Below are 57,671 nucleotides of genomic sequence, written 5' to 3'. Positions count from 1 at the left end.
ACTGCCGTATGGGCGATCCTGAGACCGAAAGCGTGATCCCACGAATAGAAAGCGACCTGGTCGAATTGTTCCAGGCTGCCGCAGCTAAAAAACTGAAGGATTTCGAGTTGAAGATCAGCGATAAAAACGCGGCTACAGTAGTTGTTGTAGCAGGCGGCTATCCGGGCGAATACGAAAAAGGCAAGGTCATCTCCGGCATCGAGAACGTGCGCCAGTCTACCGTATTCCATGCCGGTACCACGCTGGAGGGCGGTATCGTAAAAAGCAACGGTGGCCGTGTACTGGCCATCAGCAGCCTTCAGGATACACAATTTGAAGCTTTACAATCCGCTACTGCAGATGCTGCGCGCATTTATTTCGACGGGAAGTATTTCAGGGAAGACATCGGTTTTGACCTGATGTAACCTGAACTGCTTCAGAACTCTTCCTATCAGATACGAACCGTTCCAAATAAAGAGGGAGCCTTGACAGTCAAGGCTCCCTCTTTGAATATTTATACAAAACACAGGTGGTATAAACTCCTCAACGCTATTTAGACCCAGTTCCTCCCAGCACTTCCGCCAATTTCTTCTGCAGTTCCTCTCCGCGGATGTTCTTCGCGATAATCTTGCCCTGCGGATCGATCAGGAAGTTAGCCGGAATGCCGCGGATACCATACTGCACCGCTACAGCGTTAGACCAGCCCTTCAGGTCGGAAACATGTGTCCAGGTCAGGCCGTCTTTTTCAATAGCACCCAGCCAGGCATCCTTCTTGCCCGGATTGTCCAAGGAAACACCCAAGACTGTAAAATTCTTTTCCTTATAAGTCTGGTAAGCCTTTACCACGTTCGGATTTTCACCACGGCATGGTCCGCACCAGGAAGCCCAGAAATCAAGCAGCACATACTTGCCACGGAAATCAGAAAGTTTCACCGGCTTGTCATTCACGTCGTTCTGAGTAAAATCCATAGCTACTGCACCGATGGCTGTACTCTTGCTTGCACTGAACAATTGTGCCAGATCCTTACCGGCCTTAGTGCCTTTCACTTCCGGGCTTAAGGCATTATAGGCCTTCTCCGCTGCTGCTGCTTGTTCCGGATCGGAAGCCAGCTGACTGATCGCAGAAAGGCTGATGTAAGATTTCGGATTGCTTTTTGCAAACTGCAGATACAATGGAGCCATACCTTTAGCGGCGGCCTCATATTTTTCCTGAAGCGGTTTCACCATGGCCTCATCCTTCTTTTGTTCCGCAGTTAGCTTTACATAATCCGCATTTACCGCATCCAGCTGGTCGGTCACCGGCTTCACCAGCGCCTTAAGCTGCTTATCGTCATCGTTTACCTTAGACCCTGAGATTTCTGCACGTTTCAGAGAATCCTGGCCGGTCAGTTTAATTGCGGCAGGTTCAAGATACAGGCCCTTGAAGTCCAGGCTGTAGCCGGGTACCGGAGGGGACACATAAGGGTTCTTGTTCACAAACAGGGTAGCCCGCAAGGGAGCTGCCACATTACCTTTAAACGCAAATGCGCCGTTAGCTACCGTAGTCGAGTCGGTCACATCAGCACCATCATTCTTGTAGACCAGATAAACCTTGTCTCCGGATTTCAGGCCCTTAACATTACCCGTTACTGTAAACGGTTTTTGAGCAGATGCAGCCAATGGCAAAATCGCCATCACTGTCAGTATTGTTCTTTTCATTGATTTAGTTTTCGTTTTTTTATGATTACACCGGTATAGTTTATCAAATGTAATGTAAATCAGCCGGGAAAATGAGAAATTCCATGTAAAATTATAGTAGCTTCTGATAGGTGCGCCACCATAAGTCGGGCATCTCCCCGTTGACTGCAGTAGTGTAATCTTCATAACGACAGGGTACCAGGTGGTAGCGTTCATTCTCCGAGATCCCTGCCGGATAAGGCACCTGCATCCACCAGCGGTCTGATTTTTTGCTCTTCACAAAAAGCAGTTCGCCTGTCCCGTCGCTGAGACTGGCCCTGTAAATGAGGTAGTGTGATTTGGGCACCAGTGGAAAATCCTTTTTGCGGTTGTAAAAGCCATCTACAAAATACCAGATCATCTGCGCCAGCAGCATCGCGGTCTGGCCGTTCTGATCGTAAGCCGGGTTAAACTCATAAAACCCGATGGAAGTCAGTTTGTCGCTCATACCGGCATACCGCGCAATACGACAGGCTTGTTCTCCGTAAAAACCATTGGGCCCGGCGTTGGCATTGGCGCAGGCATCCGAGGAGCGGATCGCTCCGATGTCGAAACTGATCATGCTGGCATTGCGGATGACCGGTTCGGTAGAGGATATGTCCTGGGAAAACTCACCGAGGCGGTGCACATCAAAATAGAGCTTGCTCATTACCTGAAGGCTCTCCTGGTTCACATAGTAAGTCTGGTAGCCGATATTGCTGAAATTGAACAGATAATTTGGCTGATGGAGCAGGATCTTGTTCAGGTAAGTATCCGACCTGGCCGCAAGTCCCTCCTGGTCATCGTCATCAAGGTCAAATCTGTCGTCTACCACCACCAGGTCGACCTTTTGCTCAAGGTTTTCGTAAGCCAGGTACTGCGCATAGGTAATGTCCTGCCCGCCCCCGATGATTACCGGTACAATATTCAGTTTTACCAGCTCTGCCACCACCGTTTTGACGGCAACATAAGTATCGGCAATAGTCGCTCCCGCGCGGATATTTCCAAGATCGACGATCCGTGTGGTATAGGGGCCCTCGTTGAGCCTGTAGAACTGCTCCCGGAAATAATCCGGGCCCAGGGCGCAACCCTCGTTGCCCGCCGCCGCACGGTCGTCCATCACACCCATAATGGCAATATCGTAGGTGTCTTCCGGTAATTCAGGAAATTCCTCTCTATAAAACACCGTTTTCATACCCAGGTAACTGTTATAAAACCCCGCATCGGGAGTGAACTTATTGATATTTAACGGCGAGAAAAAAACGGACAACGACATATCTTACTACAATATTCTACAATGTTTGGGTCCAAATATCTATTTTTGGGTGCATATTTTGAATTAACCGTCCTAAAAAAAATAAAATGATATTAGTTACCGGTGCCACCGGGTTCCTGGGCGCAGAACTGGTAAACCAGCTGATCAGGAAAGGAAGCAAAGTAAGGGCACTGAAAAGAACCGGGTCGCAGGTTCCTGCATTGATTGCCGGTGTCGACGGAATTGAATGGATGGATGGTGACATCAATGACCTGGCTTCCCTGGAAGCAGCCCTGGAGGGTGTCACAAAAGCCTATCACTGTGCCGCACTGGTTTCTTTCGACCCAAGACAACGTGAACAGCTCTTTCGGGTCAACATCGAGGGTACCGGAAACATCGTGAACCTCTGCCTGTACCTGGGCATCCGCCTGCTCCATGTCAGCTCTGTAGCTGCGCTCGGCAATGCCAGGGACGGGGAGCTGATTACGGAAGAGGACTTCTGGAATTATGAAGGCCGGCCCCACCAATATGCCATATCGAAGTATGAGGGTGAAATGGAAGTCTGGCGCGGCATTGCCGAAGGACTGGACGCGGTAATTGTGAATCCTTCTGTCATTATCGGTGCAAATGCGGGCTATAACGGCAGCGGCGCCATTTTCAAACTGGTCAGGGAAGGGCTTTCTTTCTTTACCGACGGGGCCACAGGCATAGTCGATGTACAGGATGTTGCTTCCAGCATGATCGCCTTGATGGACAGTGGCGAAACAGCCGAACGCTATATCATCTCGGCAGAAAACTACCGCTATCAGCAGTTCTTTACCGAGATCGCAAAAGGCTTTCAGGTGAAGGCTCCTTCAAAGAAAGCCAGTCCCTGGATGCTGGCCATTGCCTGGCGGGCGGCAAAACTGGTTTCCCTGTTTACCGGCAAGCCGGCGGCGCTCACCAGCGATGCAGCCCGCAGCAGCCTCAACAAAAGCCTGTACAGCAATGAAAAGATCAGGAATACCACAGGCATTCACTTTAAACCACTTAACCAAAGCATAGCAGAAGTATGCAGCAGCCTGGCTTAACCGGCCTGCGTCAGTACACTGCAAACCTAAATGAGTAATGAAACCAAAGAATTTTTACATCATCGACTTCGACAGCACCTTTACCCAGGTAGAGGCGCTGGACGAACTGGCCAGGATCTCTCTGGCGAGGCACCCCGACCGGGAAGCCATTTACCAGAAGATTGAAGACCTCACGAACCTGGCCATGGAAGGCAAGCTGTCCTTCAGCGAGAGCCTGGCCCAGCGGGTGAAGCTGCTAGAAGCCGATGAAGACCACCTGAAACAGCTGATCAAACACCTGAAGAAAAAAGTATCCGCTTCCTTTTCCCGTAATGCGGAATTTTTCAAAAAACACGCGGATGAAGTCCTCATCGTCAGCGGAGGCTTCAAGGAATTCATTACTCCTGTAGTGAGCCGGTACCACATCAAAAAAGAGAATATTTACGCCAATACTTTCGTCACCAATGGCGACGGCAAGATCATCGATTACGACCATGCCAATCCGCTGAGTGAAGAAGGCGGTAAGGTCAAGCTGATGCAGCAGCTGAAGCTCGAAGGCGATCTGTATGGCATCGGTGACGGCTATTCAGATTTCCAGCTGCGCGAAAGCGGCCTCATTAAGAAATTCTTTGCCTTTACCGAGAACATTGCAAGGGAGAGCATCGTCAACAAGGCAGACCACGTCACGCCAAGCTTCGATGAGTTCCTGTACGTAAATGACCTCCCCAGAGCGATTTCCTACCCCAAGAACCGCATTCTTTGCCTGATCATCGGCGATGTGCCCATCCAGAGCATCGCGCTGCTGAAGAAAGACGGCTTTTCTATCCGGCACAAATCGACTTTCGAGGACAAGTACGTCCCCGATGTGCACATGGTCCTGCTGGCAGACGGCGAGAAAATGGACCCTCATAAACTGAAGAAGGCTGTTAAACTCAAGACCCTGGGTTATCTGGGCAATGCCCGCCACCGGGTAGACCTCCAGGCCTGTACGGAACAGGGAATTGTCGTCTTCGATGACAATAAACAGAATCCGCGCAACATCTCTTTCATTCCGAAAAGGATGATCGACTTCATGAACACAGGTACTACCTACCTGAGCGCAAACTTTCCCAACCTGCAACTGCCCCGGATCGAGCGTTCACATCGCCTCATTCACATCCATAAAAACGTACCCGGCATCATGGCCCGGATCAACACGGTATTCGCCAAACATGACATCAACATTGTGGGGCAGTTCCTGATGACCAATCCCGATATCGGCTACGTGATCACGGACATCAATACCCAGTACGACAAACAGCTGTTCAAGTCGCTTAAAAAAATCGAACATACTATAAAATTCAGGGTGTTATACTAATGACCCTTAGTTATTATGGTTAAAATATTCGTATTTTTACAGGATATAACTTTTTACTCAAAATGAACGAGACGTTGGACATTACGATCACGAAGACTGATCAGAGCAGATTAACGGGCATTGACTTTGCTCAATTGCCTTTCGGAAAGGTTTTTTCCGATCACATGTTTATTGCGGAATATAATAACGGGGAGTGGTCGAACCTGCAGGTCCTGCCCTACGGCCCGGTCCCAATGAGCCCTGCGATCTCTGCGCTGCACTACGGACAAGCGATTTTTGAGGGCCTGAAAGCCTATAAGCAGGCTGACGGCAAGATCAGTGTATTCCGTGCCGACAAAAACTTTGAACGTTTCAACAAATCGGCGCACCGCATGGCCATGCCTGCCATTCCTAAGGAAATCTTCATGCAGGGCATTGCTGCCCTTCTGGAAATAGACGAAGCCTGGATCCCTGCGCTGGACGGATATTCCTTGTATATCCGCCCGGTTATGTATGCAACCGACCCATATCTTGGCGTACGTGCTTCCGACACCTATACCTTCTGTTTGCTGACCACCCCTACCGGCCATTACTACAGCAAGGCCTTAAAGGTTAAGGTAGAAACTGAATTTACCCGTGCCGATGACGGCGGTGTAGGCTTTGCCAAGACCGCGGGAAACTATGCACGTTCCCTTTATCCTTTTGCCGAGGCGCAGAAAGAAGGCTTCGACCAGCTCATCTGGACAGACGCCGCCACCCACGAATTTATCGAAGAGGCAGGAACCGCCAACCTGATCTTTGTGATCAATGGCAAACTGGTTACCCCATCCGTAAGAAGCACCGTACTTGACGGCGTGACCCGCGATACTATTATCACGCTCGCCAAAAGGGCAGGCGTTGAGGTAGAGGAGCGCCGTGTCAGCGTCAAGGAAGTGATCGAAGGCATCCAGAGTGGTGCCGTCACCGATGCATTTGCAGCAGGTACCGCGGCTACCGTAACACCTATCGGCGAGATCGGCTATGAAGGTCAGCTCTATCAACTGCCTGCAGTGGAGACCCGCACAGTTTCCGCAGGTATTGCTAAAGCCCTTAATGACATCCGTTACGGCCTGGCACCCGATGAGTTCGGCTGGAACTGGATCGTCAGATAGCACCTTAATGAAAGCATTTTATACAAGGCTGCCCTTCCGGCAGCCTTTTTTTATTATTTTTAACGGCAGTAACCTAATATCACCATAACTAAACCACTTCATGAAAAGAACTGTACTCGCCTTATTGCTACCGATTTGCGTTTTAGCTTATTCAGACACCGCTTCTGCCAGACAAAAGCAGCTCAGCATAAGGCAGGTATATGGTGGCGAGCGCTCGCTGACCAGGCCCGTCAACTATGTGACCGGCTGGAAGGACGATACCCATTACATCGAAATGGACGTCGCCGAACGAAAGCCCTATGCGGTCGATGTAAAGACCGGCGAACGCAGCCCTTATACACCTCCCGTCTCACCCGCTAAAACAGCAGTAACGGCTGGCCTCAGCAATAATGACGATAAAAAGAACATCGCGGTATCTCCTGATGGCAAATATGCCGCTTTTACGCGTAACAATGACCTCTATGCTGTCGAGCTCGCTACCGGCAAAGAGATCAGGTACACCAGCGACGGCACCGACGTGATCTATAATGGCTGGTCATCCTGGGTGTATTATGAAGAGATTCTGGGACGGGCAACCAATTATAAAGCCTTCTGGTGGGCGCCAGACAGCAGGCACCTTGCTTTTATGCGCTTTGATGATACCAAAGTACCGATGTTTCCTATCTACGGATCAACAGGGCAGCATGGCTACACCGAAAAAACCCGCTACCCCAAAGCAGGCGACCCCAACCCGGAAGTAAGAATAGGCTTTGTGCCCACCGAAGGCGGCAAGGTTACCTGGGCCGATTTCAATGAAAAAGACGATCAGTATTTCGGTACACCCTACTGGAGCCATGACGGCAGCAACCTGATGGTGCAGTGGATGAACCGTGGCCAGGACAACCTTAAATTCTATTCGGTAAACCCACAGAACGGTACCAAAACAGAAATTTATGATGAAAAACAAAAGGCATGGATAGACCTGGACTATGACGGCCGGATCACCTACCTGCAAGACAAGAAACATTATATCCTGAAAAGCGACCGCAGCGGCTCGGCGCATTTTTACCTGTATACCCTGGAGGGCAAACTGGTGAGCACCCTGACCAGCGGAAAATGGCAGGTAAATAACCTGGTGCAGGTAGATGAGAAAAACAAAGTGGTCTACTTTACGGCAAGGAAAGAAGCCTCTACCCGCACCGATTTCTACCGGGTAGGTTATGATGGCAAAAACCTGAAGCGCCTGAGCTTCGGCGACTACAGCCACCAGGTACAGATCTCGCCAGGCAGCAGCTATTTTGTAACCACTTATTCCAACGTCGGCACGCCAACCAGACTGGCCCTGCTGGATACCAAAGGCAAACTGATCCGCGAACTCGCCGACAGCAAATCGGCCGATTTCAATGACTATAGCTTCGGCAAGACAGAAATGATCACCATCCCCAGCGAAGACGGACAATATCAGCTGCCCGCAGTGATTACCTACCCGGCCAACTTCGACGAGACAAAGAGATATCCCGTAGTCATGAGCATTTACGGAGGTCCCAATGCGGGCAACGTCAGCAATACCTGGAAAGGCACCGGCAATCAGTGGTGGGCAAATGAAGGCATCATTCAGATCTCCGTTGACCACCGCGCCTCCGGACAGTTCGGCAAAGAAGGCGTCGCCCTCATGCACCGCAACCTCGGCAAATGGGAAATCATCGATTACGGCACCGCAGCACGCTGGCTGAAAGCCAAACCCTGGGTAGACAATAAGAAGCTGCTCATTACCGGCCACAGTTACGGCGGCTATATGACCTGCCTCGCGCTGACTAAGGGCGCCGCCGATTTCGACTTCGGTTATGCCGGTGCCCCGGTAACCAGCTGGGAACTGTACGACACCAACTATGCAGAGCGCTTCATGGATACCCCGCAGGAAAACCCGGAAGGCTACAAGGCGGCCTCGGTGCTCAGCTACGTCAACAATTACAAAGGCCTGCTGCGCATCATGCATGGCGACATGGATGATAATGTGCACATGCAGAATACCATACAGCTGATCGACAAACTTCAGGACGCCAATAAGCATTTCGAGCTGATGATCTACCCTGGCGGACGGCACGGCTGGGGCGGTTCCAAAGGCCCGCACGACCTTACTGAGCGCATCAGGTTTTATTATCAGCATCTGCTGAACAAGCCGGTACCCGAAGATTTGTTGAAATAAGGCAGAAACCTTATCTTGACGGAAACCAAATGAAAACCGATGAAAACTAACACCATACTGGCAATGGTCTCCGGTGCCCTGTTGCTATCTTCAACTGCCACTGCGCAAGATTATCCTTCTTCCAAAAGCACCTCAAAGAAAACCCTGATCTGGCGGGACGAGTTTAACGGCAAAGGCCTGCCCGACCCGGCAAAATGGGGTTACGAGGAAGGATTCATCCGCAACCGTGAAAGCCAGTATTACACCAGGGCAAGACAAGAGAATTGCTTCAGGAAAGGTGGAAAGCTGATCATCCGGTCCCTGAAGGAAAACTATCAGAACGCCTCTTATACTTCAGCAAGTATCAACACCCTCGGCAAGCAACAATTTGAAGGCGATTTCCGCATCGAGATCAGGGCGAAGCTGCCACAAGGTCAGGGGATCTGGCCTGCGCTGTGGATGATGGGCACTAATATCCAGCAGGTAGGCTGGCCAAAATGCTTTGAATTTGACATCATGGAGTTTGTAGGCCATACACCGAATACCGTACACGGCACTTTTCACTGGTGGGAACCCGAAGGCAAGGATAAACACAAGAGCAAGGGCAGCACCATCAAAGAATCAGACCTGCACAACAAGTTTCATGTGTACGGGATCGAGCGCAAGGGCGATACCGCAAAGGTCTTCATCGATGACAAAGTCTATTTCACCATGACTGCGCCACCAAATGCTTACCAGGGCTCCTTCCGCGGACCGGTATACCTGCTGATGAATACGGCGATCGGCGGAGAATGGGGCGGAAAGATCGACGATGCTATCTTTCCCCAGGAATTCGTGATCGATTATGTCAGGGCATATCGGCTGGATTAATTATCAGAATGGTTATCCGGCGCTTCTGCAGCCGGTAATTTCATTTTATAAACTCGGGTCCAGGGCGATGCATGAACCTTGTTTCCTTCTTTAATTAGCGGTGGCTCCACAAAAACGCCAGGTACTACAATAGCGCCAATAACACCAGAAGGATTGAATACCTTTGTATTGTAATCTGTCCTGATTCCATTATTCAGCATAAAATAATTCATTCCAATCGCCGCTACACAAAGACATCCCGGATCTGCCACAAATTCAAATTCCTGCCGAGACACCATACCTTGGCCTATTTGCACATTAAACGATCTGAAATCTGCGGGTTGCCTGATCCTGCCAGCGTGAAGTGCAACAGGAATGAAAGCAATATTGATCTCACATGCATTTGTGCTGCCCGGAAACCGGAGCGACTCTGTTGTATCGATTTCAGGCACCTTAACCTTGAACACATTGTCTTGAAAGGCTACTTCAGGGCTCACAAGCAAATAGTTGATGAGCAATGATTTAACATTGAACTCAAAGCCCGCAAGTCTTCCGAAGCTGTTTTCCTTAAATGTATACTGATCCGTTCCCTTATCGTAGCATTGCTTCAATACGTCCCTAACCGGCGTATTAAAACGATTGACCATGCCCGGATCCCAGTTCCCCTGGGTTACTGAAATCAGATTGTCCCTGATGGTACAGGCGAGTATACTCCCCTGTCCGAATATACCTTGTGCTTTTTTTGTACCTTCTGTTTGATTAACTTTATCGGGCGTAGACTGTACCACAAGTCCGTGCCTGGTTCTCCGTTGTATAACAGGTCCAACTAGACCCCGGATATACTTGCCATCAAATTTTCCCATTGCTGTTTTTATAAGTTATATAAGTTAGTTTAATACTGCTGACGCCTTAGTGAGTTATGTCCGTCTATGCATTGTATCAAGAATGAATATACGGTGAGTCCGCCTTTTTTCCGGCAAAAGGCGGACTCACTGCGTACTCATGGCGTACTCAACCCGTAGACATACCAAGTTCATGTAGATATCATAACAGATTCGGATTTAATTCAGAACTACCTATTTGAAAATCTAAATTCCCCAGTTTTTACCTGAGGTTAAATTATACAAAATAATAGAATATTCCCAAAAGATGTTTTACACAAGTGTGTTACGTGCATACGGTGTTATAATGCAGATTTTGAAGAAACTGGAATCTATATCCTTTTAGCAAGAATTAAATAGGAAATTATAATGTTAACAATATATTTCATTATATGATAGTCCTTTCTTTACAAAAGACGGCTCTTCATCGCCTTTGGTGAATTTGTAAGCCTCCAGAATTAAACAAGTCCTATAATACCAGACATTTGCGTCATTGGATGCCAGACAGCCAGCAATGTTACCTAAGTGATTTAATAATTATGGCATACATTTCGCTTCAAGTCATCGTAAACCAGTCATATGAAACATCTAACGATTACTCTTTCCCTCGCAGTATTGTTACTTTTTTCCTCCTGCTATTCTACCAGAACAGCCGGAAACAGCGGCAAGGTCCCACCTGGTCAGGTTAAAAAGGCTACAGGATCAAAATCTGCAAGGCCTTATGCGCCCGGCCAGAATAAACATTAAACCCCACCGACTTCATCTTACCCATTCGTTCTCTCTGCAGGCCAATGATCCAAAGCGGCAAACTTTGAGCGCCAATAAGGGTTATGGAATAAAAACTCCAAAAAACATGAAGTCAATCGTCATTTTAGCGCTGTTGCTTAATCTCTCCTCAGCATTTGCCCGGCAGCGTTCAGTCCCACCATACCATTTGCTGAACCCTGTTCCTGCTGGCTCGCTGCGTGAGATGGAAACCGACAGGCCGAATGTCACCGAATCCGCTTTCACTGTAGACGCTGGTCATTTTCAGTATGAGACTGACCTGTTTCGTTCAGAGCACGTCTCCTCCGAAGAAGGAAAGACCAGTACCTTATATCTGAATCAGTTTCTTTTAAAGACAGGTCTGGTTAAAAACACCGAATTGCAGGCCGGATTCCAGACTTACGGTTGGCAGCGCAGCCGGGAACAATCTGGAGAGATCAAGCACACAGATGGGGTCGGCAACCTGATCGTCCGTCTGAAACAGAATTTAACAGGCAATGATGGCGGTAAATTTGTGATGGCGGTCCTGCCATACCTTCGCTTTCCAACTTCAGCCATTGAAAAATCCCGCTATGAATATGGGCTCATCGTACCAATGCAGACCGAGCTTCCGGGCGATTGGAAACTGGGTTTCCAGATAGAGGCCGATCGCCTGAAAGACGAGTCGTCAGCAGGAATGCATACCGAATTTTTGCAGTCCCTTACCCTCAGCCACGAAATCTTAAAAGACCTTGACGGAATCGCTGAAACCTATTACTCCTACGATTTAAAAGCGCACCAATGGGCAAATTATCTGAATGCAGCGTTGCAAGTGAAGATCGCTCAGGGCGTAAAACTCGACGGCGGTGTGAATTATGGTTTACAACATGACGCCAGGAAGTCATATTTCATAGGCAGTTCGATACGGTTTTAGGTCAAATCTCACTACCATTTGCTGAATCCTTTATCTGTTTCTTTTCTTTTACGACAGGAAATAGAGAAATGAGGTACAACCAGGCCTTCCAAGCGTATCAACGAGAGAAAAAATAACCTCGGCATTTTGTAACCAATACCAAGAAAATCAGGTCTGGATGAGAAAAGCTAGTCCATAATAATGAAACAAGCATTATTCTTCCTGCTGCTTTGCAGTATTTGCATATCCTGCAAAAAACAAAAAGATGAGCCGAAACCCGATCCTGGTGCGCAGTTGAACTACACCAATACCTATAACATCAACGGACATACGATCAAAAACTCCTATAGCTACAACTCCCTGGGAATGCTGTATGAGGAATTCATCAAAGATGAAACGACCGGAGAAGAGCTGTACCAGACCTACAGGCATAAAGACAATGTGCTTTACCTTTCAGACATCGCCAATGACCGGAGAAAAGTCAGCAAAATCAAATACACCTTTCTCCACCAAAAGCTCAGCAGCATGGAATACTTTGAGTACGACCAGTACGAGAATACCACATTCCTGTTCAAAAGAAACTTTGAATATGCGAATGAACAGCTTAAAATCAGCACTACAGGTGCTGACGGCACACCCGGCGAGTACCAGATCTTTACCTTTTCCGGTGGCAACGTTATAGAGGTCAGCACCTACAGCGCCAGCAGCGCACCTGTCAACACCATAGCTTATGAATATGACGGAAAGACCAACCCATACCAGGGAAAATATGACCAGCTGCATTCACCGGAAGGCTACAGCAAATCCAACATCACGAAATCCACGCTTACAGATCACCAGAAAGGCGACCAGGTTTCGGTAACTGTATATGCCTATGAGTACACCTCAGCTGGTTATCCTACCAAACTGTATTCCACAGGTGCGAACCGCAAATTGTTAAAGACCTACCACTATCAATAAGATTTTGTGGTTACAACTGTTTGATCAAGATACAAGCACCACCGCCGGGAGCCAGCTTCACCTTTAGCGTATCGCTTGAGTTTATAACTTTCTTCAGGTGCTTATAACTTTCATTGACGCTACGGTAATCCGCATCGTCACCATCTTCAATAACCAGTGCTGTATACCTGCCTTTTTTCAGGAAAGTAAGCGGGATCTCCAATTCCCGTGCATTTTCATTCGTTGCCGCACCGATTAGCCAACATTGATCATTCGCCTGTCTTGCCATAACGATGTATTCACCGATTTCACCTTTTACGGTTTTACTTTCCTTCCAGGGCATTTTTTGCGCTGAGATAAATTGTAAGATCTCAGGATGCTTTTGATAACTCTCGGGAATATCCGGTATCACCGTTACCCCGGAAAAGGTAATTAATGTGCGTGCTGCCTCTCCAACCAATGTAGAGTTGGTCGCATATGCAGGTGCATGTATCCTGCCGGTCTGCTTCAGGTCCGCAATGCCATTATTCATATCAAGGGGGCCGGCCAGCATATTTACAAACACAGAGGTAACAAAAGTCCCGGGTGCTAGAGCGGTGCCGCCATCAAGCTGCGCCTGGCAGTATTCGCGTGTCACTGCGTTTGGAAACGTGCGCATTTGCCCGTACGGATGTACAGGGCCATCATGGAAATCGCACAAGAGCCGATTCTTTGCACACAGTGCAGTAATCATCCTGGTACGTTCGTTCTTTTCTGCCGGGCTTCCAGACATGAAACCATATTTAATACCCACGGCACCCCAGTCACCATACTGCTTCAAGGTCTGATCTATGGGAAATCTGCGGCCACCGACATCATTCAGGTACAACCAGATGCCTACATTTTTCATTTTACCATACTGTATGATCTCGTGTACCTGTGCAACTTTTCCTCCTTTCAGCGGATCTGAATCTTTGCCGAATTCAGGACCATACCAGTCGGCATCAAGTGCGAGGTAGCGGATATTATTCTCAGCTGCAAAATCTACCATTCTCTTCCAGGAAGGGAGGGACATATCATATTTAAAACCGTCAACCTGCGCACCGGCTATTCGCCAATCCCAGACTGCAACTCCTGGCTTTACCCAGGAGAAATCTGCGCTTTTTGGCGGCGGGGGATTTAATAACTCTAAGATATGGGAATCAACCAAATCACCCGGCTTGCTGCCATGCATAATGACTTTCCAGGCATCGTTTGGCCTGGACGCAATGGTAAATAAGGTTTGGCTTTTTTTAGATTTCAGTACCAATGGATCACCCCATGTAAAATCCGCTTCATGAACAGCCAGATAATTGTGATCATCTACCTTGACGGTCATTACCGGCAGACGCTTGTCATCACAGTCAGATAGCTTCTCGGGCCCAATGTTTGCCTGCTCACCGTTATAGTACCAAGCCGTGTAATCCCCGCTGAAATTAAACTCTGTCAAATCACTGATTGCCGCTTCTTTTTTGAAATCGTACCTGAAGGCGATCCCATCATTATATGCCCTGATGATGATCTTGTATCCTTTTACATCCAGGGAAAGTTCATTGTATTGTTCAGGCACAATGGCCCTTTTTCCCCAAACCGGCTTCCAGACCGATTTGAATGACCGACGGGAAAAATTAGCGGGCATAGCCTGCATTCCGCCCAATCCAATCCTGGAATCCGTGATTAAGGTCTTCGAATTGGCCGTAAACGTAAATATGATCTCTTTGTCTTGATTTTGGTCGAGCTTAAATTGCAATCTTTTATCCGGCGATGTGATTGCCAACGGAAATAGCTTCTCATGTTGGCTTTTTGCCTCAAGAAACTGTGTTGTCAGTAAGAAAAAGACGATTAAGAATCTGGATTTCATTTACAATGATAAGACTTTGATCTTATCGTCCGAAAGTTATTGATCAAATAATACAAAAACCAATCGCTTTTGTCCCAGGCTATGATGCCGCATGCGCCATTGATGTCATGTGGTGTTTCCCCCCGGAGGCGCAGAGAGGGGAAAATAATTCCAAGAGATTCCACGCAGCCTCGGAATGACGGCATGAAACGAATAGGATAGGCACTCATTTTAGCCCGAAATTTGCGGAGAACAAATTATGGCGAGCGATCAACTACAAGTAACAGCAATAGGCTGTTCAGCTGGTTGCTTAAAAGCAATCGGCGATTTCTTTCAGCACATTCCAACAGACACGTCGATGGCTTTCATCGTCGTGCAGCATCTCTGGAGAGAACATCGAAGTGAACTGGACCACCTGTTGCGTAAGTCTACAAAGCTTCCGATTGTACGGGTTACAAAAAGTACACGAATTGAACCAGGTAAAATCTACTTAATCATAGAAGATACCTATATCGAAGTACTCGACGGACAAATCATCCCTAGCCAGCGACCAACCGAGCCCCTGAACCGCGCAGTTGATGTACTCTTCGAATCTTTAGCTACTCAATATCGTGAAAACGCCCTGGCAATTGTCATGAGTGGTATGGGATCAGACGGTTTAGCGGGCGCAAAAGCACTGGCCGAAGTTGGCGGCATCGTGTACGTGCAAGACCCCGAAACGACTGAATACAAAGGAATGCCAAATGCCACCATCAGTGGTGATCATCCACAGGCGGTCAGTGCACCGGCGGAACTGGCAAAAATTATTGTTCAGAAAACAAAGCCCATACTTCCAGCGCAAAAGGCGCAGAATATGGAAAAAAGCGAATAAATGGTACAATACTACCGCTGCCCCTTTGCAGCCCGGCGCTTGTCGCGGTCTGTTTTGATCTTTTCAAAACGCGCAATCTTAGCCTTCACTTCCCGTTCCTTCTCTGGCGTAACGCCTATGCTGTATTTGATGCCCTGGAACAAACTGCGCCAGATGAAGTTGAAAAAGGAGCGCTCGGGTTTGCGCTCGTGCCGGATCGGGGCAGTAATAAATACTCCTTCCTCATTCGGATTTGAAGGGTTTATGACCATAGCATTGGCGAGTATGGACAGGAGGCCCTGCCTGACGAGACGCTCCTGACCTTCTTCCCGCTTGAGCAGGGCAACGGCCAGGTTCTCATAAGCAAAATCCATAGATCCGGTAGCCAGGTGGTCGTTGGCCCTGATATCAAAGTCGAGACTTTTGATGTCTGCATGCTTGATGTGGACCATGCCGAGGGGCCGTGTGATGCGGTTGAGCGCCCGTCCATCTATGGCACCCAGCCTGCCGGAATATTCAAAAGCCCCGTCCCTGGCTGCCAGGTCAAATTTAAATTTGACATGCAGCGCCCCCTGCCCCATCAGCAGGGTGTTAAAATCGGCCAGCAGGTAGCGGTCTTTTGCCTTAATGCGGCTGGCATTGGTGATGTTGGTAAGTGTGCCCGAGGTTTTTTCGAAAGTGATCCGCCCTTTCTGCCTGCTGGTCTGGTCGTACTCGGAATAGCTGAGGTCGACATTGCTGATGTTGAGCTTTCTCACGCTGAGCTGCGCGGGCAGCTGCTGCAGGAGCTGGTGGGGGTACTTGCCGGTTTTTGGTTCCGTCTTTTTTTCCAGGCTGTTGTTGTTGAATACTTCGACGCCGCCGTTTGCTATATTCATCTCCTTTGCATAGAGCTCCTGCCTACGGATGTAAAGTGGCAGGTCGATACCGTTCAGGTTGATATCGTTCATTTCGATATGGTAGCGGTCGCGGGCGTAACCTGCAACCTTTCCAAACTCCATTTCGCTGTAGCGGGGAGCGACGCTGAAGCGGCTGACGCTGAGCCTGCCGGTTGATCCCTGAAAACCGAGCTGCTCCAGCCGGATGTGGTACATGCTGTCGGGTGTGGCGTAAGTATAGTCATGGAGGTTGAGCCGGATATCTTTCAGATAATGCAGCCGGCGGGAGTCTGAGGCGGCGGCGGAATCTATGAGCCAGTCTTCCAGGGAAATGTTGAGCCTGCTGACGGAATCAGTCTGTGGTACGGGAAGGTTGTTGTTAACGTATTTGAAACGGATATTTTTTAAGTCTATCTGCTTTACCCGGAATTCTTTCAGATACCTGGAGATATAGTTATACGGAGTCTTTCCGGTGACGGGGCGATTGGTCTCATTGAAATCGAGTTGTTTGTTGACCATGGTGACGTCGGGGTTTTCAAACAGGATCTGGTCGATATTGAGCTTTTTATACCTGAGGTACCTCAGGGGATGAAAATGACGGATGGCCAGCGTCTTGAGCTTTATGGTATACAGGTTATTCGGTGCCAGCGCTTTGCCAACGAGTTTCCGGTATACTGCGGTATCGGGTATGATCTGCACATCGCTGAGCGACGCCATGCCGGTAAGGACGTTGAGGTGGAGATCTGAGTATTGAATATGGTACAGGCCCTGGGTGGCCTCGGTAACGAGCTCGCTGAGCTGGACTTTGGCAATAGGTTTAAAGGACGCTGAAAGATACCTGGCCAGCCACAGGAGCAGCAGGATGGAAAGCAGTAACAATCCCAGTATCCAGTATATCGTATTGTTGCGTTCTCTGTTGGTATTGAACATATAAAGCCACTACAAGATATTAATCTTTATGTAGTTTTTCGCGTACTTTTTTCATGGCCTGTTCGGGTGTCTTGACCGGAACCGCACCCAACCCGGCACTTTCACGGAGCCCGATAAAGACCCCTTTCCAGAGCTGGTTGAAAAAGGAAGCGGCGGGGGTACGGGTAAAGGTAATTCGGGCGATACGCGGTGCCTCCCCTTTCTTGTCGGGATTGTTGTCTTTGATGAGCAGGGTGTTGGCCAGAAAGGACAGCAGCCCTTTCTTCTTTGGCTTTTCTCCGGCCTCGGGATCGCCGTAGAGTTTGATCTTCAGGTCGGAGTAAAGGAACCTGACGGTTCCCGATGAACCCCGGCTGTTGGCTTTGATGTTAAATGTAACGCCTTGCATCTGGCCGCTTTCGATCTCGACGAGGCCCATATCTTTGGCCATGGGGTTGAGGACTTTCAGGTTCATCGGAGCGACGGAGCCGTTGTAACTGAATGCCGCGAGTTTGTCGGTCAGGTTAAAATCTATGGTCACGTCGATGCGGCTTGCTTTCATGACTTTTGCGCTGAGCTTTGCAATAGCATGGTTGTTTTTCGCCAGCCGCGTGCTGTCGTTGGTAATATTCGTGATGCTGCCTTTCAGGTTTTGAAAGTATATCGTGCCTTTTTTCTTACTGATAGGGTTGTATTCGGTATAGGCGACATCAATGTTGTCGATCAGCACACTATCGATGACCGTAGGCATGGGAATGCGCCTGACTGCGATGTGCGGGAAGTTTCGGACTTTGTCAAACTTGGGCGGCGGCGGCAGCTCGCGGTTCACAAAGATATTGGTCTTTGCAGGACCAAGGTGCAGGCTGCGGGCCTCAAGGACGCCTTCCCGGACGATCTTGCCGAAATCTACGCCCAGCAGGCTGATCTTTTGAAAACTGATGTCGTAACGGTCGTGTCCGTAGGTGTACTTGCGGCTGAATTCGAGCTCTGGATACATGGGGATCATCTGGAAACCCTTTACGGTGATCTCCCCCCGTGCAGCGGAGCCACGTATGGTATCGATCTTCATACCATACATCTTACCCTTGCCGGGAGCGCGGTAGCCACTGAGGCTGAAGGTGACATCTTTGGTATAGTAAAAGCGGGTGGTATCATATTGCGAAAGGGAATCTACCAGCAGGTCTTTGACGGTGACATCGAGGTGCCGGATGGTATTCAGGGGTTTATTATTATCGCCGTTGAGGTAGTTGAAGTCAGCATCTTTGATCAGGATCTGCCCGATGTGCAGTGATTTGAGTGTGCCGGACAGGAGCTGATAGAGCGTCTTTTCGGCTTTGGCGGTATCGGCTTTCTTCTTCCCGGGGTAATGGCTGATGCTGATGGATGGCTTGTCGAGCAGAATAGCGCGAAGGTCTGCACGTTTTTTGAAGTAGGCGGTCAGAATGCCGATACGGCTGATCTGTAGCTTTTCCAGTTCAATCCGGAAAATGTGGACGGGCAGCTGGCCGGCCGCTTTCAGTTGGGTAAAAGTGGCAGTATCGGGCCGGAGTACAACGCCTTGCAGGCTGGCACTGCCAGCAAGCAGATTGAGCTGCATGTCACGGAAGTCGATTCGGTAAAGGTGGTCTGAACCTTCATAAACGCCCTGGCTGATCTTTTCCTTCAGCATGGGTTTCCATTTCGCGCCCAGGTACAGGGCGGTGCCCCCGGCAGCCAGCAGCAGGATCGCGAGGATGCCCGCTACCCACTTCCAGGCTGTATGCTTGTTTTTTTGTGCTGCCATATCCTTGATTATGGTTTAGCTGATGCAATATCGGGGCCAAATGCAGGCGGTACGCCCCATAAGCGGCAAAGGCTCAGAGTTCTCTGGCCGGATAGACGCGGAAGTCGATGTCGGTAACGGAGAAATAACCCTGGGCATTGCCCGAGATGTTTCCTTCTACGTTAACAGGCACACCGGACAATAAGCCGCTCCAATCGGTTTCCATGAATACGGAATACAGATAGTTCGCATAACGCTCGGATACAGACATCTTATAGATGAAGACCAGGTCGTCTTTCCTGATGCTGAAATTACGCTTCAGGTTATTGAGCGGGTACAGGGAATTGGGCGAGCCCAGCCGATGGGTATAGCTGTAATAATTGTTCTGGTTAAAGGCTGAAGGATCCCATCTGTTGATGCCACGATAGGCGATATACCATTTGCCTGGGTTAAGGTAGCCAAACGTATGCTTGGGAATGGTCCCCCTGACCATGCTGTCGGTAACCGATGAGATGGAAAGCGGAATAAAATCGTCTACAATATTGACTACCTGCCGGAGCGTATCGATTGCGGTATAGGTTTTACCATCGTATTTAACCGTGAGTCTGTATGCCCGGTTGTAATTAGGGGCATTATGGTTATCGGCCCGGTAAACGCCTGAGGTCACTTCATGGAAAATAATGTCACTCCTGCTATCGTTTACCACGACCTGCGCACCAGTAATGGGCAGTGGCTGTGTTCCTGGATAAAGTGCCGGTTTGGTAAGCCTGATAAACTGTTGCGTGGAAAACGTATTGATACCTCCGTCAACAGAAATATCATAGACCTTAGATGGCTTTTGAAAAGCATCCTTTGGCAGCTTGTCTTTTTTGCAGCCCCAGCCGACGAGGAGCAGCATAAGGAAAGTATGGAAAATGACGCGCTTCATATCAGATCTTAAAACTATAGGCGATCCAGGGATAACATCCGAAGCCATATTCTATGGTATTGGCCCCTTCTGTCGCCGTGGGAGCGATCATCCGGTAATACAATGGGTTTTTACGGTTGTATACATTGTATACTCCTGCAGAAAAAACATGGGACATGGAGCGCTTACCTTTAATAGGGGTCTGAAGCCGGTATTGTGCAGAAAGGTCCAGCCGGTGGAAATCGGGAAAGCGGCTGGTATTCCGGCCTTCATAAATGGGAATATTGAGACCGTCATGCTGATAATAGCCTACCGGAAGGGTAAGGGGCCGCCCGGTGGAGTAGACAAATGCGGATTGAACTGAGAGCCCGTTGTTGAAATCCATTTTTGCATTGAACTTGAGCTCATGGGGAATGTCATAGTTTGCGATGTAGCGGGCACCAGAATTAATGCCTGCCTGCTGCCGGTAAACCCTTGAATAGGTATAAGCAACGGTTCCGGTAAATCTTCCTTCTGACCGGCTGATTTCTGTTTCAAGACCTGCGGCCCTGGAATAGCCGGGGAGTAACTGCTGCCGGACTGCAGGGTTCCGGATGATCTGTGCATGGCCGGCCAGTTCCAGCTGGTTCGTAAAGTATTTATGATAGGTACTGAACTGAAAATCATATCCGTCCGGAGAATAGCGGTAGCCCAGAGATACCTGGCTTGCCGACTGGGGCCTGATGCTGGCAGAGGCGGGAATCCAGGGCTCAAGTGAAGAAAAGGCAAGGACACTGTTCTGCACAAGCTGTAAATACTGATAGTTAAGATTATAAGTGAGAAACACCCGCTGCCCTTCACTGGGCAGGAAACTGATATTGATCCTGGGTTCCGGCCTTAAGAAAGATACCGATTCTTTTTTGTCGATGCGGTTGCCGTTGTTATCAAAGAGGTTATTCTTGGTCTCTGAATTCCGGAAATAACTGAGCCGCAATCCATAGTTTAGTTCAAAGGATTTGCTCAGGCCGATCTCCTGCGTATAATAGACTGCTGTTTCTACTGATCTGTCCCTGGCGATGTTGAATTCGAAGTCACTCTTGTCATTCATTTCACCCGGAGTGAACCGATGATAAATTCCGGACAGGCCAAACTTGATCTGATTGGTAGGCGAGCGGTAATAGGTATAATCGGCTTTCAGTGTAAGGTCCTTGATGCCGGTACGCCACTGGCTTTTTTCCGACAGGGTATCTGCATTCAGGTCGAGCAGATTACTGTAGTCGCTGTAGATGGCTGATACATTTAGGAATACCCTGGAATTAAAGATATGGTTCCAGCGGAAAGTAGAAGTAAGATTTCCCCAGGTATTGATGTAGGAGTTTTCAGAACGCAGGTTATCTTTACCCAGGTAAAGGGAATAAAAGACAGCATTTTCACTGTCAAGCCTGTAATTGGCCTTGGCATTGATGTCGTAATAAACCGAGTTGGGATTGAAGAGTTTGAACTTATTGCGGAAGACATCCAGCATACTGCGTCTGTAGGCCGCGATAAAAGAGCCTTTCTCTTTGACAATGGGCCCTTCGGCCGCAACACGGACAGACATCGGGTTGATTCCACCGCTGACGTGATATTCTTTATTGTTACCCTCGGTCATGCGGTTAACGATGACAGACGACAGGCGACCGCCGAAGTTGGCCGGCATGTAATCCCTGTAGACCTGTATATTGTTGACGACATCGGAATTGAACACGGAGATGAGCCCATAAAGGTGGGAAGGGTTATAAACAATGGCTTCGTCGAGCAGGATCAGGTTCTGGTCGGAATTACCACCTCTGACAAAAAGGGAGGAACTGCCTTCGGTAATGGAACGGATACCGTTCTGCATCTGCAGCCGCTTCATGACATCGGTTTCACCGGCGTAATAAGCGACGCTGCTGAGCTGTTTAACGGTGACGTTCTGCTCGTTCATCAGTATGGGGTTCGGGCTTACACTGGATTTGCGGATCACCACTTCTTCCAGGATGCGCGGCTGTAAACTGAGTTCGATCTCTTCCTGCAGGTTCCTGTCGAGGGTGATACGCCTGCGCTGTGCCTGATAACCGGAATAAGAGATGAATAGTTCATGTACCCCCTGGGGAACGGATATCGAATAAAATCCATACTGGTTGGTGGAGATACCTACGCCAAGCGCAGGAATCTGCACAATGGCACCAATAAGTTCTTCTCCGCTCGCAGCATCGCGGATATGGCCGTGTATAGACCAGGTTTTTTCGGGTTCGGGAGCGATGACAATGTCCCTGGCGACCGGCGAAAAGCCCAGTCCTGTACCAGAGAGTATTTTGCCAAGTATTTCTTCCAGCGGTACCTGCACAAAATGAAGATCAGGGTTACTCTTATTCCGGAGCTGTTCCGGGTCATAGGCAAAGGTAGCACCGGTATGCGCGGTAACACGCCTCAAAGTGGCTGTAATTGAATCAGCAGGGAGGTTAAAAGTATAGCTGCGCCGCAGCTTTGCAGACTGCTGCGGAAACAGTGCCGTGAATGGAAAGAGCGTAAGATATAAAAACAGGATAAAATATCGTTTACGGGTTTCCGTATAAAACATAATTATTTTGCTCTTTGGTAACCTTGCATTGTAAAGATGCAGAAATTACTTCAAGTGCGCTGTCTAAAGTTTGATAATGCAGGTTTGCCGTCAGCTTTTTCAGACGAAGGGCGTCTCCGCGCAGGATAAGCGGAGATTTATAGACCTTTTGCAGTTGTGAAACGACTTCTTCCGCAGGGGTGGCATTGAAGGTGAGCCGTTTATCTGCCCAGGCCTTATAGTTGATGTCGGTATTGACAGCAGCATCCAGTGTGCCATTACCCGAATAAAAGACACCCCGCATGCCCTGGGTAAGCATGACCTCGCTGTCATTCCCATGCTTCATTGCGACCTTACCTTCTTCCACAACCACCGATGTATGGGTTTCGGTACGGCTGACGTTGAAGCTGGTACCGATGTCTTCGACTTTTATATCTCCTATGTGCAGCCGGAACTGGTTACCGTCATGCCTGGTGACATGGATAAAGACCTCTCCCTGATCGAGGATGAGCCTGCGGTCTCTGCTGAAGTTGTGTTTGTTATAACGGACGGTGGTGCCGGCATTCAGTGTGAGCTCGGTCTGATCCGGCAGCGTGATCTTCATGGCACCCGAAGTCATGGTGTTGCTAAGCACTTCCTGCTTGCCCTGAAAAAGGAAAAAAGCGATACCGCTGATCAGCAAAACTGCAGCAGCCACGCTTATGCTGGCGAACCTCACTCTGCGGACAGGAACCAGTTCACGCTGCAATACGGTATGCGGTGTCCCTGAAAGTTTACTGTCCAGAACTTTCCAGGATTGTTCGGCGGAGGGGTCGCAGCGGTCACCGAGCTTTTCCATATTGAGCTGTATAGATGCGAAGTCCCTGAATAACTGTTCGTTTTCAGGGGCGGCCATTTTCCAGGCTTCCAGTATTTCCTCGTCCTCTGGCGAGATGGTACCCTCAAGCGCATCGATGATCAGCTCATGGGCCAGTTCTTCTGTAGGTAGTGATCGGTGTGTCATAGATTAAGTGCGTTAATGGTTAAAAGGATCAATAAATGGATAGTGGTCTGGTTGTGTTTGGCCATGTGTTCCCTGAGCTTATTGAAACCGTAGGTGAGGTGGTTCTTTACCGTCTTTATAGAAATATTCATTTGTTCAGCGATGTCTTTTTGCTTCATCTTCCCGAAACGGCTGAGGTACATGACCTGCCGGCATTTTTCAGGGAGCATTCCGAGCGCCTCTTCCAGCCGGCCCATGACTGCAGCCTCTGCCTCCTCTTGTTGCTCGCTGGTGCTGGCTACTTCAGGATCGTACTGTGACAGGTAGCTGGCACGGCGCTCTGTATCCATCTTCTCCCGCTTAATGGCATTGAGTGATGAATTGACTACCGACCTGAACAGGTAACTTTTCATGGATTGCTGAATATTCAATTGTTCTCCTTTATTCCAAATGACGATGAACACATCGTGTACAATTTCTTCGGCCTGCTGGCGGTTGCCGATATAACGATAGGCAACTGCAAACAGTTGTTTATAATACGTTTTATAAAACAACTCAAAAACCTTTCTGTCCCGGTCAATGATCGCGGTGATCAGTTCCTGATCTGTAACCGGTAAATCATGCTGTATTCCCATTTTACCTGTTACATTTGTTTTAATGTCAGCATCCCCGATATTTCAGGGAACATGGTCGGCGTATTGACCGCCACAAACCACTGTCCCCGCAACAGCTGCCGCTCCTGCAGCGGGCTAAGCGTAATAGACCCGGTAAGGGGCTGGCTCTGCTGTCCCTTGCCGAAAACATACAGCTCCTTGACCAGGACTCCGTAAGAGCCTTTGGCTCCATTGCGCAAAGTGATCTCTCTGGGATCGACCCCCTCATATTCCAGGGTATACACCAGCAGCTTGGACTCTTCACTGTAAGCCCCTTTCAGCATGGCCGTACCTTCTGAATTGCTGTTGGTCCCCTTCTTGTCTATCCTGGCCGTTACTACATAAGTTCTGACCGGTGGCTTCACCTTCGCCTCACTTTCAGTAGTGCCTTTCTTACAGCTCAGACAGCACAGGGTACCGGCCACAACCAGCGCCAACATTCCCTTAGTAAACTGATAACTCATCCTGTCCTTTTAACTAAGGGCTAAAATACTAAATTCTAACCTATTATCGTATGCTAAAAAGCATTCATCACCGCTGCAACATGAGCAACCTGTTCCTGGGTATGACAATAGGAAACAGGCAGGCTTAATATGGTCCGGTGAATGGTTTCTGATATAGGATAAGCTCCGCCGAGCTTGTTTTTCAATGCTTTCTGCCTGTGTGGTGGCACAGGATAATGCACCTCGGTCCGGATATTGTTCCGCAGCAGGTACTCGCGCAGCCGGTCCCTTTCGGGATGGCGGACGGCGTAAATATGATAAACGTCTCCATAGTCGGAATGGACAGCGGGACGTATGAAATTGGTATTCAGCTCTTGGTCATAAATGGCCGCAAGCTTACGCTTATGCGCATTGATTTCCTGAAGACGGCTGAGTTTTACAGAAAGAAAACCTGCCTGAATTTCGTCAAGGCGGGAATTAATGCCAATATAGTCGTTATGGTACTTTTCCCGGCTACCGTAGTTTCTGACAGCCTTGATCTCTGCAATCTTATCTTCATCAGCAGAAAGCAGGGCTCCTCCGTCTCCCAAAGCCCCCAGGTTTTTGGTCGGATAGAAACTGAACGCCCCGAAATCTCCAAAGGTACCCGCCTTCTTTCCTTTGAAGGTGGCCCCGTGTGCCTGGGCACAGTCTTCGATGACTTTCAGTCCATGTGCGCCGGCAATCTGCAGTACCTGTTCCATATCGCAGCATTTGCCGTACAGATGCACCACCATAATGGCCCTGGTCTTGCTGGTAATGGCCTGTGGAATTTTAGCGGGATCAATATTATAGGTACTGATATCCGGCTCGACCAGCACGGGCACGAGACCATTGTGGTAAACAGCCAGAATGGTCGCTATATAAGCATTGGAGGGCACGATCACCTCGGCACCTTCCGGGAAGTTGAAATACCTGAGCGCCAGTACCAGGGCATCCAGGCCGGAAGCCAGACCCGCGCAATGACCGCCTCCGCAATAAGCAGCAAATTCGTTCTCAAAGGTACTGACCTTATTGCCGAGAATATACCAGCCTTTATCCATACTATCGTCGAAGCTCTTACGATAGTCGTCCATAAAGGTCTGATTCAGCTGGTAAAGATCTTCGTAGGGGATCATGTGTTATACGGCAAGGTTCAAATGCGTCTGATAGGGTTCATAGATATAGTCGGCGGCATCGAAATATTCGGATGCAAGCACCATCAGAATGGCATCTTCACTGAAGCTGTGCATAGCGTGCCAGTCTTCGGGCTGCAGAACCAGGCACTGATCGGGACTATCCAGTATAAAAGTATCTTCCGTACTCCCGTTGCAATTATAAATGGCACAATGCCCGCGTATGCAGATGGCCGCCTGCACAGTCTGCTTGTGGCGGTGCCCGCCTCTTGCACTATCGTCTACTCCGTAGATGTAAAAGATCCTCCTGATGTCGAAGGGAATTACTTTCTCAATTACGGTAAGATTACCCCTGGTATCTGTAAAGGTTTTAAGATTAATTAGAGAAGCCATAGGTGAGTGCAGTTTTCTTATAAAAGTTCTTGTAATATCCGCGGAGGAGAAACAGGATGGCGCGACCGGGAACGGCATGAATCAGGTCCAGCTCGCTGGTGAGCTGATAACTCGGCACGCTGGCCGCAGCTTCAGCTACTGACAACGCCCGGACGTAAGCCCTGTAAATGTGCTTTACATGATTGCGCGACAGCTCGTAGCTGTTATTGGACAAACAATAGCTGTTGTTCTTTGTATAATTGAATCCGTGGAAATGATAAAAGACCAGATCAAATAGCTGCCCTGTGGCGGCTTCACGGCCGCTCAGCAGACCGTTATGTTTTTCGAAACTATATTGCTGAACATTCCAGGGGGCAACGCCACCCCCCGGATGTTGCAGCACATGAACAGTATGAAATCTGTTATGCCAGTCGTCCAGATACTTCTGATCTCCGAATTTTCCGTGTTCAAACCTTGCATAGCACCATTCTATGCACCGGTCTACCCACCAATTGAGTACCTTCATACCTTCTTCGGTATTTTTGAAGGTCATGAACTGTACACAATAAATGCCGCTGGTAGCGGACTGATCATATTTAGGAGTGTACCTGTGCGGGGTAATGAGCACGGATTTTTCACCCATTTCCTGCAACAGTACGCTGGGATCTTTAAAGAACAGCAGATCGGCGTCGATATAGGTACAATGATCGAGCTGATAGGTTTCCAGGCAATATTTAATGGTGGAAGAAGCACAGGTCCAGCAGTATTCTCCGGCTGTCCTCGATGCCTTTACACTCAATAATCTTTCATTCTCAAATTCTTCCAGGCTGATGATGGTGGCAGAAGGCAGGTTAAGCCTGCTGAGCACATCATAGCAGCGGTCGTCAAAGGCGAACACATACAGATGGAATGAGCTGCATTGTGCTTCCAGTGACTGGTACATAGCTAGGCCGCGGGAAAGGTAGTTGCTGTTGAATAATGTGCAGAATTTAAGCATACTTTTGTGAATTGATCAGAAAAAAACCTTTGCAAATGCCCTTGTGCTTACCATCAATGCACATTTCAGATTCACCATCGACATAAGATGGAAATTCTGCGACAACTTTGTACCGGCCGGAGAAATGGCTCAGGAAGAAATCTTCATGAAAGAACCAGGAAGGATACGAAGCGGGATAGATTTCAGGCGGGACGCGCTGAAGGGTAATGCGGTCCTGCCTGTCTTTATTGAATGCGGTCCTGTCAAACAGGATAAAGTCAAACGCTCTTTCAGCCAATTCCTTAAGAAAAACATGTGGTGCCTCAAGGTATTGTACTGTACTGGAAAGCAGGACAAAGTCTATCGCCCTGTCTTTCATACAATCGTCTATTGAACTGTAAAACTTCAGCCGTTCGTCACTGAAGTCCCGGTTACCGGTATGGACATAGTGTTCCTGCTCTACAATATTCCAGCTTGCGCAGTTTTCTGCGGTGAGAAACTCTCGGATCTGGTAGTAGGTAGTGCCCAAAGACCCGCCGAAGTCGAGAATGTGGAGCGGTGCCCGGCGTATGGTGGCACTATAGATCAGGAAGGCGATCAAAGCATGCGGATATTCCTTTTTGTTAAACAAAACAGAATCCCGTTCATAGGCCGCTTCGTTGTTCTTTACCTTTAGCATTGCGCCGGCAGTTCTTTCAAGAATAACCTGCTGGTCATAGCCTCCGGCAATAGCCCTTGCTTTATCCCATGAGGAATAATCTCCGGACCACCCGTATTTGTCGCTGCGCTTCGAAAGTAACCTGCCTAACATAGATTTTATTCTCTTCATACAAGACAATTCTTTATTCCGAAAGTCCTATAAGGTACATGCTGCCAATATGTCATTTGCCAATAAATTTTGTTATTTTTGCCATCCGATATATTTATTTGAATTATGATCGATCTACAGCCAGGAGACAAAACACATGACGAGACAAGGCAGGGAGAAGCATTGATTGTTGATGCCCCAAAAGCTGCTAACGGAAAAAAACTGTATATCGAAAGCTATGGCTGCCAGATGAATTTTGCAGATAGCGAGATCGTTGCCTCTATACTTTCTGACAAGGGATTTGAGACTACCGGCGATTACAGTGAAGCTGATGTGGTCTTTATCAATACCTGTTCGATCCGGGAGAATGCGGAACAACGGGTAAGGAACCGCCTTTCGCAGTTTGGTGCGGTAAAGCGGCGTAACCCGAACCTGATCGTAGGGGTGCTGGGCTGCATGGCAGAGCGACTGAAGTCTAAATTCCTGGATGAAGAAAAACTGGTGGACGTAGTGGTAGGGCCGGATGCCTACCGGGAATTGCCACAATTACTGGGCGAGGTGGAAAGCGGGCAAAAGGCGATCAACGTATTGCTTTCGCGTGAGGAGACTTATGCCGACATCAGCCCGGTAAGGCTGAATGGCAACGGTATTACCGCTTTCATTTCGATCATGCGGGGATGTGACAATATGTGTTCCTTCTGTGTCGTTCCCTTCACAAGGGGCAGGGAAAGGAGCCGGGACCCCTTTTCCATCGTTGCCGAGGCTCAGGATTTATTTAACAGGGGCTATAAGGAGGTAACGCTGCTGGGCCAGAACGTAGACTCCTATAAATGGCGGGGAATGGACGGCGAGGAAGAAATCGCAGTGAATTTTGCCGGCCTGCTGGAAAGGGTGGCACTGATCAGTCCTGAACTGCGGATCCGTTTTTCAACTTCTCATCCCAAGGACATTACCGACGAAGTATTATATACCATCGCGAAGTACGATAACATCTGCAATTATATTCACCTGCCGGTGCAGTCTGGCAATACGCGGATACTGGAGCTGATGAACAGAACGTATACACGGGAGTGGTATATGGAGCGGGTAGATGCGATCCGCAGGATCATACCGGATTGTGCGATCTCTACGGACATCATCGCCGGTTTCTGTACAGAAACGGAAGAGGAACATCAGGATACACTGAGCATGATGGATTATGTGAAGTATGACTATGGCTTCATGTTCTGTTATTCTGAAAGGCCGGGTACGCTGGCTGCCCGCAAACTGGAAGATGATATTCCGGAGGAAGTGAAGAAACGGAGGCTTTCCGAGATCCTGGCCAAACAGCAGCAGGGTTCGCATTACCGGCTGCAGCAGTTTGTCGGCAAAACAGTTAAAGTGCTGGTCGAAGGGGTTTCAAAGAAATCTGACCTGGACTATTGCGGCAGGAATGACCAGAACGCGATGGTCGTATTCCCGAAAACAGCAGACGTAAAGGCCGGACAGTATGTTGACGTGTATGTAGACAAGTGTACTTCCGCTACGCTGCTCGGTACTATAGTGAATCATTAATCCATAAATTGCTTTAAGTTCAACGATGGACATTCAAGACATTAAAAATCGCTTCGGGATCATCGGGGGTTCTCCGCTGCTGAACCGGGCCATAGATATAGCAAGACAGGTTGCACCCACGGATATGTCTGTACTGATCACCGGGGAAAGCGGCAGCGGAAAAGAAGTATTTTCCCATATCATCCACCAGATGAGCGCACGTAAGCACGGAACCTTTATTGCAGTGAACTGCGGGGCGATTCCTGAGGGTACCATTGACTCGGAGCTTTTCGGACACGAAAAAGGCTCATTTACCGGGGCACATGAAGCGAGGAAGGGGTATTTTGAGGTTGCCAATGGCGGCACGATCTTCCTGGATGAGGTAGCAGAGCTGCCTTTGGGCACGCAGGCCCGCCTGCTCCGGGTACTGGAAACGGGTGAATATTTACGTGTGGGATCGTCTAAGGTACAGAAAACGGACGTGAGAATTATTGCCGCCACGAATGTGGACGTATATGACCGGGTAAAATCGGGAAAGTTCAGGGAAGATCTGTACTACCGGTTGAATACGGTACCCTTACGCATCCCTGCGCTGAATGAGCGCAAGGAAGATATCTATCTGTTGTTCCGGAAATTTACTGCGGATTTCAGCGATAAATACCGTAGTCCGGGCATACAGCTGGAACCGGATGCGGTACAGGTACTGACGAACTATAGCTGGCCGGGCAATGTGAGGCAGCTGAAGAACATCGCGGAACAGATCTGTGTCCTGGAAAAAAACCGTAATGTGGACGCAGCAGCCCTGTTGAACTACATTCCGAATGAAAATGGCAGCAATCTACCGGTACCAGTCGGCAACAGCAGCAAGGAAGACTTTACAGAAAGGGATATTCTGTATAAGGTACTGTTTGACATGAAAAAGGACATGATGGAGCTGAAAAAACTGGTGGCAGAGATCATCCAGAGCGGAGGTAATGCCGCCCATGTAATCCATGACAATCCGCAGTACATCAATCAGCTCTACCAGGAACTCGACCAGCCGGTTACACTGGAGCCTGCCTTAACCATTAAGAAGCCTGCCCAGAATGTGCCGGTTGACTATAACTATGCACATGAAGCTGAAGAAGTAGAAGAATCGTTGTCTTTGGTCGAAAAGGAGTCTGACCTGATCAGAAAGGCATTGAAAAAACATAAGGGTAAAAGAAAGTTTGCTGCCCAGGAACTAGGTATCTCTGAACGGACGTTATACAGGAAAATCAAAGAACTTAATTTATGATGAAGGGATTTATATGTGTTGTTGCGTTTGCGGGCATCATGCTTTTGGGGGCCTGCAAAATTAGCTTAAGCGGAGCATCTATACCACCGGGGATGAAAACGGTGAATGTAGCGGTTTTCGAGAACAATGCACCACTGGTTGTGGCTTCGCTAAGTTCCCAGTTTACGGAAGAACTGAAAACCAGGATACGCAACCAGACCTCCCTGAGCATAACTCCAAACGACGCAGACGCCGTGTTTTCGGGAAATATTACGGGTTACAGCATTAATCCGGTGGCACTTCAGGATAACCGGTCCGGTGCAAATTCCAACCAGCCGCTGGCAGGAGCGAACAGGCTGACGATCACCGTATCCGTAAAATATGTAAACAACCTGGATCCGAAACAGAGTTTCGAGAAGAGCTTTGACAGGTATAGGGACTACCGGCCGTCGGGAAGCCCGCAGGCTCAGGAAACAGCACTGATCAAAGAAGTGACTGCACAGCTGACGGAAGATATTTTCAACGCGGCATTCGCGCAATGGTAGGCTAACAGGATTTTACTAACTTAGCATGGTGGAGCAGGAACCAAATAATTTAGCGCATTTTGCCGGACTGGTCAGCGACCCGGGACGGATTGGCATGGACGATGCCGGGCTGCTGAAAGATTATGCAGCAAAGTGGCCCTATTTCCGGCCATTGTACCTGCTGCAATCAATTGCCGAGCCATATGAAAACAGAATAAAGGCAACCGCAGCACTTTACAACGGAGGCGTTCTGCTGCACCGCGCCTTGCATCAGCCGGAAGAATTAGTAACGATAGCCCGGTTTTCTGTGGTACGCTCTTCTGAGCTGGAAAATCAGCCCGATACGATTGATGAGGCCGTAATTGATGAGGTTCCAGAGGAAACAGCCTTACGGGTAACAGATGAACAGGAGACCTATGAGGAAATCGGCGAGATAGATGCCAGGGATTACCTTCCTGAAATGGTGTCCGCTGATTTTTTTGCTTTTGAGGGGAAAGCTGTTGAAGGGGGTCCCGCTGATGAAAGAGTATTTATACAAAATGAACAGCGGGCAGCCGGGGAGACAGTATCCACATCTGTGTTTCCTCATGTAGAAGAATATGATGAGCACGCGGAAAGGGAGCAGATCGTCAGTAAATATGATGACGACAAGCTACCTTATACTTTCCTGTGGTGGCTTGCCCGTACAAGAAAAGAACACGAACAGATTTTCCAGCCTTACGCCGTACCTAAGCAAACCAAGCCTGCGGGCAGTATACCTCCGGCGTCCCGTTCGGAACTCCAGCAGCAATATGTTGAGCATATCTTTCACGTACAGTCTCCTTTTGCAGAAGAGGTTCCGCAAGCTGATGAGGAATTGCCAAAAAGAAATTCGAAGGAAGATGAGATCATTGAGAATTTCCTTAAGAACGAACCACAGATCAGTACACCCAGACCCGAGCAGATCAACAATGAAAATAAAGCCAGGAAAAGTGCTGAAGACCACAGCAGCCTGGTTTCGGAAACGCTTGCCGGCATTTACATTGAGCAGATGCTTTATGACAAGGCCATAGAGACTTATGAAAAATTAAGTTTGATGTTTCCGGAAAAAAGACGTTACTTTGCCGACCTTATCCAATCTATAGAAAAGAAAATCTAAAAAATATAAAGTTTATGTACTTTTTAATTATTGTCCTGATCATTATCTGTATTGCCCTTGGCCTTTTTGTACTGATTCAGAACCCTAAAGGCGGTGGTCTCGCTACCGGCGGTGCGGGAAGTAATATGTTCGGTGTTCAGCGTACGGGCGATGTCCTTGAAAAAGGTACCTGGATATTACTGACCCTGATCGTGGTATTGACCTTGTCGATCACCACAATAGCTAAGTCCGGTGGTTCTTCTGCTTCCAGCGGTTCTGGCTCTAAACTTCAGGAGCAGCTGGACAAAACGCCTACGCCTTCTCCGATAGGCGGTGCAATGCAGGCGCCTTCAAATGCAGCACCGGCAAATGCTGCACCTGCGGATTCTGCAAAAAAATAATATTGATCTGAGAATATATGAAAAGCCCGGTAAGCGCTGATGCCTTACCGGGCTTTTTCATTTTGACGCTGCCAGTCTGACACAAAAAAAGCAACTTCGTACCTGACGGCTGACAATGCAGTGCAATTTTGTCAACTACGGCGGCTTGGCATAATAACTGATGCTGACATGACGCAGCGGTTGCTGCATATTTTAATATAAACCTTATAAAAAATAAATTAATATCAAGTTATGGCTTTAAACCTTAAACCCATTTCAGGAACAGCAAACAGAGTTATTGTTGAGCCTGCTGCGGCAGAAGAAAAAACGGCATCGGGTATCTATATTCCCGATACGGCAAAAGAAAAACCATCTAAAGGAACTGTTGTGTCGGTTTCCGAGGAAGATTCAGAAGGTAAGAAACCAACTGTAAAGGTAGGCGACGTAGTGATCTATGGCAAATACGGCGGCACTGAGTTCCCTTATGAAGGCAAGGATTACCTCATTATGCGTGAAACGGACATTTACGCAGTAATCGCCTAAACTGATTCATTAATTAAGTACTGTAAAAAAGTTTATATACAAAATGGCAAAACAAGTTAGATATAATGTAGAAGCCCGTGATGCCCTGAAAAAAGGTGTTGACATCCTGGCTAACGCAGTAAAAGTTACTCTGGGTCCTAAGGGACGTAACGTCATCATTGACAAAAAATTCGGTTCACCTGCAATCACCAAGGACGGTGTAACTGTGGCTAAAGAAATTGAGCTGAAAGATCCGATTGAAAATATGGGTGCCCAGATGGTGAAAGAGGTTGCTTCCAAGACTGCCGATATTGCAGGTGACGGAACAACTACTGCTACTGTACTTGCCCAGGCAATCGTTACTGCAGGCATTAAGAACGTTGCGGCCGGTGCGAACCCGATGGACCTGAAACGTGGCATCGATAAAGCAGTTGCTGCAATCGTTGAAAACCTCAGGTCGCAATCTCAGACTGTAGGCGAAGACAACAACAAGATCAAGCAGGTGGCTTCCATCTCTGCAAACAATGACGAGGTGATCGGTGCGCTGATCGCTGAGGCTATGGGTAAGGTAGGAAAAGATGGCGTAATCACTGTCGAAGAAGCGAAAGGCACTGAAACTGAGGTAAAAACTGTAGAAGGTATGCAGTTTGACCGCGGTTACCTTTCCCCATATTTTGTTACTAACGCAGACAAAATGGAAGCGGAACTTGACAATCCTTATATCCTGATCTATGACAAGAAGATCAGCAATATGAAGGAATTGCTTCCTGTACTTGAAAAACAGGTACAAACCGGCAAGCCTTTGCTGATCATCGCAGAAGACCTGGACGGCGAGGCGCTGGCTACACTGGTAGTGAACAAGATCCGCGGCTCCCTGAAAGTTGCAGCGGTTAAGGCTCCTGGTTTCGGTGACCGCAGAAAGGCCATGCTGGAGGATATTGCTATCCTGACCGGCGGAACTGTGATCTCTGAGGAAAGAGGTTATAAATTGGAAAATGCGGATTTGACTTACCTGGGTACTGCAGAGAAGGTTGTTGTAGACAAAGACAATACGACCATCATTAACGGTTCCGGTGAAACTGAAGATATCAAGGCCCGCGTTAACCAGATCAAGGCGCAGATCGAAACCACTACTTCTGATTACGACAAGGAAAAATTACAGGAGCGTCTGGCTAAGCTGGCCGGCGGTGTTGCTGTTCTTTATGTTGGTGCTGCTTCGGAAGTAGAGATGAAAGAGAAAAAAGACCGTGTGGATGATGCGCTGCATGCGACGCGTGCCGCTGTTGAAGAAGGTATCGTTGCCGGTGGCGGTGTGGCATTCATCCGTGCTATCGAGGCTCTGGAAGGCCTGAAAGGCGACAACGAAGATGAGACCACCGGTATCGCAATTGTTAAGCGTGCGGTTGAGGAGCCGTTGCGTCAGATCTGCCAGAATGCTGGTATTGAAGGCTCTATCGTCGTGCAGAAAGTTAAGGAAGGCAAAGCTGACTTTGGCTACAACGCACGTACAGATATTTACGAGAATTTAATTGCCGCTGGTGTAATCGACCCTACTAAGGTGAGCCGTGTTGCACTTGAAAATGCAGCTTCTATTGCAGCTATGTTGTTGACAACAGAATGCGTACTGGCTGACGATCCTGAGGATGCACCTGCAGCCGGTGCCGGAATGCCACCAATGGGCGGCGGCGGCATGGGCGGAATGATGTAATCATTTCCTCAAAACGTAGAAAAGCCCGCTGTGTACAGCGGGCTTTTTTTATGCTTGCAAATACTGAATTAGTTTTCTACATTTAATTGATCATCAAAAATGAGGAAACTATTACCCAAATTTCTACTTTTTTCAATTTTACTATTTCCATTTTTTATCAAGGCCCAGGTTGGTATTGGAATAGTAAATAGCGGCCCCTATGGTCGGGGAAGCACCTTTTCTGTACCTATATCCATTGGACCTGCAACTGCCTGTATAGATAGATTAAATATTTTCGAACTTTATTTGTCTGATGAAAACGGAAGTTTTGCAAATGAAGTCAAAATCGGGGAAAATAGCGGATTTTACACCACACATATCAACGGAACAATTCCGGCAAATACAACACCGGGGAATAATTACCGCATCCGCGTGAAAACAACTAATCCCGTAAGTACCACAGAATCAAATGGTATCATAAGTGTCGTTGCTGAATCCGGACCGACAACCACCGTTGCGCCCTCGTCTCCTTCAAATGTACTTTCGCCGGGTGTATTTGGCTGGTGTGGCAGCGCTGTCGGTGCAGGCAAAGCCATAATATTAAAACCAGACAACGGCTCGGAGGCACAGTTACTTGCACTTAGAAATGTAGCTACGGGTGTAATCCAAACTTATACCCTGACACCTGCGGGCTTTAGTATAGACAACCTGGCTCTGGGCTATTACACCGTTACGGTAAGCGGGACCCGAACTTCAGGAGGACAAACGATAAATTCAAGCCGGACCTATCTGCTGCTCAATGTGCCCTCAAAAGTAAACATCCAGTCCGGAGGTACAGACTTCGGATGTATAGACCCGGAAACAGGAGCCGGGGCCGATATATCCTATTCGGTAAATATTTCGGGTGAAACCGGCATACAGAACAATTATCCAGGTTCTACTTATCTAATCACCTGGGGTGATGGTAAAGAGGACCGTTATACGCATTGCGAACTTCTGGCAAAGAATGGGCTGATCACCCACAATTATAAGAAGACGTCGTGCGGGGAGCCGCCGATCAGCCTGGGCAACGGCACCGTTATTGAAAATGCGTTCCGTGTTTCGGTTTCGACGATAAACCCCTTTTGCCAGCAAGACCCGGTATCGGCCACAACTTATCCCAAGATTTTTTCCAAACCTGTGGCGCATATTGATCCTGCGACTGCAACAGCAGCCTGTATCAACAAACAAATTGTCTTCAGCAATACTTCTACCAGGGGCAATAACGCGGACTGCTCGCTGGGCATGCAATGGAAATGGTATGTGGACGACGTATTGATGAGTGATGAGGAGGTATTCGTTTATGAGGGCTTTAAAACTCCTGGCATACATGTGGTAAAGTTGGTCGCCAGTAACGACGTAGGGATCTGCAGGCCAAGTGAGGACATCAGGACAATCTGCGTGCAAAATCCGCCAGAACCGGCATTTACCCTAAACAGTAATTCTCCTGTTTGTGCGCCATTCACACTCAAACCGACGAATACCTCTGTAATTGATGCCAACTGCAATGCTCAAAACAGCTATCTGTGGACGGTAACAGGCGGGCCGGTCAGTTACCTGAATAACACCAGTGAAACCAGTAAAGAGCCTGAATTCGGTTTTACGAGTCCGGGTGTCTATAAAATCTCGCTCTCTGTTAGAACAGCCTCATGCGGCGAAGTAACGACACCTGAACAGACCATTGTCATCAACGGGCCCCCTTCGATACAGCTTTCACCGGATATTACCATATGCAACCTTGGCACTTATGATTTCAGCGACCTGACAAACGGCCCTACAAAGACTGCGTTTTCAGGTACGCAGGAAGCATTACCAGATACGTATACCTGGACAGTGACGGGCGGCGATTTTGCCTTTGCGCAGGGGAGCGATCTGCATTCCCAATTTCCAAAAATCGAATTCAGGGAGTATCAGACCTACACGGTAACGGTTATACATAAAAATAACTGCGGCACAGTAAGCGGTTCCCAGCAAATCACATTCAGGCCCTCTCCCACTGTAGATGCAGGGTCATACAATTCAATTTGCTTTAACGACGTCGTACAGCTTAAAGGCAAGATTACCGGTAATGTCAGCACCGCGGGATGGGTAGGAGGAACCGGCGTCTTTACCCCCGGGAGATCCGCACTGGACGCAACCTATACACCCTCTGCAAGTGAGCGGGCTGCGGGAAAGGTGGAACTGATATTGAGGGCGGAGACCAACCTTGCCCCACCTTGCAATGTGATCGAGAGCTTTGCCACAATTGCCCTTAAACCTGAAAACATCATTTCCGGCCCTGATGCTAAATCGATTTGTATATCCAGCGCTGTTGATTATACGCCCACAGCCCTCCCGGGAAGTACATTCAAATGGGAAGTAACTAACGCCACAAACGTAACAGGATATATCCAGACAGGCTCAGGAACGACGATCAGCGATGTACTGGGAACCTCCAATCCAGACCTGGCCGGTGAGATCACCTACCGGATCACACCGGTACTCGATGGTTGCGACGGCCGCCCCTTTGACCTTAAGATAACGGTTGTACCACAGCCCCGGGCTACAGCGGCTGTTAAGGATGCGGAGATCTGCAGCGGATCGCCTGCGGGGATCAGTATCAGCGGAAACCAGACGGGACTCAGGTATTTATGGACCAGCAGCACATCGGCGACAAGCATTACGGGTAATACACAAAATACATCTGCACCTGCAGCCATTGACAGGATCGACGATATCCTGACGAATAACGGATCTGGCGGCGAAACTGTCACCTATAAAATTGTCCCCGTTAACGATACAGGCTGTACCGGACCAGAGACGCAAATCGTTGTGACGATAAAATCCCCACCGGTTATTTCCAATAATACCATCAGCGGAGACCAGTCTGTCTGTGAAGGTACCACCGTTACCGGACTTACGGGTACCTTACCCTCGGGTGGAGGCGGTGTTTACAATTACCAGTGGCAATCGGCTACTGACGGGAATACATGGACAGACATTCCGTCTGCAACCGGCAAAGATTTCAACCCGGGTACCTTAACAACCACTACATGGTACCGCAGAGCCGTCATCGTTCCGAACTGCTCTGGTTCCCTTTCATTTTACAGCAACGTCATCAAAGTATTGGTAAACCTGAATGCTAAGGCTGAGTTTACCTACATATCGGATCTGGGTTGTGTCCCTTTCAGCATTGATGGTTCAAATATTACCGCAACAGCTTATGCAGACCGGAACGGAACTTACTCCTGGTATGTAGACAATGTCCTGATCGGCAACGGCATTAACTTTCCGGGCTATACCATTAATGAGGATAACCGGACAGTGACCATCAAACTGGTGGTCACAAGCAGCCAGGGCTGCGCACCCGCTGAAATGAGCCATGAGTTCGGCAGCCGCCAGTCCATAGCTGCTGCATTCGTTCAGGATAAAACAGAAGGCTGCGGGCCGCTGAGCGTCGTGTTTACCAATAAGTCTACTTCGCTTGCCAATACAACATTTGAATGGGATTTTGGCAATGGCCAGACTTCCGATAAAGCAACACCAGGAGCAATAACCTTTTTACCGGATCCTACCGGAAAAGATAAAACGTATACAGTGAAACTTACGGCTACCAGTGTCTGCGGGACATCTGCACCATTTGAATCAACGGTACTGGTAAGGGGAGCAGCCTTGTCTGTATTTTCACCGGACAGGACCGCAGGTTGCTCGCCTATGGCGGTCAGTTTCAGCAACACTTCCCCGGCAGCCAGCAATACTACTTATACCTTCGATTTCGGCGATGGCTCTCCGCTACTTACGGTCAATGACCGGCAAACGGTAAATCATACCTATACTGCACTGACACAGATCAGGACCTATACCGTGAAGATGACTACAAAAGGGCCATGCGGAGCGCATACCAGCGAACATAAAATAAATGTGGCACCGAATACAGTCGTTGCGGAACTGGTAGTCAATGGTCCCGACAAACGTGGTTGCGCACCTTTTACCGTACCCTTCTTTAACAATAGCACTGGTGCAGATGCTTTCGAATACGACTTCGGAGATGGCAGCACGGCACAAACAATCCGGTCGCCTGAACGCCTGGAACATACATTCACTCAGCCCGGAACCTACACCGTAGTACTGAAGGCTACCAACGGTTGTTCCGTTTCGAGCACCAGTGAAGTAATTACGGTACTGCCACAACCTTCGGTAAGTTTTACGGCCCTCAGGAATGAGGACTGCAATTGCCTGGAGGTCAACTTTACCAATACCAGTACTGATGGTGTCGCCTATACCTGGGATTTTGGCGACGGCGGCTCATCTTCTGAGACAAACCCGACCCATATTTATGCTGCTGTGGGGAAATATACCGTTCGCTTAACTGCTGCAAATCAAAACGGATGTGTCTCCACCGCCGCAAACGACATTGAAGTAACCGGAATCCCGGGAAACCTTTTTATACCGAATGCCTTTATGCCTACGGACCCGAACCCTGAACTCAGGTCATTCAGCGCCAAGGGCTCGGGCATACAGTCATGGAAGCTCAGCGTGTTCGACAAATGGGGCCAGCTGATGTGGGAAACCAGTGAGCTCAGTGATGGCAAACCGGTAAAAGGCTGGGACGGTACTTTTGGAGGAAGGCAAATGCCGCAGGGGGTCTATTTCTGGAAAGCCGACGTACAATTTCTCAATGGATCCGCCTGGAAGGGCATGTCTTACGGGCACACGCCTCCGAAACGAACGGGTATCATTAACTTAATCAGATAACATATGGGAAGAAGGGGGAAAAAATACTTACTGATTGTACTGGTGATGGTCCTTTCCGGGCGTATTTACGGACAAGACCACATTTACTCGCAGTTTTTTAACGCACCTATCTATCTGAACCCTGCGTTAACGGGGCAGTTTGAGGGTGACATCCGGATGAACCTGATATACAGGAACCAGTGGTCGGGGCTAACAGGCGACCTTTCTTACATCAGCGCCTCTGCCGACCTGAACATCCCGAAGTTTGGCGGAGGCGTGGGCTTACTGTTTACCCGCAGCAGCGAAGGCCTGGCCTATCTTAATAAAAATAACATTGCGGCAACGTATTCCTATAGTGTCGGCAATGATGAATTTGTACTGTCATTTGGCGTACAGGCCGGCTTCACCAACAGGAGGATAGACTGGAGCAGGCTGGTTTTTTCAGACCAGCTGGACATGCGCCTGGGTTACATGCCCGGCAGTACATCTTCCGCACAATTTCCTGATGCCAATAAAAAGTTTTATTTCGATGCTGCGGGAGGGTTAAACCTGGTCTACAGGGGATTCATGTTCGGCGCTGCTGTACATCACCTCAACCAGCCAGATGAGTCTTTTACGGGAACACAGGCTAAACTACCCATGCGGCTGGTCAGCAATTTAAGTTACAGGATCCCCCTAAACAGTGCCTATGTACAAAACGACGAGGATGGCGCATACCTGATCCCCTCCGCCGTCTATTATAAGCAGGCAAACCTGAGCTCGGTAAGTGGCGGGGTGCAATTTAAGTACAGAAGCATGAACACAGGTCTATGGTACAGGACAAGCGGTACGGGAAGCCCGGATGCAATCGTTCTTTCCCTTGCATTTGATATTTTCACCGACCGCAAGAATGGCGAGAAACTGCGCCTCGGGGTGAGTCATGATGCGACGACATCAAAGATCAACTATACCAATACAAACGGAACCACAGAAGCAAGTATTGGTTTTGAGAAATATTTCCCTAACAGTTCGGGCTACAACAAGTTCAATGGACTGAGATGCTATAATTTCTACTGAGATAACGCAGTCACATTTCTGATAATACCTTAGCTTTGCAGTATGCAAAGGGAACAAATCTCAGTTTTTGATATTTTCAAGATCGGAATAGGCCCGTCAAGTTCCCATACTCTGGGTCCCTGGAGGGCTGCACAGCAATTTACCGCATCACTTGTCAGGCTCGACTTATTAAATAAAGTAACTCAGGTCAAGATATTGCTGTATGGCTCACTGGCCAAAACCGGCAAAGGCCATGGAACCGACATCGCCATACTATTGGGGCTGACCGGAGCGGACCCGGTAACTTTTGATGTCAATGCAATAGACAGCACGGTGGACATCATTAAAAGGGACCGAAGACTGCCATTAAGCGGTGGCCGGGATATTGATTTTGATTACATTGAGGACCTGCTCTTTCTGTTTGCGGAAAGCCTGCCCTTTCATCCCAATGCGGTTACCTTCCAGGCCTTTTTACAAGACGGAACTGCATTCAGCGAGACCTATTACTCTATAGGGGGAGGTTTTGTGGTGAAAGAAGGAGAAAGCGGCAATGAGAAAGAACAGGTGGAACTGCCTTTCCCGGTAGAAAAAGCAGCTGATTTGTTGCACTGGTGCCTGACTACCGGGCTAAAGGTATCGGAAGTGGTGCAGGAGAATGAACTGGCCTGGAGACCGGAACCAGAAACCAGGCGGGGCATTTTGCAGCATTTTCATGTCATGAAGGACTGCATTTACCGCGGCTGCCATACCTCGGGTTTTCTGCCCGGAGGCCTGAACGTGGCCAGGCGTGCAGCCTCGCTTAATAAGCGGTTGATCGGCAGTGCCGTTTATACCAATTATGAGGAATGGGTGATGGCTATCAGAAACGGAGGCAACAGTTTTAATTACATCCTCGACTGGGTCAGCTGCTTCGCGCTTGCCGTAAACGAAGAGAATGCCTCCTTTGGACGCGTTGTGACTGCGCCTACGAATGGGGCAGCCGGTGTAATACCAGCTGTACTGCAGTATTTTATTACCTTTTGTGACGGCTTTACTGAGGATAAGATTATTCAGTTTATCTCATGTGCCTCTGAAGTGGGCAGCATTTTTAAGAAAGGCGCCACGATTTCCGCAGCGATGGGAGGCTGCCAAGCTGAGATCGGCGTGTCTTCTGCGATGGCCGCAGCGGCATTGACGGAATGCCTGGGTGGTTCTCAGCGACAGGTATTAATGGCTGCAGAAATTGCTATGGAGCATCATCTCGGGCTGACCTGTGACCCGATTGGCGGCCTGGTACAAGTTCCCTGCATCGAAAGGAACACCATGGGCGCGATCAAGGCAATCACGGCGAGCCAGCTCGCACTGCAGAGCAACCCGGACAAAGCCAAAGTGAGCCTGGATGCCGTAGTTCATACCATGTGGGAAACGGCTCTGGACATGAACTCAAAATATAAGGAGACTTCTGACGGAGGGCTGGCCACCAACATCCCGATCAGCCTTCCAGAGTGTTAGGAAGGCTTACAACTGGCGTCTTGCCTTTATTTCCAGGTATTTGTTGATGACATCCGCGCTGAGGTTCCGGGGTTTAGTGAGCAGGCCTGCGATGCCGAAGTTTTCGAGCTCGCGGACCATCATCTTCTTTTCATGTGCAAATTTTTCGGCAATCGTCTTCACATAGATTCCCTCGACGTCTTTTGCCGGGCTTTCGGTAAGCGACCTCAATTCCGTGTTTTCAAAAAACACCACCAGCAGCAAATGGTATTTTGACATTCTCCGCAGGTAGGGAAGCTGCCGGCGCAGGGCCTGCATACCCTCAAAATTCGTAAACAGGATGAGGAGGCTCCGCTGCCTGATCATGGTGCGGATCCGGATGAATAAGGCCTCCATATCCGACTCCAGGTACCTGGTCTTTTCATTATACAGTGTACTCATGATTTTCCCCAGGTGCCCGGGGCGCCTGTCAGCCGGCAACATCGTACCGGACTTTTCCGCAAAGGTGATCAGCCCGGCTTTGTCATCCCTGAGCAAAACAACATCTGAGAGGGCCAGGGAAGCATTGATCGAATAGTCAAGAAGGGTCATCCCGTCAAAAGGCATTTTCATGTTGCGCGACTTATCTACGATGCAATAGACATGCTGGGTCTTTTCATCGATGAAGGAATTGGTCATGAGTTCTGCCTTGCGGGCGGTGGCCTTCCAGTTTACCTTCCGGTAATCGTCGCCCTGTACATAATTTCTCACCTGTTCGAATTCAAGACTTTGCCCGATCCTGCGGATGCGCCGGTTCCCTGCGTCAGGCAGCCGGTTGGAGATGGCCATGAGCTCGTATTTTCTCAGCTGAAGAAACGAAGGATAAACAGGGACCGTGTGCCCGGAACCAAAGTTAAACCTGCGGCGGATCAGGCCGATCGGAGAGGAAACATACGCCCGAAGCAGCCCAAAGTGGTATTCACCCCTTTTTACAGGTCGCAGCATATAGCTGAAGCTGTATTTATCCTTCGCCTTCAGGTGTCTGAGGAATTCCTGGTCTCTGATCTGGAATTGGTAAGGCAGTTCATCGATGACGAGGACATCTACACTGAAGGGATAACGGTTTTCCAGACTCACCATGATCGTGTTGTCATCTCCGTTGCTCAGCCTTTCGGGAACAGTCCTCGCCCCGTCAAAGGGTTTGATGTAACGGAACATCAGGATCATGTCGATGAGCAGCAACAGCAGGAGCACACAAAAAAGTACATAGGCCAAGACCTGCAGGACGGGCAGAAAGAACGCGAAGAGGAACACGGAAACGCATAGCGCAATGCCCGCGAATAACCGGCCTGCCAGAAAAAGGTCAAGGTAATATTTCCTGTACAGTGCTTTCACGGCTAACGGGGTACCTCGATTTTCTGAATGATCTGTGCAATCACGTCGGCAGGAGTGCTGCCCTCCATTTCCTTGTCCGGAGTGAGGATAACCCGGTGCCCCAGGACCGGAACTGCCACCCTGACGATATCCTCAGGCGTTACAAAATCCCTTCCGTCGATTGCGGCTACAGACTTGGCGCCATTGATCAGGGCCAGGGATGCCCTTGGAGAACTGCCAAGGTAAAGTGATTTGCTGTGCCGTGTCTCATGACTGATCCTGGCGGCATATTCGATCACCTTCGCTTCCACATGGAGGCCTCTTACCAGCCTGCGGCAAGCGAGCACTTCATTCTTGTCCAGTATGGCCCCGACGGCTTCCAGCTGGTCTTCAGAACGGTGCTGATGCTGGCGGGTCAGCAGTTGTGTCTCTTCCTCAAGTGTGGGATACCCTACGCTGAGCTTAAAGAGGAACCGGTCTAGCTGCGCTTCGGGCAGCCTGTAGGTTCCTTCCTGTTCGACCGGATTCTGGGTAGCCAGTACCATAAAAGGCGCTTCCATCGGATAGGTAAAGCCGTCTATCGTCACCTGTCTTTCCTCCATGACCTCAAACAGCGCAGACTGCGTCTTTGCCGGCGCACGGTTGATCTCATCGATCAGGATGATATTGCCGAAAACAGGACCCTTTTTAAATTCGAAGGCAGCGGTTCTTGGGTCAAATACCGAAGTGCCCAATACGTCTGAGGGCATCAGGTCTGGCGTAAACTGTATTCTGGAGAAAAGTGCGTCGATGCTCCTGGCAATGAGCTTTGCCGTCAGTGTCTTGGCCACTCCCGGTACGCCTTCCAGCAGGATGTGGCCATCGGCCAGCAGCCCGGCAATAATGAGGTCGACAATCTCCGATTGTCCGATGATGATCTTTCCAAGGTTTTCCCGGATACGGCTAACGGCGCCGCTAAGTTCGCTAAGATCTGTCCGTTCCTGGGAGAATTCTGCTTCCATGTCTATTGGGATTGTTGGTGAAATGTTTCTATAAGTTGATTGAACCGGACCAGTTCACGTTCCGGGAGCTGCCCTGTGCCCTGCAGTCCTCTTAAGACCGTCAGCAGCTCTGCGACGACAGCTTCTTCTGCACCAGACATCCGGAGCAGTTCCTTTTCAAATCTGTGGTCCAGGGCTGATCCTTCCAGCCTGTAGGTATTCCTGATGTAATCCAGGAAGAAATGCATTTTTTTAATGGCAATGTCCTTGTGGTCACGCTGGTGATAATAAACCTGGCCTACGGTACGTACGAAATCTACGGATGAATTCCGGAGCGGGTCCGCCATCGGAATGATCCGCTGCCTGCGCTTGAGTTCGTAGAGTACAAATAAAAGGACACCGGTGATGCTCAGCAAATAGGCCCATCGAAGCATGTCGTACCGGAATAAGACCCGGAGAACATTTTCGTCCCGCCCGGTATTCCTGGTGAAGTGTTCGTCCCAGAGCAGGCTGTTACCAGCGGGCAGCAGCGACAGGGCCCTTTCGGCGTAAGCGGCGCCCATGGGATTGAGCAGGCTGTAATTGGTCAGCAGCTGTGGGTTCGGCATCAGGTATAAGGAACCCTTTCCAAAGGAAAATTTCAGAAAGTTTGCCTGCTTATTCCCGTTTATGCCAATGACCACGGCCCTGGCGCTGTCGAAATGCTTGAAATACCTGGGCATAACTTTATATTCAAACCGGTACCGCTGTTCGCCTTTGAATGGCAGGTTGATGAAACTTGTGTGCTGTATACCGGAAAGGCCTGCTTCATCTGCAGTCTTAAGGCTGAACTCCTGTGACAGGGTACGTCCGAAAGTGGATGCAGCGATAAAAACCTGGTTTCCCCGGCTGGCAAACTGCTTCAGCGCCTGGAGGTCTGCCGAATTTAAGCTGAGCGAATTTGCAATGACCAGATAGCTGGCCGGGTCCGTACGACTTAAGGCCGTACGCACAGGCTTGCCGGAAATGATAACTTCCCTGCCGGGAAAAATGTCGCCGATCCGGTTGAAGAGAATGTACAGCCCATACGGGATTTTGTCTTCCTTCAGGTAACTTTCCGTCCAGTCTACAGGTTTGGGACGGGTGAATTCCAGTACCAGGTAACCGGTCAGCAATGCGCAGCAGGCGATGATATAAAACCTGAAGCCCTTCATGCCGGGGACGAATTGAAGTTTTCAAAATCTGCCACTATCCTTTTGAAATCACCCGGCGCCGGGTCGATTTCCCCATACCAGGCACGTTCAAACTCCTGCGTCAGCTTTTTAAACCGCGCACTCCTGCCCGTATCCTGTATTTCCGTGATGTAGGTACGATTGGTCTTGTCCGGGCTCCAGATAATTTCATTACGGTCGCTCAGTTGCTTCAGCAATCTCAGGTAAAACATCCTTACCGCCAGGCGATAGTCCCCCGCATTGACCGCGCGGTGGATTTCCTGATTGAAATCGATCAGATGGATGTCCTCTGCATCAGCATTCTGCAGTGCAGGAATAGCTTTAGATGCCCTGCCGAAGACCAGGAGGTCCAGCCCCGCCGCTTTCAGGATCAGGAAGATCAACAGTCCGCTCAGGAGGAGGATTGCACCATAGGTAATGAACGGGCGGCTGTATTCACTGCCCAGCAAGGCATCCAGCATTTCCCAGAACCAGCGTACAAACCTGTCCCACCAGGAATCACCGGACAAAGTTTCCTGGTACCGGAATTCAGCCTGATGCGCGTAGTCGCGCAGGCTTTGGGCATTAAAATGCCTCAGACTGTCTGCTGTTCTCTGCGAAGCGATCATGTCAGTAATCTTCCCTGGTTTCGCCCGAAGGGTCGCTTTCGTTGCCGAACTGATTTATACGACCCAGCAGGCCGGTATGCTCTATCCGTTCGGCCAGGTTAAAATAGCATAACGAGACGCCCACAAGAGGCAGGATCATGAAGATCTGGCAAATGCCCTGCAGCACTGCTGAGGTGATGGCGATCCCCAGACCCAAAGCTTTCTGCCCGCCTGCAAATGACCCGATCAGTCCCGCCATGATCAGCGGCACCATTACAAAGCACATCATTGCATAAGTAATGAACCAGATCATGAGCAAAGTACCGGCTGTCGGCCACCATTGCTGTTTGACCAGCTTAAAGCCCCTTCCCAGGGAATAATCCAGGCCTGCGTTTTCAAAGATCATGACAGGAAGCACCAGGCTCACCGCCGGAAAGACATAAATACCCGGGATGATGCAACAGAGAAAACAGATTCCAAGAAATAATCCGATGACCAGGCTACTGCCGAAAACCCTGAAGAAATAATACCGGAAGTATCCCCATACCTCCTCCACTGTCGGCGCAACCCTGCCCTTTTGATTATACAGATCGATGAAGCAGAGGATGGAAACCGTGAGCGCAGTATAGCTCAGCAAGGTAATGGCCATGACGACCAGATAAGTCAGTCCGAACATTGCAGACACTGAATTCTGACCTGCGGCCTCCTGTATCCGGAGCTGATACATCACATTGGATACGATTCCTGCTACTACGAAGATCCCTGAGAAATACAGGAATGTTTTGAACAGGGCTTTAATGTTCTGCCTGATAAACAAAAAACTATCGTTAATGATCTCTCCGAATGAACGGACCTTTTTAAATTCTACCTTGAAATCCATGCTTGTTTAAATTATGAATACGGTGTAGGCGCAGCGGGTAAATCACCACATACCAGATGATAAAAGCGAGTGAGCCTGCCAGTATACCGGCACTAAGCCAGACAGGCATCTCTGTATGACGCGTTACGTATCCCTCAAAAAATGCCGCGGTCAGAAAAACCGGGACAAGGCCGACGATGATCTTCGTGCCTTCAGCAGCTGCCCTGCGAAAAGACTGCAGACGCGTATAGGTCCCCGGAAACAGGATGCCGTTGCCAAGTACCAGCCCTGCACCTCCGGCGATGATGATCGCGGCAATTTCCAGGGTGCCGTGGATCCAGATGACCAGCACCGACTGCATGCCCAGACCTTTGCTGAAAAAATAATATTCAAAAGCACCCAGCATCACTCCATTGTGGAGCAACCCCGAAATGGTCCCCAGGCCGGCAAATAACCCGAGTACGAAAACTACAAACGATACCTGTACGTTATTGGCCGCTATCCTGACGAACATCGAAAAGGAACTTTCCCTTTTGTACACGCCAAACGGGTCCCCCTTGCTGATGTTCTCATTTGTCATATTCACATAGTCGTCACCCATGATCAGGCGGACAAAGGTATCGTCGAATTTCGCGGAAAGTACCCCGATGCAGGCGGCGGCCATAAAGATGATAAAAGCATATCCCAACTGGCGGCGGCGGATATAAAAAAGCAAGGGCAGCTCTGTTTTCCAGAAGTGCAGGAAGCGGTTGGCGCGCTCACGCTTTCTGCGGTAAATCGCCTGGTGCAGCGTGGCGGCAAGGCCATTCAGGTAAACCGTTGTTTTTGATTTCGGATAGAAGGTGCGGGCATAGGAGAGGTCGCTGGTAATGTCCGTAAAACGCTGTGCAAGTTCGTCGGGACTGGCCGCATGCATCTGCTCGTATGAGCGCCATTTTTCAGAATGCTGTTTTACAAACAGTGCCTCTCTCATGTTTAAGACGTTAATTTAATGGTGCTCAAAATAGCAAAAAAAAGAAACAAGTGAGGTGTCAATTTCTATATTTGGATATGGAGACCGTTAAAGTAGATACCAGCCAGAATGTAACGATAGACTATCCTGTTGCCGGTCTCGGCGAGCGCATTGCCGCCAGACTGATTGATGTGAGCCTGCTGGTCGTGACCGGCCTTGTCCTGATGATGCTCCTTAATCTTTCGGGCGCATTGACACCATTCCTGGGAAATGTGGTCATTGCCATTTATGCCTGCATCTGCGTATTCTATTTCCTAGGCTGCGAACTGCTGATGAACGGCCAGTCTCCGGGCAAGCGGCTGATGAAAATAAAGGTAATCAGCCAGAACGGCGACCGCGCGAGTCTTGGCCAGTATTTCATGCGCTGGCTGTTCCGGCTGGTTGACTTCACCCTTACCGGGCAGATCGCAGGCCTGATCGCCGTAGCGGTTTCCGGGAAAAAGCAGCGGATCGGAGATATCGCTGCCGGTACCCTGGTGATCACCACTAAACCACGCACAGGCCTGTCAAACCTTGCTTTTAATGCTAAACTCGCTGAAGACTACGTCCCCGTTTTCAATCAGGTTACCGAAATGACAGACCTGGAGGCAGAACTGATATTTGAAGTACTGGATGCATTTCATAAGACCTATAACCAGGAGCTGGTCACTGCGATGTCCGCCAAGGTAAGAGACAAACTCGGTATCGTAATGCCTGTGGGAATGAATGACTACACCTTCCTGAAAACCGTGCTCAAAGACTACACCCACCTGACATCCCTATCATGATCCGGGCGGCATTCAGTTCAGCATTGCGGCAACCTTAAAAAGGTAACTGGTTGTGATGACGGCTGCATTGACGATAAACAGTATATTGATCACCGCCGGCCGTATGACCTTTCCCCGCAGTTTGACGAAGAGGAAAAACACGAACGTAAGGATCAGCGGGATGGCCGGGGGATAAAGGGTCAGGCTCGAATTGACATCTCCCCGCATCAGGGCGATGACCGATCGCTGGAAACCACATCCGGGGCAATCCAGCCCAGTCAGGTATTTGAAAGGGCAAGGCAATAAAAAAATGTCTGCTTTCTCCCGGTCATGGGAAAAAACAGACATGATGCATATCATCAGACCGGCCATTTAAGCATTCGGCGTGGTCGGTGGCTTATTGAAGGGATCGTCCACATTGAACTGGCCACCCTGATCAAAGGGATTTTGCCTAAACCTTGCCTCCGCAGCGGACGGCCCGAGATACCTTGCGTCGCCGAAACCGAGCAGCGGAAAAAATACGAAGGGAAGGATAAGCATACCAATGGTATATCCTTCACTCTTGCCGAAGCTCTTGCTCAGTAAATTAAGTGCCCAGATGCCAAAGACAATGTTCACACATGGGATCAGGAACCAAAGTATCCAAATGGTTGGCTTTCCGATGATCTCGATCAGTACGATTGCGTTGTAAATCGGAATAATCGCTGCCCAGCCAGGTTTCCCTGCCTTCACAAACATTTTCCATAATCCGGCGTAAGTAATCACCGTAATCAGCAACCAAATGAAAATAGAGCCGGCACCTATGCCCGCTGCAGCAGCGTAATCAGAATTGTAATCCATAGTTTTAGAGTTTTCCTGTAAAATAAATATTTATTAGAAAACTTCAAAATGTGATCCGAAATCCGCCCGTTAGATAAGCTTCATACCAAACTGTGCGGCTATGTGCTTCTTTAGCCGTTCCCGGGTCTCTTCCATATCGACCGGGCGACCCAGTTCAGCCGCTATCGAGGTGACGGCCTTGTCATCTATCCCACAGGGCACGATATGGCTGAAATAGCTCAGGTCTGCATTTACATTAAGTGCAAAGCCGTGCATCGTGACCCAACGGCTGCACCTGACGCCCATCGCGCAGATCTTGCGCGCGTTTTCCTTATCGGCGTCCAGCCATACCCCTGTATAACCGGGATAACGACTTGAGGCGATGCCGTAATCGGCCAGTGTCAGGATCACCGCCTCTTCCAGCGTCCTTAAGTAAAGATGGATATCAGTAAAGAAATTTTCCAGGTCGAGGATCGGATAACCGACGATCTGTCCAGGTCCGTGATAGGTAATGTCCCCGCCCCTGTTGATCTTGTAGTAGGCCGCCTGCTTATCCTTCAGGCCCTGCTCGTCGAGCAAAAGGTTTTCGGGATGACCGCTCTTGCCGAGCGTATATACATGCGGGTGCTCACAAAAGATCAGATGGTTGGGGGTTTCCGATGCCAGGCCCTCCAGGCGGTTGCGGGTTTTGACCGCCACAACCTCATTCAAAAGTGCCTCCTGCTGTTCCCAGGCCATCTCGTAGTCAATCAGTCCCCAGTCTGTATATATTACTTTTTTATTCTGCATTTTCTCTGTCAGCCTACAGTATATCCGAGCATGTAATCTGCCCCTACCTTAAAATATTCGACGGTTAACTGACGGGGCCCGTCCGGCAGGTCAACCGCAACCTCCAGATTGCCGCTGGTTTTGAGCCGGAATGGCCGGATGTGGATATCCCGTTTAAACTCGAGCCCCTTTCTGCCGTTCCATTTGTAAATTGCTTCCTTGGCACACCAGCAGACATATAAACCTTCAATATTATCGCCGATCTGTTTTTGGGCCAGCTCCGAATCAGAAAGAAACTTATTCCGTATACCCCTGATCTTATGCTTAATCAGTTCAATATCGACTCCTACCGCCTTCGTCTTTCCGATCATCACTGCAGCATAGTCATAAGAATGGCTAAGCGAGATATGGTATCCCAGACCCGGGAGATAAGGCTTACCATGTTCATCGACCCTGCAATCGATGTATTCTGAGGTATGCAGCATAGACCGGAGCAGAACCCTGGTGCTTAACCAGTGCAGCAGGCGCTTGCCGCTGTTCAGGGTAGAAATGAGGTCATGCTCATGTTGCCTTAACTGAAGTGCAGCGCGCAACTGCGCTTCGGTTTCCTCAATTTTCCATACGCCCAGCACGGTATCCTCATCAATCTGTTTGTTCAAAATTACGGGCATCTCTATTTAGAAAAACAATGCAAAAGTATCTTAAATTAATCATAATTTCGTCCAAATGCTTGCAAAATGATACTTTCTGACAAACGGATATTAGAAGAGATAGAAAAGGGGAACATTATTATCGAACCCTTTAATCCTGAATGCCTTGGCACCAATTCTTATGATGTCCACCTGGGGAAGTACCTGGCTACTTACAAAGACCGGGTCCTGGATGCAAAGGCACACAATCAGATCGAGCATTTTGAAATACCCAGAGAAGGTTATGTGCTGCAGCCAGGCACGCTGTATCTTGGTGTTACACTGGAATATACCGAAACCCACCAGCATATTCCCTTCCTGGAAGGCAAATCAAGTACGGGACGGCTTGGCATCGACATCCATGCCACCGCAGGCAAGGGTGATGTGGGGTTCTGTAATACCTGGACACTGGAAATTTCCTGTGCGCAACCCGTAAGAATATATGCAGGGATGCCCATCGGACAACTGATCTATTTTAAGATCGAGGGAGAAATAGAAACCCTTTACAATGTTAAAGGGAATGCCAAGTACAACAATAAAACGACCAGACCAGTAGAAAGCATGATGTGGAAGAATAAGTTTTAGTTAGTATATTAAGCACGTTTTTCCAGCGTTGCTTTCCTATGAAACTGAAGTTTGCCTTCCGTACCGCATTTTTCCTGCTGGTCATTGCAGCAGGCTTTGCTTATAAGACGGACGAAGATCCTTTTGCAGCCCTGTTAAAGAAGCTGGAGGCCTACAATGAAAAATATCCCCAGGAAAAAGTCCACCTCCATCTTGATAAACCCTATTACGCCATCGGCGACAACATCTGGTTTAAGGCCTACGTCATTAACGCACAAAGTTCCAGGTTATCCGACATCAGCAATGTGCTGTATGTAGAGCTGATCAACGAGAAGGACTCTGTAAAAAAACAACTCCGTTTACCGCTCGTGTCGGGGATCAGCTGGGGAGATTTCAAACTGCCCGACTCACTTTCAGAAGGCAACTACCGTATCCGTGCCTATACCCAATGGATGCGTAATGCTGGCACCGATTTTTTCTTCGACAAGACGATAAAGATCGGCAACTCCTGGGCCAATGACGTATTCACCAGATCCCGCTATACATTCCAGAAAGATAACACAGCGGAAAAGGTCAAAGCGCTGATCAGATATACCAACAGGGAAGGGATTCCTTATGCCGGACAAGAAGTCAGTTACGATGTGCAGCTGAACTTCAGGAGCGTTGCAAAGGGAAAAACAACGACAGATAAGGATGGCAACGCAGAAATCAGCTTTCTGAATACTTTGCCTTCGCTTTACCGGTCCGGCAGGATCGTCACGACGCTGGATATACTAAACGGAAGGAAAGTGACCAAGCAAATACCGGTAACCGCCACCTCTGATGCTGTAGATGTGCAGTTTTTCCCTGAAGGCGGCAGCCTGGTAGAAAACCTGCCTTCGAAATTGGGCGTCAAATCGGTAAATGCCGCTGGTCTTGGCGAAGATATTACAGGTATCATCACCGATGATTCCGGGCAGGAAATCAGCAAGTACAATACTACTCACCTCGGAATGGGCAATTTTATACTGAACCCTCAGCCGGGGAAAATGTACAGGGCCACGGTAAGCTTTAAGGACGGATCTGAAAAAAGCTTTGATCTGCCTAAGGCATTTAGCCAGGGTTACGTCCTGAACATTAGCCAGACCGAAGATAAGATTGTGATCAAGATCATGCTAAGCCAGGGCCTCACAGGAACAGGAGAACTCAAGCTGGTTGCGCAGAACAACGGCAATGTTTATTTCGTGTCCAGGGCCAGCGCGCAGAAACAACTGATCCTGACTTCCATCCCGAAAAAAGACCTGCCCGCAGGGATTGTCCAGTTTACCTTGTTTTCCGCAGACAATATTCCCGTAAGCGAAAGACTTGTCTTCTTAAAAAGTAAATCGGGCCTGCTGGACCTTAAAGTAAGCGCTGGTCAGCAACAATATCATAAAAGGGAAAAGGTGGAACTGGACATCAGTGCTGCCCTGGAAAATCAGCCTGCCGAGGGTTCTTTTTCTGTGGCAGTGACGGCAAACGCCGCGGTTACGCCCGATGAAAACAATGAAAGCAATATTCTGACCAGTCTCCTGCTGACTTCGGACATTGCCGGTTATGTAGAAAAGCCCAACTACTATTTTCTGAAAGATGATCAGCAGACCAGCAGTGATCTCGACAACCTGATGCTGACGCAGGGCTGGAGAAGGTTCCTGTGGAAGAACATCATTGCAGGAGCTGCACCGGTGATCCGGTTCCAGCCTGAAAAGACGCTTAAGATCAGCGGTACGGTAACCACTTATGGCGGCAAGCCCTCACCCAACAGCAAAGTCATGCTCTTTTCTTCCTCGGGAGGCATTTTCGCGATGGACACCGTTACCAATGCCGGGGGAAGGTTTAGCTTTGACAACCTGGTCTTCAATGACAGCACCCGTTTCATTGTCCAGGCCAGAAACGCAAGAGATAAAAAAAATGTGGATATCAAGCTCGACCTGGTTGCGGGTCAGATCGTCACCAAAAGCAAGAATACAGGCGATATAGAAGTAAACGTTAACGGTGCCCTGTCTGCCTATCTGAAGCAGAGCATTGATTATTTTGATCAGATGCGAAAAAGCGGCATGTTGGAAAAAAGTATTACCCTGAAGGAAGTGAATATCACCGAGAAGAAGAATCCGGCCAAAAATTCTTCCAACCTGAATGGGGCCGGCAATGCCGATGCAGTGATCACAACCGAACAATTACAGAACTGCACGACACTTTCCCAATGCCTGCAAGGCAGGGTTGCGGGTCTTATGATCAGAAATGGCATGGCCTACCTGCTCAGGAACGGCAATTCGCCCATGCAGATTGTCATTGACGGTATGCCTACCGAGCCCGACTTCCTCGACAATATCAATCCATTTGACGTAGAAACAATAGAAATCCTGAAATCTGTCAACTATACAGCGATCTATGGGATGCGTGGCGGCGGTGGCGTACTTGTCATTACCACTAAAAGGGGCAGTGGCAGCTCAGGGCTTCCATCCATTACACCTGGTATCGTCACCTATTCTCCGAAAGGCTTCTATACGCCCAGGGAATTCTATTCCCCTAAATATGAAGTTGCCAGCGATACGCCCGACCTGCGGAGCACCATTTACTGGAACCCGCATGTGGCAACCGGCAAGGGAAGTGGAAAGGTAAGCTTTTACAATTCAGACCTTACCGGCACTTACCGGGTAGTAGTCGAAGGCATAGATGCGAGCGGCAACCTGGGCAGGTCTGTATATACTTATCAAGTAAACTAAACAACGCATGAACACCATCAAAGTTACTGTAAAAGATCAGCTGGCCATCATCACCATGGACAGAGGCCGGTCCAACGCCCTGAACAGGGAGATGATCACCGAACTGAAAGATATGCTGGGCAACATTTCAGCAGATCCAAATATCGCAGCGGTAATCCTAACCGGAAAAGAAGGCTTTTTCTCCGCCGGACTGGACCTGATCGAACTGTACAATTACAGTGAACAGGAGGCTGAAGACTTCTGGAAGCTGTTCCTTGACTTTGTGGCTTCCCTGGTCGCCTTCAGAAAACCGCTTATCGCAGCCATTAACGGACACAGCCCGGCAGGCGGCTGCGTGATCGCGCTTGCCTGTGACCACCGGGTTATGGCTGAAGGCAATTACATTATTGGCCTGAACGAGGTGCCAGTAGGCATCATCGTCCCTAACAGTATCTTTAAGCTTTGTTCATTCTGGCTCGGACAGGCCCAAGCTTCCCGTGCCTTGCTGGAAGGAAAGTTGTTCAACCCTGCCGAGGCACTACATGCGGGTCTGGTCGACGAACTGGCCAATCCAGGGGGGATTCTCACGGCTGCAGAGCGGAAAGCCAGAAGATACATGGCTATGGAAAGGAATACCTGGACTCAAAGCAAGCTCAATATCCGGAAAGAACTGATCGCAGCGGCAGGCTCCGATCAGACAGAAGAACTTGCTGCCATGCTCCGGCAATGGTGGTCACCCGCTACCCGGGCGATCTTAAAGAACCTGATCGATAACCTTCAAAAGAAATAGCCATGTACAATCAGCCAATGCTTCGCGAAGACGCGCTTAAAGACAAGACCATTGTAGTTACCGGCGGAGGTACGGGACTTGGCCGGGCCATGGGATTGTATTTTCTTCAACTTGGCGCTAACCTTGTCATTACCAGCAGAAAAGCAGAAGTACTGGAGCAGTCGGCAAAGGAAATGGAAGCGGCTACCGGTGGTAAGGTGCTTCCGGTGCCCTGCGACGTCAGGAATTATGAAGAAGTCGATCATATGCTGTCCGAAACGCTCAAGAACTTTGGCCGCGCAGATGTATTGCTGAACAACGCTGCCGGAAATTTCATATCTCCTACGGAAAGGCTATCTGCCAATGCATTTTCCAGCATTATCGACATCGTTCTGAAGGGATCGGCAAACTGCGCGCTGGCTTTCGGAAAGCACTGGATCAAGGAAAAGCAAGCCGCCAGTATCCTGAACATCGTTACGACTTATGCCTTTACCGGCTCTGCCTACGTCGTGCCTTCCGCATGTGCCAAAGGCGGCGTCCTGGCCATGACCCGGTCACTGGCAGCCGAATGGGGGAAATATGGGATCCGCAGCAATGCGATCGCGCCGGGACCTTTTCCGACCAAAGGTGCCTGGGAAAGGCTATTGCCCGGTGACCTGGCTGAAAAATTCGATTTTAAGAACCGTGTTCCCCTGAAACGGGTAGGTGACCACCAGGAACTGGCCAACCTGGCGGCCTTCCTGGTCAGCGATTTTGCAGGCTACATCAACGGTGAGGTCATTACTATAGATGGCGGAGAATGGCTGCAGGGAGCCGGCCAGTTCAACGGCCTGGAAGCCGTTCCGGATGAAATGTGGGATATGCTTGAACAAATGACCCGCTCGGCGAAGGGGAGTTAGAGAGACGAAGTTACCATCTGATCAGTGCACTCCCCCAGGCAAAGCCGGAGCCGAATGCAGCCAGACAGACCAGATCACCTGGCTTTATCCTCCCCGCTTCCCAGGCCTCGCACAAAGCAATGGGCACCGACGCAGCAGTAGTGTTACCATAACGCTGAATGTTATTGAACACCTGCCTGTCTTCCAGGCCCAGCGTCTGCTGTACATACTGGCTGATCCGCAGGTTTGCCTGGTGGGGAACCAGCAGGTCAATATCACCTGCAGAAAGACCATTTGCCTCCAGGGCCTCCCTGATCACCTCGGGGAATTTTACGACTGCCTTTTTGAATACCGCCGGCCCGTCCATGAAAGGCAGAGCCGCGCCGCCGCTCAGCTGTTCCGCTGTGAGGAACAACCCGCCCAGTTCCTGCTCCGGATATCCGGGTTTGTCCTTCAGCCATTTATTGGCATGCGCCCCCGGGTAATACATCGCCAGCAGTTCAGCTTCGGCACCATCGCTGTGCAGGTGCGTACTCAGTATGCCCTGCCCTTCCTCCTGTGCCGGTTGTAAGACTACAGCACCCGCACCGTCTCCGAAGATCACCGATACATTACGGCTCCTGGTATTAAAATCCATAGCAAAGGAATGCTTCTCGCTACCCACAACCAGGATGTTTTTATACATCCCTGTTTTAATGAACTGATCGGCGACAGACAAGGCATAAACAAACCCCGAGCACTGGTTGCGGATATCCAGGGCCCCTATTTCCTTCATTTTCATTTCCCGTTGCACCAGCACACCACATCCCGGAAAGTAGTAGTCAGGGCTCAGGGTGGCAAACACAATAAAATCTATCTCTTCAGGAGTCGTTTCTGCACGCTCCATCGCAACCTTCGCCGCGGCTATTCCCATCGTGGTCGTCGTCTCTTCCAGCCGGTCGGCAAAACGGCGCTCCCTGATTCCCGTTCGCTCTTGTATCCATTCATCGCTCGTCTCCATGAACCGCGCCAGATCACTATTGGTATAGATATTCTCAGGTACGTAATAACCTATTCCGGCAATTCTTGAACGCTGCATAACATTTGGCTTTACTGCAAATTTTAAGCAAAAAAAATCTTAGCTGCAACAATATTTTGAATTAAGCGTATTTTTGCAGAATGTCAACCGAAACAAAGGAAGAAACATTTACACTCGAAGAAATCCTTACCTCCCTGAAGACCATCCACCGGCTGATCCTGTGGAATGATGATGTGAATACGTTTGACCATGTGATCCATTGCATGATGAAATACCTCGACTATTCCGAACATCAGGCAGAAAAGATCGCCTGGGAGGTACACAACAAAGGTAAATGTGCCGTTTTAGAGGGC

Annotated in this window: 51 protein-coding genes (2 of these 51 running past the window's edge); 25 read left to right on the top strand and 26 right to left on the bottom strand. The window is 49.1% G+C overall.

Translation table 11 applies throughout. The annotated features are described in order from the left end of the window. A protein-coding gene (gene purD, locus P2W84_RS07515; protein WP_276089507.1) for a phosphoribosylamine--glycine ligase crosses the window boundary here: on the top strand, nt 1-404 show its end. It extends 868 nt beyond the left edge of the window; only the last 404 of its 1,272 coding nucleotides appear in the window; the start codon falls outside the window, past its left edge; its stop codon occupies nt 402-404. Between the two features lie 124 nt (nt 405-528). Here the strand turns inward: purD and P2W84_RS07510 are convergent, their stop codons facing one another. Continuing rightward, nucleotides 529-1,677: a TlpA disulfide reductase family protein gene (locus P2W84_RS07510; protein WP_276089506.1), complete on the bottom strand. Its 1,149-nt coding sequence runs from the start codon at nt 1,675-1,677 to the stop codon at nt 529-531. A 91-nt stretch (nt 1,678-1,768) separates the two neighbouring features. Further along, nucleotides 1,769-2,950 (bottom strand): formimidoylglutamase, encoded by a 1,182-nt coding sequence (locus P2W84_RS07505; RefSeq protein WP_276089505.1) that lies wholly within the window; start codon nt 2,948-2,950, stop codon nt 1,769-1,771. An 86-nt stretch (nt 2,951-3,036) separates the two neighbouring features. Between P2W84_RS07505 and P2W84_RS07500 the strand changes: the two genes are divergently transcribed. The 5 genes from P2W84_RS07500 to P2W84_RS07480 all read left to right on the top strand — a co-directional run bounded on the left by P2W84_RS07500 (nt 3,037) and on the right by P2W84_RS07480 (nt 9,499). Continuing rightward, nucleotides 3,037-3,999 carry an NAD-dependent epimerase/dehydratase family protein gene (locus P2W84_RS07500; protein WP_276089504.1) on the top strand — a complete coding sequence of 321 codons (963 nt, stop codon included), beginning with the start codon at nt 3,037-3,039 and terminating at the stop codon, nt 3,997-3,999. Nucleotides 4,000-4,036: 37 nt separating this feature from the next. Further along, complete coding sequence (locus tag P2W84_RS07495; RefSeq protein WP_276089503.1) at nt 4,037-5,335, top strand: HAD-IB family phosphatase; 1,299 nt, start codon at nt 4,037-4,039, stop codon at nt 5,333-5,335. 62 nt (nt 5,336-5,397) lie between these two features. Next, nucleotides 5,398-6,465, top strand: a complete 1,068-nt coding sequence (locus P2W84_RS07490; RefSeq protein WP_276089502.1) for a branched-chain amino acid aminotransferase — start codon at nt 5,398-5,400, stop codon at nt 6,463-6,465. A 100-nt stretch (nt 6,466-6,565) separates the two neighbouring features. Next, entirely contained in the window at nt 6,566-8,650 is a 2,085-nt protein-coding gene (locus tag P2W84_RS07485) for a DPP IV N-terminal domain-containing protein (protein ID WP_276089501.1), read from the top strand. A 39-nt stretch (nt 8,651-8,689) separates the two neighbouring features. Next, nucleotides 8,690-9,499 (top strand): glycoside hydrolase family 16 protein, encoded by an 810-nt coding sequence (locus tag P2W84_RS07480; RefSeq protein WP_276089500.1) that lies wholly within the window; start codon nt 8,690-8,692, stop codon nt 9,497-9,499. Here P2W84_RS07480 and P2W84_RS07475 read toward each other — a convergent pair. Beyond that, the gene (locus P2W84_RS07475; protein WP_276089499.1) at nt 9,496-10,341 is read right to left on the bottom strand and encodes a hypothetical protein; all 846 of its coding nucleotides are present in this window, start codon (nt 10,339-10,341) and stop codon (nt 9,496-9,498) included. The two genes, P2W84_RS07480 and P2W84_RS07475, sit on opposite strands and share 4 nt — an antisense overlap. Nucleotides 10,342-11,212: 871 nt before the next feature. Between P2W84_RS07475 and P2W84_RS07470 the strand changes: the two genes are divergently transcribed. Beyond that, the gene (locus P2W84_RS07470) at nt 11,213-12,037 is read left to right on the top strand and encodes a transporter (RefSeq protein WP_276089498.1); all 825 of its coding nucleotides are present in this window, start codon (nt 11,213-11,215) and stop codon (nt 12,035-12,037) included. Nucleotides 12,038-12,217: 180 nt separating this feature from the next. Continuing rightward, nucleotides 12,218-12,976, top strand: a complete 759-nt coding sequence (locus tag P2W84_RS07465) for a hypothetical protein (protein WP_276089497.1) — start codon at nt 12,218-12,220, stop codon at nt 12,974-12,976. A gap of 10 nt (nt 12,977-12,986) precedes the next feature. Here the strand turns inward: P2W84_RS07465 and P2W84_RS07460 are convergent, their stop codons facing one another. Then, nucleotides 12,987-14,834, bottom strand: coding sequence for a glycoside hydrolase family 97 protein (locus P2W84_RS07460; RefSeq protein ID WP_276089496.1), 1,848 nt, complete (start codon nt 14,832-14,834; stop codon nt 12,987-12,989). Nucleotides 14,835-15,072: 238 nt separating this feature from the next. Here P2W84_RS07460 and P2W84_RS07455 point away from each other — a divergent pair, with 238 nt between their 5' ends. Then, a complete protein-coding gene (locus P2W84_RS07455; protein ID WP_276089495.1) occupies nt 15,073-15,684 on the top strand; it encodes a chemotaxis protein CheB in 612 nt (203 codons plus the stop codon). An 11-nt stretch (nt 15,685-15,695) separates the two neighbouring features. Here the strand turns inward: P2W84_RS07455 and P2W84_RS07450 are convergent, their stop codons facing one another. The 11 genes from P2W84_RS07450 to P2W84_RS07400 all read right to left on the bottom strand — a co-directional run bounded on the left by P2W84_RS07450 (nt 15,696) and on the right by P2W84_RS07400 (nt 28,088). Then, the gene (locus P2W84_RS07450) at nt 15,696-17,471 is read right to left on the bottom strand and encodes a hypothetical protein (protein ID WP_276089494.1); all 1,776 of its coding nucleotides are present in this window, start codon (nt 17,469-17,471) and stop codon (nt 15,696-15,698) included. 19 nt (nt 17,472-17,490) lie between these two features. Next, nucleotides 17,491-19,233, bottom strand: coding sequence for a hypothetical protein (locus P2W84_RS07445; protein WP_276089493.1), 1,743 nt, complete (start codon nt 19,231-19,233; stop codon nt 17,491-17,493). Between the two features lie 73 nt (nt 19,234-19,306). After that, nucleotides 19,307-20,140, bottom strand: coding sequence for a hypothetical protein (locus P2W84_RS07440; protein WP_276089492.1), 834 nt, complete (start codon nt 20,138-20,140; stop codon nt 19,307-19,309). A 1-nt stretch (nt 20,141) separates the two neighbouring features. Next, nucleotides 20,142-22,700: a TonB-dependent receptor gene (locus P2W84_RS07435; protein WP_276089491.1), complete on the bottom strand. Its 2,559-nt coding sequence runs from the start codon at nt 22,698-22,700 to the stop codon at nt 20,142-20,144. Beyond that, entirely contained in the window at nt 22,678-23,682 is a 1,005-nt protein-coding gene (locus P2W84_RS07430) for a FecR domain-containing protein (protein ID WP_276089490.1), read from the bottom strand. The genes P2W84_RS07435 and P2W84_RS07430 overlap by 23 nt, the downstream gene beginning before the upstream one ends. After that, nucleotides 23,679-24,296: an RNA polymerase sigma-70 factor gene (locus P2W84_RS07425; protein WP_276089489.1), complete on the bottom strand. Its 618-nt coding sequence runs from the start codon at nt 24,294-24,296 to the stop codon at nt 23,679-23,681. The genes P2W84_RS07430 and P2W84_RS07425 overlap by 4 nt, the downstream gene beginning before the upstream one ends. An 8-nt stretch (nt 24,297-24,304) precedes the next feature. Continuing rightward, complete coding sequence (locus tag P2W84_RS07420) at nt 24,305-24,778, bottom strand: CHRD domain-containing protein (protein WP_276089488.1); 474 nt, start codon at nt 24,776-24,778, stop codon at nt 24,305-24,307. Between the two features lie 53 nt (nt 24,779-24,831). Then, complete coding sequence (locus tag P2W84_RS07415) at nt 24,832-25,914, bottom strand: DegT/DnrJ/EryC1/StrS family aminotransferase (RefSeq protein WP_276089487.1); 1,083 nt, start codon at nt 25,912-25,914, stop codon at nt 24,832-24,834. 3 nt (nt 25,915-25,917) lie between these two features. Beyond that, nucleotides 25,918-26,304, bottom strand: coding sequence for an FdtA/QdtA family cupin domain-containing protein (locus tag P2W84_RS07410; protein WP_276089486.1), 387 nt, complete (start codon nt 26,302-26,304; stop codon nt 25,918-25,920). Continuing rightward, on the bottom strand, nt 26,288-27,280 hold the full coding sequence (locus P2W84_RS07405) for a glycosyl transferase (protein ID WP_276089485.1): 993 nt from the start codon (nt 27,278-27,280) through the stop codon (nt 26,288-26,290). The genes P2W84_RS07410 and P2W84_RS07405 overlap by 17 nt, the downstream gene beginning before the upstream one ends. Beyond that, nucleotides 27,273-28,088, bottom strand: coding sequence for a methyltransferase, TIGR04325 family (locus P2W84_RS07400; RefSeq protein ID WP_276089484.1), 816 nt, complete (start codon nt 28,086-28,088; stop codon nt 27,273-27,275). Before P2W84_RS07400 ends, P2W84_RS07405 begins: the two co-directional genes overlap by 8 nt. A gap of 105 nt (nt 28,089-28,193) precedes the next feature. On the opposite strand from P2W84_RS07400, the gene miaB reads away from it, so the two are divergent. The 10 genes from miaB to P2W84_RS07350 all read left to right on the top strand — a co-directional run bounded on the left by miaB (nt 28,194) and on the right by P2W84_RS07350 (nt 42,363). Then, a complete protein-coding gene (gene miaB, locus P2W84_RS07395; protein WP_276089483.1) occupies nt 28,194-29,621 on the top strand; it encodes a tRNA (N6-isopentenyl adenosine(37)-C2)-methylthiotransferase MiaB in 1,428 nt (475 codons plus the stop codon). Between the two features lie 25 nt (nt 29,622-29,646). Next, nucleotides 29,647-30,876, top strand: coding sequence for a sigma-54 dependent transcriptional regulator (locus tag P2W84_RS07390; RefSeq protein WP_276089482.1), 1,230 nt, complete (start codon nt 29,647-29,649; stop codon nt 30,874-30,876). Nucleotides 30,877-30,968: 92 nt separating this feature from the next. After that, a complete protein-coding gene (locus tag P2W84_RS07385; protein WP_276089481.1) occupies nt 30,969-31,400 on the top strand; it encodes an LptE family protein in 432 nt (143 codons plus the stop codon). Nucleotides 31,401-31,425: 25 nt separating this feature from the next. Next, nucleotides 31,426-32,517 (top strand): hypothetical protein, encoded by a 1,092-nt coding sequence (locus tag P2W84_RS07380; protein WP_276089480.1) that lies wholly within the window; start codon nt 31,426-31,428, stop codon nt 32,515-32,517. A 14-nt stretch (nt 32,518-32,531) separates the two neighbouring features. Next, a complete protein-coding gene (gene secG, locus P2W84_RS07375) occupies nt 32,532-32,897 on the top strand; it encodes a preprotein translocase subunit SecG (protein WP_276089479.1) in 366 nt (121 codons plus the stop codon). A 231-nt stretch (nt 32,898-33,128) separates the two neighbouring features. Next, nucleotides 33,129-33,419: a co-chaperone GroES gene (locus P2W84_RS07370; protein WP_276089478.1), complete on the top strand. Its 291-nt coding sequence runs from the start codon at nt 33,129-33,131 to the stop codon at nt 33,417-33,419. Nucleotides 33,420-33,462: 43 nt separating this feature from the next. Continuing rightward, complete coding sequence (gene groL / locus P2W84_RS07365) at nt 33,463-35,106, top strand: chaperonin GroEL (RefSeq protein ID WP_276089477.1); 1,644 nt, start codon at nt 33,463-33,465, stop codon at nt 35,104-35,106. Between the two features lie 285 nt (nt 35,107-35,391). Beyond that, the gene (locus tag P2W84_RS07360; RefSeq protein ID WP_276089476.1) at nt 35,392-39,858 is read left to right on the top strand and encodes a PKD domain-containing protein; all 4,467 of its coding nucleotides are present in this window, start codon (nt 35,392-35,394) and stop codon (nt 39,856-39,858) included. A gap of 3 nt (nt 39,859-39,861) precedes the next feature. After that, nucleotides 39,862-40,893 (top strand): PorP/SprF family type IX secretion system membrane protein, encoded by a 1,032-nt coding sequence (locus P2W84_RS07355; protein ID WP_276089475.1) that lies wholly within the window; start codon nt 39,862-39,864, stop codon nt 40,891-40,893. A 42-nt stretch (nt 40,894-40,935) separates the two neighbouring features. Further along, complete coding sequence (locus tag P2W84_RS07350) at nt 40,936-42,363, top strand: L-serine ammonia-lyase (RefSeq protein WP_276089474.1); 1,428 nt, start codon at nt 40,936-40,938, stop codon at nt 42,361-42,363. A 6-nt stretch (nt 42,364-42,369) separates the two neighbouring features. On the opposite strand, the gene P2W84_RS07345 is transcribed toward P2W84_RS07350, so the two are convergent. From P2W84_RS07345 to P2W84_RS07320, 6 genes are read right to left on the bottom strand one after another with little or no spacing between them, the layout of a single operon-like run. Continuing rightward, nucleotides 42,370-43,716, bottom strand: coding sequence for a DUF58 domain-containing protein (locus tag P2W84_RS07345; RefSeq protein WP_276089473.1), 1,347 nt, complete (start codon nt 43,714-43,716; stop codon nt 42,370-42,372). A 2-nt stretch (nt 43,717-43,718) separates the two neighbouring features. Further along, nucleotides 43,719-44,696 carry a MoxR family ATPase gene (locus tag P2W84_RS07340; RefSeq protein WP_276089472.1) on the bottom strand — a complete coding sequence of 326 codons (978 nt, stop codon included), beginning with the start codon at nt 44,694-44,696 and terminating at the stop codon, nt 43,719-43,721. A gap of 2 nt (nt 44,697-44,698) precedes the next feature. Continuing rightward, complete coding sequence (locus P2W84_RS07335) at nt 44,699-45,868, bottom strand: DUF4350 domain-containing protein (protein ID WP_276089471.1); 1,170 nt, start codon at nt 45,866-45,868, stop codon at nt 44,699-44,701. Continuing rightward, nucleotides 45,865-46,494 carry a DUF4129 domain-containing protein gene (locus P2W84_RS07330; protein WP_276089470.1) on the bottom strand — a complete coding sequence of 210 codons (630 nt, stop codon included), beginning with the start codon at nt 46,492-46,494 and terminating at the stop codon, nt 45,865-45,867. The genes P2W84_RS07335 and P2W84_RS07330 overlap by 4 nt, the downstream gene beginning before the upstream one ends. A 1-nt stretch (nt 46,495) precedes the next feature. After that, nucleotides 46,496-47,353, bottom strand: coding sequence for a hypothetical protein (locus P2W84_RS07325; RefSeq protein ID WP_276089469.1), 858 nt, complete (start codon nt 47,351-47,353; stop codon nt 46,496-46,498). Next, nucleotides 47,331-48,305: a stage II sporulation protein M gene (locus P2W84_RS07320; protein ID WP_276089468.1), complete on the bottom strand. Its 975-nt coding sequence runs from the start codon at nt 48,303-48,305 to the stop codon at nt 47,331-47,333. Before P2W84_RS07320 ends, P2W84_RS07325 begins: the two co-directional genes overlap by 23 nt. Nucleotides 48,306-48,382: 77 nt before the next feature. On the opposite strand from P2W84_RS07320, the gene P2W84_RS07315 reads away from it, so the two are divergent. Further along, nucleotides 48,383-49,111 carry an RDD family protein gene (locus P2W84_RS07315; protein ID WP_276089467.1) on the top strand — a complete coding sequence of 243 codons (729 nt, stop codon included), beginning with the start codon at nt 48,383-48,385 and terminating at the stop codon, nt 49,109-49,111. Nucleotides 49,112-49,123: 12 nt separating this feature from the next. Here the strand turns inward: P2W84_RS07315 and P2W84_RS07310 are convergent, their stop codons facing one another. The 4 genes from P2W84_RS07310 to P2W84_RS07295 all read right to left on the bottom strand — a co-directional run bounded on the left by P2W84_RS07310 (nt 49,124) and on the right by P2W84_RS07295 (nt 51,336). Further along, on the bottom strand, nt 49,124-49,450 hold the full coding sequence (locus P2W84_RS07310; protein ID WP_276089466.1) for a DUF2752 domain-containing protein: 327 nt from the start codon (nt 49,448-49,450) through the stop codon (nt 49,124-49,126). A gap of 12 nt (nt 49,451-49,462) precedes the next feature. Beyond that, nucleotides 49,463-49,930, bottom strand: coding sequence for a DUF5684 domain-containing protein (locus P2W84_RS07305; protein ID WP_276089465.1), 468 nt, complete (start codon nt 49,928-49,930; stop codon nt 49,463-49,465). 69 nt (nt 49,931-49,999) lie between these two features. After that, a complete protein-coding gene (lipB, locus tag P2W84_RS07300) occupies nt 50,000-50,698 on the bottom strand; it encodes a lipoyl(octanoyl) transferase LipB (RefSeq protein ID WP_276089464.1) in 699 nt (232 codons plus the stop codon). Between the two features lie 8 nt (nt 50,699-50,706). Further along, a complete protein-coding gene (locus P2W84_RS07295; RefSeq protein ID WP_346348954.1) occupies nt 50,707-51,336 on the bottom strand; it encodes a 4'-phosphopantetheinyl transferase superfamily protein in 630 nt (209 codons plus the stop codon). Between the two features lie 78 nt (nt 51,337-51,414). Here P2W84_RS07295 and dcd point away from each other — a divergent pair, with 78 nt between their 5' ends. Genes dcd through P2W84_RS07275 form a run of 4 tightly spaced genes read left to right on the top strand, consistent with a single transcriptional unit; the run spans nt 51,415 to nt 56,321 of the window. Continuing rightward, a complete protein-coding gene (gene dcd / locus P2W84_RS07290) occupies nt 51,415-51,951 on the top strand; it encodes a dCTP deaminase (protein WP_276089462.1) in 537 nt (178 codons plus the stop codon). A gap of 38 nt (nt 51,952-51,989) precedes the next feature. Continuing rightward, nucleotides 51,990-54,674 carry a TonB-dependent receptor plug domain-containing protein gene (locus tag P2W84_RS07285; protein ID WP_276089461.1) on the top strand — a complete coding sequence of 895 codons (2,685 nt, stop codon included), beginning with the start codon at nt 51,990-51,992 and terminating at the stop codon, nt 54,672-54,674. A gap of 7 nt (nt 54,675-54,681) precedes the next feature. Further along, a complete protein-coding gene (locus P2W84_RS07280; protein ID WP_276089460.1) occupies nt 54,682-55,443 on the top strand; it encodes an enoyl-CoA hydratase/isomerase family protein in 762 nt (253 codons plus the stop codon). A gap of 2 nt (nt 55,444-55,445) precedes the next feature. Continuing rightward, nucleotides 55,446-56,321: an SDR family oxidoreductase gene (locus tag P2W84_RS07275; protein ID WP_276089459.1), complete on the top strand. Its 876-nt coding sequence runs from the start codon at nt 55,446-55,448 to the stop codon at nt 56,319-56,321. 10 nt (nt 56,322-56,331) lie between these two features. Here the strand turns inward: P2W84_RS07275 and P2W84_RS07270 are convergent, their stop codons facing one another. Further along, entirely contained in the window at nt 56,332-57,378 is a 1,047-nt protein-coding gene (locus P2W84_RS07270; RefSeq protein ID WP_276089458.1) for a beta-ketoacyl-ACP synthase III, read from the bottom strand. Nucleotides 57,379-57,458: 80 nt separating this feature from the next. On the opposite strand from P2W84_RS07270, the gene P2W84_RS07265 reads away from it, so the two are divergent. Further along, nucleotides 57,459-57,671, top strand: partial view of an ATP-dependent Clp protease adaptor ClpS gene (locus P2W84_RS07265; protein WP_276089457.1) — the 5' portion only. The gene runs 69 nt beyond the window's last position; 213 of the gene's 282 nt are visible here — the first part of the coding sequence; it begins with the start codon at nt 57,459-57,461; its stop codon lies beyond the right edge, outside the window.

The sequence above is a fragment of the Pedobacter sp. JY14-1 genome, from assembly GCF_029269825.1.
Classification (GTDB): Bacteria; Bacteroidota; Bacteroidia; order Sphingobacteriales; family Sphingobacteriaceae; genus Pedobacter.
The sequence above is the reverse complement of the archived record's forward strand: the minus strand, read 5'-3'. Positions and strand labels throughout refer to the sequence as shown.

Bases quoted from the DNA above. Each gene is read 5' to 3' on its own strand.
- P2W84_RS07510 (WP_276089506.1), bottom strand. From the start codon at position 1,677: ATGAAAAGAACAATACTGACAGTGATGGCGATTTTGCCATTGGCTGCA.
- P2W84_RS07505 (WP_276089505.1), bottom strand. From the start codon at position 2,950: ATGTCGTTGTCCGTTTTTTTCTCGCCGTTAAATATCAATAAGTTCACT.
- P2W84_RS07500 (WP_276089504.1), top strand. From the start codon at position 3,037: ATGATATTAGTTACCGGTGCCACCGGGTTCCTGGGCGCAGAACTGGTA.
- P2W84_RS07495 (WP_276089503.1), top strand. From the start codon at position 4,037: ATGAAACCAAAGAATTTTTACATCATCGACTTCGACAGCACCTTTACC.
- P2W84_RS07490 (WP_276089502.1), top strand. From the start codon at position 5,398: ATGAACGAGACGTTGGACATTACGATCACGAAGACTGATCAGAGCAGA.
- P2W84_RS07485 (WP_276089501.1), top strand. From the start codon at position 6,566: ATGAAAAGAACTGTACTCGCCTTATTGCTACCGATTTGCGTTTTAGCT.
- P2W84_RS07480 (WP_276089500.1), top strand. From the start codon at position 8,690: ATGAAAACTAACACCATACTGGCAATGGTCTCCGGTGCCCTGTTGCTA.
- P2W84_RS07475 (WP_276089499.1), bottom strand. From the start codon at position 10,341: ATGGGAAAATTTGATGGCAAGTATATCCGGGGTCTAGTTGGACCTGTT.
- P2W84_RS07470 (WP_276089498.1), top strand. From the start codon at position 11,213: ATGAAGTCAATCGTCATTTTAGCGCTGTTGCTTAATCTCTCCTCAGCA.
- P2W84_RS07465 (WP_276089497.1), top strand. From the start codon at position 12,218: ATGAAACAAGCATTATTCTTCCTGCTGCTTTGCAGTATTTGCATATCC.
- P2W84_RS07460 (WP_276089496.1), bottom strand. From the start codon at position 14,834: ATGAAATCCAGATTCTTAATCGTCTTTTTCTTACTGACAACACAGTTT.
- P2W84_RS07455 (WP_276089495.1), top strand. From the start codon at position 15,073: ATGGCGAGCGATCAACTACAAGTAACAGCAATAGGCTGTTCAGCTGGT.
- P2W84_RS07450 (WP_276089494.1), bottom strand. From the start codon at position 17,471: ATGTTCAATACCAACAGAGAACGCAACAATACGATATACTGGATACTG.
- P2W84_RS07445 (WP_276089493.1), bottom strand. From the start codon at position 19,233: ATGGCAGCACAAAAAAACAAGCATACAGCCTGGAAGTGGGTAGCGGGC.
- P2W84_RS07440 (WP_276089492.1), bottom strand. From the start codon at position 20,140: ATGAAGCGCGTCATTTTCCATACTTTCCTTATGCTGCTCCTCGTCGGC.
- P2W84_RS07435 (WP_276089491.1), bottom strand. From the start codon at position 22,700: ATGTTTTATACGGAAACCCGTAAACGATATTTTATCCTGTTTTTATAT.
- P2W84_RS07430 (WP_276089490.1), bottom strand. From the start codon at position 23,682: ATGACACACCGATCACTACCTACAGAAGAACTGGCCCATGAGCTGATC.
- P2W84_RS07425 (WP_276089489.1), bottom strand. From the start codon at position 24,296: ATGGGAATACAGCATGATTTACCGGTTACAGATCAGGAACTGATCACC.
- P2W84_RS07420 (WP_276089488.1), bottom strand. From the start codon at position 24,778: ATGAGTTATCAGTTTACTAAGGGAATGTTGGCGCTGGTTGTGGCCGGT.
- P2W84_RS07415 (WP_276089487.1), bottom strand. From the start codon at position 25,914: ATGATCCCCTACGAAGATCTTTACCAGCTGAATCAGACCTTTATGGAC.
- P2W84_RS07410 (WP_276089486.1), bottom strand. From the start codon at position 26,304: ATGGCTTCTCTAATTAATCTTAAAACCTTTACAGATACCAGGGGTAAT.
- P2W84_RS07405 (WP_276089485.1), bottom strand. From the start codon at position 27,280: ATGCTTAAATTCTGCACATTATTCAACAGCAACTACCTTTCCCGCGGC.
- P2W84_RS07400 (WP_276089484.1), bottom strand. From the start codon at position 28,088: ATGAAGAGAATAAAATCTATGTTAGGCAGGTTACTTTCGAAGCGCAGC.
- miaB (WP_276089483.1), top strand. From the start codon at position 28,194: ATGATCGATCTACAGCCAGGAGACAAAACACATGACGAGACAAGGCAG.
- P2W84_RS07390 (WP_276089482.1), top strand. From the start codon at position 29,647: ATGGACATTCAAGACATTAAAAATCGCTTCGGGATCATCGGGGGTTCT.
- P2W84_RS07385 (WP_276089481.1), top strand. From the start codon at position 30,969: ATGAAAACGGTGAATGTAGCGGTTTTCGAGAACAATGCACCACTGGTT.
- P2W84_RS07380 (WP_276089480.1), top strand. From the start codon at position 31,426: ATGGTGGAGCAGGAACCAAATAATTTAGCGCATTTTGCCGGACTGGTC.
- secG (WP_276089479.1), top strand. From the start codon at position 32,532: ATGTACTTTTTAATTATTGTCCTGATCATTATCTGTATTGCCCTTGGC.
- P2W84_RS07370 (WP_276089478.1), top strand. From the start codon at position 33,129: ATGGCTTTAAACCTTAAACCCATTTCAGGAACAGCAAACAGAGTTATT.
- groL (WP_276089477.1), top strand. From the start codon at position 33,463: ATGGCAAAACAAGTTAGATATAATGTAGAAGCCCGTGATGCCCTGAAA.
- P2W84_RS07355 (WP_276089475.1), top strand. From the start codon at position 39,862: ATGGGAAGAAGGGGGAAAAAATACTTACTGATTGTACTGGTGATGGTC.
- P2W84_RS07350 (WP_276089474.1), top strand. From the start codon at position 40,936: ATGCAAAGGGAACAAATCTCAGTTTTTGATATTTTCAAGATCGGAATA.
- P2W84_RS07340 (WP_276089472.1), bottom strand. From the start codon at position 44,696: ATGGAAGCAGAATTCTCCCAGGAACGGACAGATCTTAGCGAACTTAGC.
- P2W84_RS07335 (WP_276089471.1), bottom strand. From the start codon at position 45,868: ATGAAGGGCTTCAGGTTTTATATCATCGCCTGCTGCGCATTGCTGACC.
- P2W84_RS07330 (WP_276089470.1), bottom strand. From the start codon at position 46,494: ATGATCGCTTCGCAGAGAACAGCAGACAGTCTGAGGCATTTTAATGCC.
- P2W84_RS07325 (WP_276089469.1), bottom strand. From the start codon at position 47,353: ATGGATTTCAAGGTAGAATTTAAAAAGGTCCGTTCATTCGGAGAGATC.
- P2W84_RS07320 (WP_276089468.1), bottom strand. From the start codon at position 48,305: ATGAGAGAGGCACTGTTTGTAAAACAGCATTCTGAAAAATGGCGCTCA.
- P2W84_RS07315 (WP_276089467.1), top strand. From the start codon at position 48,383: ATGGAGACCGTTAAAGTAGATACCAGCCAGAATGTAACGATAGACTAT.
- P2W84_RS07310 (WP_276089466.1), bottom strand. From the start codon at position 49,450: ATGATATGCATCATGTCTGTTTTTTCCCATGACCGGGAGAAAGCAGAC.
- P2W84_RS07305 (WP_276089465.1), bottom strand. From the start codon at position 49,930: ATGGATTACAATTCTGATTACGCTGCTGCAGCGGGCATAGGTGCCGGC.
- lipB (WP_276089464.1), bottom strand. From the start codon at position 50,698: ATGCAGAATAAAAAAGTAATATATACAGACTGGGGACTGATTGACTAC.
- dcd (WP_276089462.1), top strand. From the start codon at position 51,415: ATGATACTTTCTGACAAACGGATATTAGAAGAGATAGAAAAGGGGAAC.
- P2W84_RS07285 (WP_276089461.1), top strand. From the start codon at position 51,990: ATGAAACTGAAGTTTGCCTTCCGTACCGCATTTTTCCTGCTGGTCATT.
- P2W84_RS07280 (WP_276089460.1), top strand. From the start codon at position 54,682: ATGAACACCATCAAAGTTACTGTAAAAGATCAGCTGGCCATCATCACC.
- P2W84_RS07275 (WP_276089459.1), top strand. From the start codon at position 55,446: ATGTACAATCAGCCAATGCTTCGCGAAGACGCGCTTAAAGACAAGACC.
- P2W84_RS07270 (WP_276089458.1), bottom strand. From the start codon at position 57,378: ATGCAGCGTTCAAGAATTGCCGGAATAGGTTATTACGTACCTGAGAAT.